Origin of the sequence: Pseudomonas sp. PDM18, from assembly GCF_014852585.1 — a bacterium.
In the GTDB taxonomy this organism is placed as follows: domain Bacteria; phylum Pseudomonadota; class Gammaproteobacteria; order Pseudomonadales; family Pseudomonadaceae; genus Pseudomonas.
Genome location: NZ_JACVBX010000007.1, coordinates 277,756 through 324,248 on the forward strand (window position 1 = coordinate 277,756; position 46,493 = coordinate 324,248).

Here is a 46,493-nt window from a genome sequence, read left to right on the forward strand (position 1 = left end):
CCCGACGTTGATATGCATCAACGGGATTTCGCCGAGGCCCAGCACACTGGTTCGAATCGGACGAGGGTGGCAGGTCGCGATGAATATTCGACCTTCGCCCCCGGCCATCTGTACCGATGGTGCATTTCAAGCGAGGAGAGAGAACGATGGCAATGATGAAGGCAGCGATTTTCGTGGAGCCGGGCCGCATCGAACTAGCGGACAAGCCCATCCCGGAGATCGGCCCCAACGATGCGCTGATCCGTATCACCACGACCACCATCTGCGGCACCGACGTGCACATCCTCAAGGGTGAATACCCGGTGGCCAAAGGGCTGACCGTCGGCCACGAGCCGGTGGGGATCATCGAGAAGCTCGGCAGTGCGGTAAAAGGCTACCGCGAAGGCCAGCGGGTCATCGCCGGCGCGATCTGCCCCAACTTCAATTCCTATGCCGCGCAGGACGGCGTGCCCTCGCAGGACGGCAGCTACCTGATCGAGAGCGGCCGTTGCGCCTGCCATGGCTACAAGGCCACCGCTGGCTGGCGCTTTGGTAATCTGATCGATGGCACCCAGGCCGAATACGTCCTCGTGCCGGACGCCGAAGGCAACCTCGCGCCGATCCCCGACAGCCTCACCGACGAGCAGGTATTAATGTGCCCGGACATCATGTCCACCGGCTTCAAGGGCGCCGAGAACGCCAACATCCGCATTGGTGACACCGTGGTCATCTTCGCCCAGGGGCCGATTGGCCTGTGCGCGACGGCCGGCGCACGCCTGCTGGGCGCCTCGACCATCATCGCGGTGGATGGCAACGCGCACCGGCTGGATATCTCCCGCAACATGGGCGCCGACGTCACCCTGGACTTCACGCAGTGCGACGTGGTGGAGGAGGTGATGAAGCTCACCGGCGGGCGCGGCGCCGATTCGTCCATCGAATGCCTGGGGTTGCCGAGCACCTTCGAGCAGGCGATGAAAGTGCTCAAGCCGGGTGGGACCCTCTCCAGCCTGGGCGTGTACTCCAAGGACGTGCAGATACCGCTCTCCGCCTTCGCCGCCGGCCTGGGCGACCACCGCATCAACACTGCGCTGTGCCCCGGCGGCAAGGAGCGCATGCGCCGGCTGATGAGCATCATCGAGTCGAACCGCGCCGACTTCGGCTCACTGGTCACGCACCACTACGCCCTGGACAACATCGTCGAGGCCTACGACCTGTTCGCTCACCAGCGCGACGGCGTGCTGAAGATCGCCATCAAGCCCTGAGGTGGGGCAGGGAATGATCTTTCGCCTGCGGCCGCGGTCATTCCCTGCAGCGTTCAGCCCAATTGCGCAGGACAGGGCAAATCCAGTATTGTTGAGAACGATTATCATGTTTAACAAAACTGGACGTTCATGGATAGCGAGCGGGCATTCGAAAGGGATGTTGAGCGGCTTTACATTGCCCACCACGGCTGGCTGAAGGGTTGGCTGCGCCGCCGCCTGGGCGAGCACACCGATGCCGAGGACCTGGCGCAGGACACCTTCGTGCGCGTGATGCGCTCGCGCAGCGCCATCGCCGATCTGCGCCAGCCGCTGGCTTATCTCGCCACCATTGCCAACAGCCTGCTGATCAACCGCTGGCGCCGCCAGGCGGTCGAGCGGGCCTATCTGGAAGCGCTGGCCGCACGGCCTGAGGCAGTGGCGCCTTCGGAGGAAGAGCGCCTGCTGCTGATCGAAGCGCTGGTGGAAATCGACGAACTCCTGCATGGCCTCACGCCGCAAGTGCGGGAAATCTTCCTGATGTCGCAGCTAGACGGCCTGACCTACCCGCAGATCGCGCTGCGCCTGGAACTGAGCGTCAACCAGGTGCAGAAGGCCATGAGCAAGGCGTTCACCGCCTGCTACGCGTGCCGGTTCGAGTGAGCGCCATGTCCCGCGATAGCGATTCCCGGCCGATTTCCGCCGTCATCCGCGACCAGGCGATTGCCTGGTTCACCCTGGCCCAGTCAGGCTGCATGAGCGAGGCCGAGCAGCGCCAGTTGCTGGTCTGGCGTGAGGCCAGCAGCGAGCACGAGCGCGCCTGGCAGCGCCTGAGTAGCATCCCGCTCGGCCTGCAGCGCCACGCCGGCCAGTTGGCCGACCCGCTGGTTCGGCAACTGGCCGGGCGCCGGCACTACAACGAAATGGACCGGCGCAAGGCGCTCAAGGTGCTGGCTGGCTTCGGCCTGCTCGGTGGCCTGGCCTGGCAGGGCCGCGATGTCTCGTGGGTGGAGGGCGCCCTGGCCGACTACCGAACCGGCACCGGCGAGCGCACGCAGCGCACGCTGCCAGATGGCACACGCCTGTGGCTGAACACGGCCACGGCGGTCGACCTGCACTACACCGACAGCGTTCGCGAACTGCGCCTGCGTTACGGCGAGATGGAGATTCTCACCGCCCTCGACGGGGCAGGGCGGCCACTTCGGGTTGTCAGCGGCGACGCCGTGCTGCAACCGCTGGGCACGCGCTTCCGTGTCCGCCGCGAGCACGACGGGCGCGGGACCTTGCTGGCGGTGACCCAGGGCCGCGTCGCCGCCAGTTCGCTGGCTGGCGGCGAGGCGAGGATGATCGAAGCCGGCTCGCAGGCCCGCATCGGCTCGGCCGGCGTCAGCGCTCCGCAGGCGCTGAACGTGAACGACGGCGCCTGGGTCGATGGCTATCTGGTGGCCGAGCGCATGCGGCTGGCGGACTTCCTCACCGAATTGGATCGCTACCGCCCCGGCCTGCTGCGCTGCGACCCCGCTGTTGCAAGTCTTCGCCTCAGCGGTTCCTACCCGCTGGGCGACACCGACCAGGTGTTGGCCCTGCTGCAGGACAGCCTGCCGGTGACCATCCAGCGACGCACCCGCTACTGGGTCACGGTGGGCCCGCGCTGAGGTGTGTAAGGCCGCCAGATCGCGCTAATGAAAATAATTCTCGAAAAGTCGGCAGGTTTTCGTTTCTCGCTTGGCCTAGGGAGAAATCCCTGCTCGCACCCGCGGGCCAACAACGAGAAACGGACCCTCTGCCCATGACGCTTCACCCCATCACCCGCGCCCTGCGCCAGTCGCTTGGACTCGCCCTGCTGTCCTGCTCCATGCTCACCCTGCTGCCGGCCATGCCGGTGCAGGCTGAATTCACCGCCACCCGAACCCTGCAGTACGCCATCCCCGCCGGCCCGCTGGACCAGGTGCTCGGCGAGTTCGGCCGCCGCGCCGGCATCCCGATCTCGGTGAATGCGGGCCTGACCGAAGGCAAGCACAGCGATGGCCTGAGCGGTGAATACGGTATTGACGACGGCTTCGCCCGCATCCTGTCCGGGACGCAACTGACGGTGCGGCGCCTGGACAACGGCGGCTACGGCTTGGTGCCCACGCCGTCGGAGGCGGTGCTGGAGATGGACGCCACTACCGTCTCCAGCCAGCTGCTGGACCCGACTACCGAGGGCACCAACTCCTATACCGCCCGCGCGGTGACCATCGGCAAGGGCGTGCACACTCTGCGCGAAACGCCGCAGTCGGTGACCGTCATTACCCGCAAGCTGATGGACGACCAGAATCTCAATACCCTCGAACAGGTGCTGGACAAAACGCCGGGGATCACCGTTTACGACTCGCCCATGGGCGGCAAGTACTTCTATTCGCGCGGCTTCAACCTGGACGGCCAGTACCAGTACGACGGTGTCCCGCTGGACGTAGGCGGCAACTACGTACAGGCCAACAGCTTCTCCAGCGACATGGCCTTCTACGACCGCGTCGAGGTGCTCAAGGGCGCGGCGGGTATGCTCAAGGGCTCCGGCAGTTCCGCTGGCGGCGTCAACTTCGTGCGCAAGCGCGGCCAGGACAAGCCCAGCACCCAGCTGACGCTCTCCGCCGGCAGATGGGACAACTACCGTGGCCAGGTCGATGTCGGCGGGCCGCTGAATGACTCCGGCACGCTGCGCGGCCGCGCCGTGGCCACTCTGCAGGACCGCCAGTACTTCTACGACAACGCCGACCGCCAGGACCAGGTCGTCTACGGCGCGCTGGACTGGGACGTCACCCCCGACACCACGCTGGGCTTCGGCCTGGCCTACGAGGATGTCGATGCCTCGCCCTGTTACCACGGCCTGCCGCGCTACGCCGATGGCAGCGACCTCAAGCTGTCACGCTCCACCTGCCTGGGCGCGAGCTGGAACGACCTGCAGAGCCAGCGCATCACCGGCTTCGCCGACCTAAAGCACCGCTTCAACGAGGACTGGTCGCTGAACTTCGCCTCGATCTACACCCACAACAACCAGAACATCGAGTACGGCTATTCCGAGGGTTCCGTGCCGGTCGGGGCGAGCAGTGGCAGCATGCGCCGCTATGCCGGGCGCTTCGACTACGACCAGGACGACTATGGCTTCGACAGCTACGTCGACGGCCATTTCGAAGCCTTCGGCCTGGAGCACGAGATCATCGTCGGCGCCAACGCCAGTCGGCAGAAGACCCATGACTACTTCGCGCTGATGTCACTCTCCGGCACCCAGGACCCCTTCGATCCTTCCTCGAACTTCCCGCATCCCTCCAAGGCCGATTACCTGGCTAACCCAATCCGCGGCGGCGGCGAACCGACGGACTCCAAGACCACCCAGTACGGCACCTACGCCAACCTGCGCCTGAAGCTGGCCGAGCCCCTGACCCTGGTGCTGGGCACCCGCGTGAGCTGGTATCGCAACAGCAGCGACTCCTACACCCAGGCCTACGACTATTGGGTGCACAACCGCAGCCAGGAAAACGGCCAGGTTACCCCGTTCGCCGCCGTGCTCTACGACTTGAACGACCAGTGGACCGCCTACGCCAGCTACGCCGATATCTTCCAGCCGCAAAGCAACCTGGTGGACTCCCAGGGCAAGGCGCTGCAGCCCAAGACCGGCACCAGCTACGAACTCGGCATCAAGGGTGAATTGTTCGAGGGAGCACTGAACACCTCGTTCAACCTGTTCCGCACCACCGAGGAGCACCGCGCGGAAACCGACTACGCCGATACCTGCCTGGGTTCGGGGGACGGCTACTGCTACACCGATACCGGCAAGGTCCGTGCCCAGGGCTTCGAGGCCGAGGTCAGCGGCTCGCCCATCGAGCGCCTGCAACTGCTGGCGGGCTACACCTACACCCAGACCAAGTACCTGGAAACCATCAACGAGACCGACCCGACCGATCTGACCTTCACCTCCAGCTTCATCCCCCGGCACATGCTCAAGGTCTGGGGCGACTACCAGCTGGCTGGCGAGCTGGAGCGCTGGACGGTGGGCGCCGGCGTGAACAGCCAGAGCGAGAACTACCGCAACACCGGGAGCGTCCGCGTCGAGCAGCGCGGCTACACCCTGTGGAGCGGACGCGTGCAGTACCAGATCGATCCGCACTGGAGCGTCGCGCTCAACGGCAACAACCTGTTCGACAAGAAGTACTACTCGACCATCGGGGCACCCGGCTGGGGCAACTTCTACGGCGACCCGCGCAACTTCATGGTCACCCTGCAGGGCTCCTTCTGACACCGGCTCGCTCCGAGTGCCGGCTCCGCGTGTTGACCTCAACCTAGGTTGAGGTCCTAGAGTCCGTCCGAGCCTGCCTGCCCCGTTGTTCTTGGGCGGCGGGCGGGCACTTTCGGAACATGACCGCACAAGGACCCGGTATGGACACCCACACTTCACTGATGATTTTCCAGGCCACCTGTTTCCTGGGTTTCAGCCTCTGGCTGAGCATCGCGCTGATCAACAACCTGCACGCCTTTTCCAGCTCGGTCGCGGCGGTTGGCGCGACCATGGCGATGGCGCCGCTGCGCCAGCCGCCCGTCATCGACTTCCCCTTGCTCGGGCGCGCACGGTCCTCGCCGACCCTGCATCGTCTGGCACTGATCGTTGTCGTTCTGCTGCAGATTGTCGCGGTGCTGGCTGCCTGGACCGGCTGCTACGAGCTGTTGCTGGGCGACGGTCTCGACGCCGCTAGGCCCTGGTTGAACCTCGGCCTCAGCGCGGCACTGGCCTTCCTCTTCTCCATGCTGCTGGGCGGGCTCTGGTTCGGCTACTGGATCCGCCAGGAAGGGCTGCAGCTGACGCACCTGGTGCTGGTCGTCTGGGTGCTGCTGAACTTCCTCGTCCTCAACCTTCGCTGGAGTTGACGCACCATGCATGCAGGAAGAAAACCGGTGAAAATGCTGATCGTGGGTGCGGGCCGGGGCTTGGGGCGCGCCCTGCTCGAAGGGCTTGGCCAGCCGGGGGATTCGCTGATCGGCGTGTCGCGTCGGCGGCCGGATACCTTGGCGTTGGCGCCGGGCATCGATCTGCAGTGGATCGAAGCGGACCTCGCGCTGCCGGCGCAAGCGGTCGCGCAGATCGACGTGCAAACGCCGGCCGAACTCGATGTGCTGATCTGCAACGTCGGCATCTGGGAGGACTACGCCTTCAGCGATCAGTACTCGTTCCTCGGCGACAGCGACGAATCCATCGGCACGCTGGTCGACGTCAACATCACCGCCACCCTGCTGCTGCTCAAGCGCCTGGTGCCGCGGCTGCTCGGCTCCGCGCGGCCACAGCTGATCCTCACCGGCTCGACCTCCGCGCTGCGTCAGAGTGGCCGCCCTGAGGTGGCCTTCGGCGCCTCCAAGTTCGCCCTCAACGGCATGGCCGATGCGCTGCGCGAAAGCTTCCGTGAGCAGCGCCTGGCGGTGACCGTGCTGCAACTGGGCAACCTCAACACCGACGATCCGCTCGCCATGTCGCTGGCCGAGGCCGCCAGCCGTGGGGAGGGGCAACTGATTCCGGTGCACGACGTGGTCACGCTGGTCGACGCGCTGTTGCGCCTGTCCGCTTCCTCGTTCGTGCGCGAGCTGAGCTTGCCCGCGATCCGCGACGAGCGGTTCTGACCGTCAGCATGGAGTCCGGGCGCAAGCGGCGGCACCCCGGTTGGCCAAGCCTGCGTGCTGCCGGCTGGCGGATCGCCGCTAAGCGAAAGCACCCTCGACGCGATTGCGCCCGGACGTCTTGCCACGGTAGAGCGCGCCATCGGCCTGCTGCATATAGGCGTCGAGCGCCTGCGTGCTGGTGAAGGCTTCCGAGACGCCGATGGTGGCGATGCAGCGGATCGGCTGGTCCGGCGTCGCGCCCGGTACTTCGCTCTGTTCGGTCGCCGCGCGGGCGCGTTCGGCCAGTTGCAGGACCGCCGTGTAGAGCACCGCCAGCGTGAGCAATGGCCGCCACACGGCGGTCGGTCGATCGAAGAAGCGCAGCGCGCCAAGGACGTAGGCGATGGGGGCGCAGAGGGTCATGGTGTGGTTGACGACGCTCATCGCCTTCCAGTGCGCCGGGCCGCCGAGCAGCTGCAGGATGTAGGCGAGCCCCAGCAGGAAATTGCCCAGGGCGAAGACTTCCATGCCCATTTTCTTGCCGTTCAGCCGGGTGCTGATCAGCAGGAACATGACGCTGAAGCAACGCAGGTGCACGCAGAGCATGCTGAGGATGACAGTGGTGACCATGGGGTCGCGTCAGTGACGGCGTGGCAAGGGGCCGGACCTCTGGTGTGCCCGACGTATCCGGTGGAGTGCTGCGGGCGCCCAGAGGGGCCTGTCATGCCCGGCTGCCAGGTTTCGTCCCCCAGTATTGGTTGGAATCTTCCGGCCCGTCTATAAGTTGGAATCCGCTTGCGGGTTTGGCCAGGAAGGAGGGCGCATGAAGTTCGTCGGCTTGTCGGCTCTGTTGAGCGTTTCGCTGGGTGTTCAGGCGGGCTATTTCAGTGATGACGGCGGGATCAAGCACGCGGCCGACCACGTCGATGACTGCTTCAACCTGAATGACAACGGGGAAGTGGCCCGCTGCGTGGACTACTTCCGGCAACAGGCAGGCAGCGCGCTCGAGTCAGAGGTAAAACGGGTCCGCGACAAGTTGAAGAAAGACACTGAGCAGTTCGACGACGCCCAGCAGAAATGGCTGGCGTTCAAGGACAGCGAATGTGCCCTCCGGGCCTTGAGATCCCGAGCCTTTGCCGACCCTTCCACCGCGAGGGAGCTGTTTACGTGGGCCTGCTCCGCGAGACTGGACGAGCAGCGGGTCGATGAGCTCAGGAGTCTTCCGCTGCTGTGCGACGCGTGTCTGCACTAGTGATGTGCAGCTGGATATGCATCCGGGCCGTTGCAGCCAGTCGCTTGCCAGGGCTGTCCGGCGTTCCGCGCACTAGTCTTCCCCCAGCCTGACGAGCACATTGGACGCCAGCACGACCACGCCTTCAGCCTGCGGTAGCGTCCTGACCAGTGACTGCGCGACGGCCCGAGCATGCACCGGTCGATAGACGCCGGGCATCAGTGGCGCCAGCAGTTTCGCAATCGGGATCGCCAGCTTCTCTCCCAGGCGAGGAGGCTGTTGCAGCCCGTCCCTGTGGTCCAGCAACAGCGAGGGTTGCGCGATTACCAGCGCCTTCAGCTCCATGGCCTTGAGGGCGTCTTCCAGTTCTCCCTTGACCCGGTTGTAGAACACGGAGGATTCAGCCTTGGCTCCCACAGCGCTGACCAGTCCCACCCGCCGGGCTCCTGCGGCAAAAGCGGCCCCGGCCACGGCGAGATTGGCGTCCAGGTCGACTGCACGGAAGGCTGCCTGGCTCCCGGCGACCTTGATCGTGGTGCCGAGCGCCAGATAGACCTCGTCGACCTGTGGCAGCTCGGGCAGGTGGGTGAAGTCGACGATGTGAACCTGCAGCTTGGGGTGGCTGATACCCAACGGCCTGCGAGTCAGGGCATGCACCTGGGAGACGGTCGTGTCCGCCAGCAGCATCTGGAGCATCTGGCCCCCCACCAGTCCCGTTGCGCCGGCCAGCAGCGCTTTGCGTTGAACCTCAGGTGTGGGCATGTTCGTGGTTCCTCAACGGGTGTGCATGGCATGTCGGGCGCTGTCGGGAGTCTGCCCAGTCCAGTCCTGGAATGCGCGGTAGAAGGAATTGGGATCTTCGAAGCCGAGCAGGAAGGCGATCTCCCCACCCGACATGCCGGTTTTCCCCGGATAGTGGCGCGCCAGGCTTTCGCGGGTGGTATTGACCAGAGCGCGAAAGCTTTCCCCTTCGTCCTTGAGGCGGCGCTGCAGCGTACGCTTGCTCATGCCCAGGCGCACGGCGGCCTTTTCGATGGTCGTTCCTGCTACACACACCGGACATTTGACTTTTGTTTTTGAGTCGCCCGCCAGAGTTATTCCTGCCTCAACCCAGCGTTTGGATGTCTGTTCACTCATTTGGAAATCCGATAACGAGCAGTGGAGCGATTCAAAACAATTGATCGCGAGGTGCCGTGCACCAATAACGGTTAGTGCCTAGTGCTGCCCTGCATTCAGGATGGCATGAGTCAACGCGGCATCTTCTAGTAGCCTGGCAGCAGACGCGTGAGCTATGCCAGCGAGAGAAGCACGTCCATGAACATCGGGCCCGACAGATCATGGACCTGCCCATCATCAGCGACCAGGCAACCTGCAGCGCCGGCAAACAACTCCTGCTCATGTGCAGGGATGTCCAAGCTACAAACGATCCGGTAGCGGAACAGCCAGCCATTGGGGAGGCGGCCGCAAAACTCCACAGTCTGCTGATAGCCCAGGCTGTGTAAAAACACAGCGAGCGCTGGGTAGCCGGATATGGATTGGTTTTAACGATATCCAGCGGCCTCCTGGACGCGTGGTGTGTCCATCCTGGGCATTCAGTTGATTCGGCAAGTGCTGCTTCCACGATTCTGTGCGACGCGTTCGGAGGGCTGCCAATGGGGTTTCAGGCCTTCATTGCCGCTATCAGCGCACTATTGCCCAGCAGGTTCAGCACCCGTTTGAAGTTGTAGGCGAGCACATGCAGGCTCATTTCCGTGCTCACGCGGTTGAGCGTCTTGGTGAGGAAATGGGTGGCGCCCATCCAGGCTTTCAATGTGCCGAAAGGATGCTCCACTGTCTGGCGGCGGATGCGCATCATCTCCGGTGTCTGATCCAGGCGGGACTGCATCGCGTCGAGCACCGACTCGTGTTCCCAGCGACTCACTCGCCGCTGCGCGCTCGGTGTGCACTGATCTTTCAACGCACAGCCCTGGCAATTCGAACTCCAGTAACGATGCAGCTTCAGGCCTTTCTCAACTGTCGCAAAACGCCAGATCAGGCGCTCTCCGGCTGGGCAGCGGTACTCGTTCTGGGCTGCGTCGTAAATGAAATCATCACGATCAAAGCGACCCGCTGCGGCAGCGCCTGAGGTCTTGGCCTTGGGGACGAAGGTGGTGATGCCAGCCTCATGGCAGGCGAGGATTTCCTCGCTCTTGAAGTAGCCACGATCGGCAACCACCGACAGCGATTGCGCTCCCATTGCCACCCGCGCTTGCTTGGCCATCGCACTCAGTTGATCGCGGTCGATGCCATTGTTGGTGACCTCGTGCGTCACGATCAGGTGATGCTTCGCCTCAACCGCAGCCTGGACGTTGTAACCGACCATGCCTGTGCCGCGCGTCATCATCGAGCGAGCGTCGGGGTCAGTAAGAGAAATCTGTTTGTCCGGGGTGGCCTCCAGCTGAGCTTCGATATCCCTGAGTTCCTGCATCTTGGTTTTCAGCGCGGCAATCTTGCTGTGCAAACGCTCGGATTTGGCCCGTGCCACAGCAGGCTCTTGCCGGTCGGCGGTGTCCAGCGCAGTGAGGTAGCGGCTAATGCTGGATTCGATCTCCTCCATTCGCCGTTGCAGCTTGGCACTGGTGAAGTTGCGGTCGCGATTGTTGACCGCCTTGAACTTGCTGCCGTCGATAGCCACCAGCGCTTCGGAGAACAAACCGAGCTGCTGGCACAGCACCACGAACTGCCGGCAGACACCACGAATGGCTTTGCCGTTGTCCTTGCGGAAGTTGGCGATGGTCTTGAAGTCCGGCATCAGGCGTCCGGTCAGCCACATCAACTCGACGTTGCGTTGTGCTTCACGTTCGAGGCGGCGACTCGACTGGATGCGGTTGAGGTAACCGTAGATATAGATCTTCAGCAGGACGGCCGGGTGATACGCAGGGCGGCCAGTTTCGGCGGGAACCACGCCGCCGAAGCCCAACCGCCCGAGATCGAGTTCATCGACGAACACATCGACTACTCGCACCGGATTGGTGTCCGCGACGTAATCATCCAGGCTCTCGGGCAGCAGTGTGCATTGACCTCGATGCTCGCCTTGGATGAAACGTTTCATGGACTGCCCCCGCTATGACTGCCGACGGCAGGATAGCAAGAGCACTAGCCACGTTTTTACACAGCCTGGGCCGGTAACGGACATTCTCCGATGGCCGGGCTACAGGTCTTCCCGACTTTCCGCCGCGATGCACGCCTGCACAAGGGCAACTAGAGTTGCCTGGGCAGGGCGATACCGGCGATGGGCATCCGGGCCTTTGTTCAGAATGAATCTCTCTGGCTGTGCATTCTTGCGAAAGCCCCTCCACTCGTGATTCCGGTCTCGATCCTCGCCTGCGCAAGCAGGGACGGAACGGGAGTTTTCGAGTAGTCAGAACCACTGACCCTGGAGAAAGGGCATGCCCAAGAAAATCATCATTTCCTTTGACGGGACCTGGAATACGCCGGACGCGAAGTCCGAGGTCAAGGGTAGTAAAAGCACCAATGTCTGGAAGCTGCATGCTTCCATCCTTCCCTCGGACAACAACGGCACCCAGCAGGCCAAGTGGTACGATAAGGGCGTCGGCACCGCGTGGTACGACCGCCTGGCCGGCGGGGCATTCGGCGTGGGGCTTTCTGAGAATATCCTCGACGGCTACCGGCAACTGGTCAGTACTTACGAGGCGGGCGATCAGGTCTACGTGTTCGGCTTCAGCCGGGGCGCCTACACGGCCCGCAGCCTGGTGGGGCTGATCCGCAATGCCGGGCTGCTCAAGCCTGAGCACATCGACCTGACGAACGAGGCCTACGGCCTCTACCGCACTCGCGACGAGGGCGCCGACTCCGAACGCGCCAAGCTGTTCCGGGGGAGCTTCTCGCGGGAGATCACCATCCACATGCTCGGTATCTGGGACACCGTGGGTGCGCTGGGCGTGCCGCTGGAGTCGTTCGACTGGTTCAACAAGGCCTATTACGAATTCCACGACACCGAACTCAGCTCGATCGTGCACAACGCCTTCCATGCACTGGCCATCGACGAGTGGCGCAAGAATTACCAGTGCACGCTCTGGGACCCGAAGAGCAAGCCCAACCAGCGGGTCGAGCAGGTGTGGTTCTCCGGCGCGCACGCCAATGTCGGCGGCGGCTACGCGGACAACAGCCTGTCGGATATCGCGCTGGTGTGGATGATCAACAAGGCCATCGAGTGCGGGCTGGCGGTGGACACCCGCAAGACCCCGAGCCTCCCTACCACGACCCTTCCCATCACCAACTCCTACAAGGAGTTCCTCGGCGGCGCCTACAGCCAGTTCACCCAGCCGCATTACCGGGATATCGGCAACACCTCGTTCGGCCAGGAGGCGATCGATCCGAGCGTGGAGGAGCGCCTCAAGCACGACGCCCAGTACAAGCCGAAGAACACCGTGGGTGGGCATCTCACCGGCAATTTCACGCCGGTGGGCAAGATTCGCTGAGGGGAAGGGCGGCGCAGCAGGGCGGGCGCTTCAGCGCTTCACGCAGATGAACAATGCGTTGCCCGAGGTTCCTGCCCAGGGGGTGATTCGCTCGTAGTCGTGCTCAAAGACCTGCACCTCGAAGAGCGGCTCCAGCAGGCGCTGCAGCTCGGCGAAGGTCAGCGCGACCATGGCGTGCTCGTCCTGCCAGGCCTGGGTCTCGCCGGCGCTGGTCTTCTCGATGCTCAGGCGCAGCGCCTGGCGCTCGCCCGCGCCGCCGTAATACCAGCCCGAGCCGAAGGTGAACTGGCTACCCTCGTGTTCGACCGAGTGGCGCACGAAGGAGCTGTTGTCGATCAGCGCCTTGTCCACGCTGTTGAAGCAGAACACGCCGCCGTCCGCCAGTGCCTGGTGCACGCTCGCCAGGCACGCCTGAAGCTCTGCCACGCCGGGGTTGTAGTGGATCGAGTAGAGGAAGCAGGTGATCAGATCCAGCGGCTCGTCAACGCAGAAGCTTGCCATGTCCTGCCGGCTGAAATGCGCCTCGCGGCAGCGTTGCTGGGCGATGTCCAGCATCGGCTGGTTGATGTCCAGGCCGGCGCTCGCGTAGCCGAAGTCGAGGAAGTGGCGCACGTGGGGACCGGTCCCGCAGGCGAGGTCCAGGTGCCGGCGCCCCTGGTTGCCGAACAACTGGTGCAGGCGGCGCACGCAGTGGCTCTGCGCCTGATAGTCGATGTCGGCGCACATCAGGTCGTAGTAGGAGGACAGGTCGGTGTACAGCGCGTTGGAGGACATAGGCAGCCAGACAGGAGGTTCGCCGGAGGTTTCGGCGCGGCATGGTACATCAGCCGGGGGCGTTCTCCGCTGGAATCGGACTGGCGCAGCGTCTGCCTGTCGTCAGCCAAAGAGGGCGCCGCCGGAGTGCGGCTCAGTCTTCGACGGCCATTTTTTTTCTTGGCCGCGAAGATATTTTTACTAATTTTCCTCGGCGGCGAGCTGAAGCACCATGCGGCCCGATTCGACCAACAACGTCCTTCGAGGCGGCCCGTGGGAGTGCTTCACGTCGTTCCAGTCCATGGGGCGCCCGCCGCCTGCCGTCCTAGAGTCCGCCATGAAAAAAACAACAAACGTCTCTGATACCTCCTTGCCTGCCCATCAACCTCACGAGTCGTCCACGCGGTCCTTCCGCAAATCGCTGGGCATTCCGGCGCTGGTGCTGTTCGGCCTGGCCTACATGGTGCCGCTGGCGGTGTTCACCACCTATGGCCTGGTCACCCGCATGAGCCAGGGCCACCTGCCGACGGCCTATCTCTTCACGCTCGCCGCGATGCTGCTGACCGCCTACAGCTACGGGCGGATGGTGCAGGCGCATCCGTATTCGGGCTCGGTGTACAGCTATACGCGCAAGACGTTCGGCGCGGCATTCGGCTTCCTGGCGGGCTGGACGCTGCTGCTGGATTACATTTTCCTGCCGCTCTTGAGTTACCTGCTGATCGGCATCTACATGACCGACTATTTCCCCTCGGTGCCGCTGTCGGTATGGATCCTCGGCTCCATCGTGCTGGTGACCCTGCTCAATCTCGTTGGCATCGAGTCCATCACCCGCGTCAACTGGGTGCTGATCGTCGCGCAGATGGTCTTCGTGGTGGTATTCATCGCGCTGTCGCTGAGCCACCTGGGTGCTCAGGCTGAACCCGTGTCCCTGGTCCAGCCCTTCTATGACGAGCACTTCAGCCTGCCGTTGGTGATGTCCGGCGCAGCGGTGCTGTGCCTGTCGTTCCTAGGCTTCGATGCCGTCTCGACCATGGCCGAGGAGACCCCCGAACCGCGCCGGCAGATTCCGGCGGCGATCATGCTGGTGACCCTGATCGGCGGCGTGCTGTTCATCGTCATGGCCTACTTGGGCCAGTTGGTATTCCCCGAGTGGCAGGCGCTCACCGATGCCGACTCGGCGTCGCTGGACGTGCTGCGCCGCATTGGTGGCGAGTGGTTGGTGACCTTCTTCACTGCCACCTACGTGGCCGGTTGCTTCGCCTCGGCGATGGTGTCCCAGGCCAGCGTTTCCCGCGTGCTGTTCGCCATGGGCCGAGACGGCGCACTGCCCCGCGTATTCGGCAAGCTGGTGACGAAGAAGCGCGTGCCGGCCACCGCGATCATGCTCATCAGCCTGCTGTCGTTGATCGCGCTGTTCGTCTCCCTGGACACCGTCGCCAACATGATCAGCTTCGGCGCGCTGTTCGCCTTCTCCGCGGTGAACCTGGCGGTGATCAAGCACTACCTGGTCGACCAGCGCCTCACCGGCAAGGGCAACTACCTGCGCTACGGCGCACTGCCGGCAGTGGGCTTCCTCAGCACCATCTGGCTCTGGTCGAGCCTGTCGGGGATGTCCTTCATGATCGGATTCGCCTGGATGTGCCTGGGCCTGGTTTGTCTGGCCAGCGCCACGCGGATGTTCCAGCAGCCGCTGCCGGACCTGAACATGGCGGAGTGATCATCAGCCTTCGCGGAGCCGGGCATCGCCCGGCTTCTTTCATGCGGGCCCGATACTGGTTAAGGTGGCGCGACTTCGAGGAACCGGTCGGATCTCGCCATGAAACTGCATCAATTGCGCGCCCTGCGTACCATCGCCGAGAGCGGCAGTATCCAGGAAGCCTCGCGGCTGCTCGATGTCACCCAGCCATCGCTGTCCAAGGCGGTGAAGGAGTTGGAGGGCGAGTTGGGCGTGCCGCTGCTGGTGCGCTCCAATCGTGGGGTGACGGTCACCGCCTATGGCGAACGGCTGGTCAGCATGGCCCGCCTGGTCACCGAGGAAGTGCGCCGCGCGCGCGACGAGATCGACACTCTCAAGGGTGAGATGGCCGGCCGCGTGGCCATCGGCGTGTCGCCGGTGACGCCCAATCGAGCCTTCGCCAACTGCTTCAGGCGCTACCGCGAGCTGTACCCCAACGTGCAGCTGCAGATATTCGAGCTGCGTTCGGTGCAGCTGTTCGAAGGGTTGAAGGAGGGCCGGCTGGACCTGGTGCTGACCACCCAGCCCGAGGCGGATGCGGGCGATGGGCAGGTCTGGTGCGAGCTGGCGCCGCAACCCTCGGCGCTGGCCGTGCGCAAGGGCCATCCCCTCGCAGGCGCGCAATCGCTGCATGAGCTGCTGGGCCTCGAATGGCTGCTCTCCGACCCGCTGGAAGTGGCGCTGGCCGGGCAGTTCTTCCGCGAACGTGGGGTTGCGCCACCGAAGCGCATCACCGAATGCTCCTCGTCGCTGCTCTACCTGGAGCTGGCGGCCAACACCGATGCAGTGAGCTTCTGGTCGCAGCGCATGCTCGGCCTGCCGATGGTGGCCCATGTACTGGAGCCTTTGCAGATCGCCGAGGCCACGCCGGTGGCGAGCATCTCGCTGGTCACCCGGCCGCGGGAGCTGATGACCCGCGAAGCTCTGTTGTTGGCCGAGGAAATGGTCGCCGCTTTCCGTGCCGAGCAGGCATAACCAGCCTTAATACTCATGTGTAGAGATCATTACTCCGTGCTTTCGCCCTGATGCATCCTGCCGGCCGCCATCTGCCCCAGAAAACGGCCGGAGTCCCCATGAATGCATCGTCGTATTTCTCCCAGAGCTACGCCCAGGCGCGCAGCAAGTTCCTCGACGCCTGTGCGGCCGCCGGTCTGCTGGTGGAGTCCCACATCCACCCGCTCACCGGCCGTGATGGCGAGACATTGGCGGTGGACGTCGCCCGTGAAGGACCGCTGGAGGCGAAGCGCCTGCTGATCATCAGCAGCGGTTGCCACGGCGTCGAAGGCTTCTGCGGCTCCGGCGTGCAGAGTGCGCTGCTAGCGGACACGGCCTGGCGCGAGCACGCGCGCCGCAACGACTGCGCGGTGCTCTACCTGCATGCCGCCAACCCCTACGGATTTTCCTGGTGGCGCCGCTGGACCCAGGAGAACGTTGACCTCAACCGCAACTTCCGTGACTTCACCCAGGCAGCGCCGCAGAACCCAGGCTACGCGCAGCTCGACCCGGTGCTCGCACCCCGTCGCTGGCCCAGCCCACTGGGGCGCCTGCGGCTGCTCGGCTATGCGTTGCGGCACGGCCGATGGGAGCTGCAGAAGGCTATCTCGTCAGGCCAGGCCAGCCATCCCGATGGGTTGTTCTTCTGCGGCACGCAGCCGACCTGGAGCAACCGCACCGTGCGCGAAATGTTGCGCCAGCATGGCCGGCAGTGCCGTGAAATGGCCTGGATCGATGTGCACACCGGCCTCGGCCCGAAGGGCTATGGCGAGTACATCTACTCGGGCGACCCGCGCCCCGAAGCGCTGGTCCGCGCCCGCGCCTGGTGGGGCGAAGACGTGCGCTCGACGGAGGAAGGCAACAGCGTCTCGGTGAAGCTCAGCGGCAAGCTGGTCCACGCGGCGTTCGATGAATGCCCGCAGGCGCTGCTGGTCTCCATGAGCCTGGAGTTCGGTACTGTGCCCGGCCCGCAGGTACTCGAAGCACTGCGCGCGGACCAGTGGCTGCACCGCACGCCCGATGCGCCGGCGACCAAGGTGCGGCGGATCAAGCAGCAGCTGCGCGATGCCTTCTACATCGACACGGACGAATGGAAGAACGCGGTACTGACTCGTGCGCGGGACGCGGCCTGGCACGCGGTAGAGGGGTTGTGCAGCGAGATTCCGGCGCCGCTGCGCTGACGGAGTCAGCCTTCCAGCTGATTGCGCTGCTCCTCGAACCAGTCGAGTACTGGCTGACAGGCCGGGTGGGCGGCGCCGCTGTCGCGCAGCCAGAGGGCGTAGCGGCCCCCGGTTTTCAGCGCCTCGCCAAAGGGCACGATGAGGTCGCCGCGCAGCAGGGCGTCGTGGGCCAGCAGGCGGTCGGTCATGGCCACTCCCAGGCCACGGGCAGCGGCGTCCAGCGCCAGGTCGTCGAGGTTGAACAGCATGTGCTTGAACGGCGCGGGTGGCGGGGCGGCTTGGGAACGCAGCCACTGCGGCCATTCCAGGCCGCCGCTGGAGGCGTGGATCAGCGGGTGGCGCGCCAGCTCTTCCAGCGAGCGCGGAGGCGCCTGGCCGTCATCCAGGCGCGGGGCGCACACCGGGATCAGGTATTCGTCGTACAGCGGCATCAGCGTGCGGCCCTGCGGATCGCTGCCGCTGGGCAGGTAGAGCACGTAGGCGTCGCAGTCGCCGCCGTCGTCCACCACTTCGCCGCCAACCGTCTCGATGGACAGGCAAAGCTCCGGATGCCGCGAGTAGAAGGAGCTCAGGCGCGGCAGCAGCCAACGCACCGCCAGCGAAACGAAGATGCGGATGCGGAAGGGCCGTTCTGCCGAGGGCGGCGCGAGGCGTTCCTCCAGGCGCAGCAGTTGCTGGAGCATGCCCTCGGCCACCGCGTGCACTTCGCGGCCGGCGTCGGTCAGCGCCACCTTGCGACTGGTGCGGTCGAACAGCGGCACGCGGTAATACTCCTCCAGCTGTTGCACCTGCCGGCTGATGGCGCTCTGGGTCAGGTGCAGCTGTTTCGCGGCGGCCGTAAAGCTACCGGAGTCGGCGACCTGTACCAGGGCCTGCAGGGCCTGCAGGGAGGGAACGCGAAGCAGTTTGTTCATGACCCTTCCGTGCGCAATCTATGCGAGATGGGAATACCAGAATGAAAAATGAGCGTTGGTGCGCTCAGCGCAACTGCCCGTAGATTCTGGACATGACGCGCCATCGGGGAAATCGCTTGGATACGCCCGGCGCATGGATTGTGAAGGAGTGCCGGGCAATGAACAATCACTGTGGCTGGATCGCCCTGGCGGGCGAGCTGCCCGCGCGGCCGACGTTGAGCGGTACCCAGCGGGCGGACTGGCTGATCATCGGTGGCGGCATCACCGGGCTCTCCGCTGCCCATGCGCTGGCGGCGCGTTTCCCGCAGCAACGCGTGGTGGTGCTGGAACGCCAGCGCATCGCCCAGGGAGCCTCGGCGCGCAATTCCGGGTTTGTCGTCGCCCATGAACTGCCTGCCGCCAGCGAACGCCTCGGGCAACCCGGTCACCCCGCGTACCAGATCGCCTCGCGCATTGGCATAGCGGCGGCGCAGGAAGTCCGCCAGCGCATCGCCGGGCTGAGCATCGACTGCGAGCTTTTCGAAGACGGCTATCACTTCGCTGCACACCGGCCCGAGCATCTGGGTGATGTCGACGGCATCCTCGCCACGCTGGCCTCGGTCGGCGCCAACGCACGCTACTACGAAGGCGCAGCGCTGGAGCAGCGGCTCGGCAGTGCCTTCTACGCGCGGGCCATTCATTGCTCCGGTGGTAACGCGCTGCTGCAACCCGGGCGCTATGTGAAGGGCCTGGCGGAGAACCTGCCGGCGTCGGTGGAGGTTTTCGAGCAGAGCGGCGTGACCGACCTGCGCCGTAGCGGCCAGGGCTGGGTGGCGCGTACCGAGCAGGGCGAAGTCCATGCACCGCAGGTGCTGGTCTGCCTTGGCGCCTTCATTGCCCGCGCCGGTCTGCACGACAGCGGCGCCTTCCCGCTGGAACTGAGCGCCAGCATTACCCGCCCGCTGGACGAGCCGCGCTGGCAGTCGCTGTTCGGCGAGCGCCAGTGGGGCGTGCTCGCGCCGTTGCCGGGCGGTGGCACCGTGCGTTTGCTACCGGGGCGCCGGCTGCTGATCCGCAACACCGTCGAATACCGTCATCGCGACCTCGACAACAATGCGCTGGCCGAGCGCCGCCGCCGTCATCTGGCCGGTTTGCAGAAGCGCTTCCCCGGCATCGTCGAAACCGATATCGCCTACACCTGGACCGGCCACCTGAGCGGCACCCGCTCCGGCGAGCCGTACTTCGCCCGCGTCGACCAGCGCCTGCACGCCGTGGCCGGCTGCAACGGCTCGGGCGTGGCGCGCGGCACTCTATGGGGGCGCCTGCTGGTGGAGATGGCCGCGGGCGACAGTTCGCCGGTGCTGGCCGACGTGCTGGCGCAGGCCAGCCCCGGCTACCTGCCGCCCAGCCCATTCTTCGATATCGGCGCCTCTTTGCGCATGGCCTGGGAAGTGCGCCGCGCGCGCGCCGAGGCCTGATTAACGGTTTACCCACGCAAACGATCCATCACGGCGATCCATCAAGACCATCCGCCAACACCATCCTCAAGAACAAAAAATCCGAGGGCAGCATGATCAATCGTTCCAAGACTCTGGCCGGCTCCACCCTGGCGGGCCTCGCACTTGCGGCAATCGCTGGTACCGCCCAGGCGGCACAGACCGTCACCATCGCCAACTGGAGCGGCTACATCGCCGAAGACACCCTGGCGAACTTCACCAAACAGACCGGCATCCAGACCACCTACGACCTCGTCGACAGCAACGAGACCACCGAAGCCAAGCTGATGACCGGCGCCAGCGGCTACGACCTGGCCAGCCCGTCCAACCACTTCCTGCCGCGCCTGATCAAGGCCGGTGCCATCCAGGAACTGGACAAGAGCAAGTTGCTCAACTGGAAGAACCTTGACCCCAAGCTGATGAAGATCCTCGAGGCCAACGATCCGGGTAACCGCTACGCCATTCCCTACCTCTGGGTGACCGTCGGTATCGGCTACAACGAGGACAAGATCAAGGCGATCTTCGGCAACACCGACGTCACCCACAGCTGGCAGCTGCTGTTCGATCCGAAGAACGCGGAGAAGCTCGCCCAGTGCGGCATCGCGGTGATCGACAACGCCACCCAGATGGTGCCCATCACCCTCAAGGTGCTCGGCCGCGACCCGGCGAGCCAGAACCCGGACGACTTCAAGGCCGCGGAGGCTGTGCTGCAGGCGGTGCGTCCGTCGATCCGCTACTTCCACCAATCCAAGTACGTCAGCGACCTGGCCAACGGCAACATCTGCGTCGCCATCGGCTTCAGCGGCGATGTGCTGCAGGCCATGACCACCGCCAAGCAGGCCGGCAACAACGTGAAGATCGGCTACAGCCTGCCGCGCGAAGGCAGCACCATCGCCGTGGACACCGTGACCATTCCCAAGGGCGCGCCACACCTGGACAACGCCTACGCCTACATGAACTACCTGCTGCAGCCGGAAGTGATCGCCAACATCAGTAATGCCGTGCAGTACCCCAACGGCAACGCCGCCGCGACCCAGTACGTCGACGCGGAGCTGCGCAACAACCCGGCCGTCTACCCGCCGCAGGAGGTGCTCGACACCCTGTTCCCGATCAAGACCCTGTCGCCGTCCGGGATGCGCATGAGCACCCGCCTGTGGACCCGCGTGATGAGCGGCAAATGACCCAGCCCAACGACCTGCGCCGCCACGCCCTGGTGGTCGGCGCCGGCGTGGTCGGCCTGGCCACCGCGCTGCAACTGCAACGCCGCGATATGCGCGTGACCCTGCTTGACCGCAATCCGCCAGGGCTGGCCACCTCGTTCGGCAATGCCTGCACCTTCGCCACTTACTCGGTGGAGCCGGTAGCCACGCCCGGCATCTGGCGCAAGGCGCCGGGCATGCTGCTGCGCCCGGACAGCCCGCTGGCGATCCGCCCGGCCTACCTGCCGCGCATCGTGCCTTGGCTGCTGCAGTTACTGGCGGCCTCGCGGCGTGATCGGGTGGAAGCCATCGGTCACGACCTCAACACCCTGCTGCGCCCCTGCATGGGGGCGTGGCAGGGGCTGTTCGACGAGGCCGGCGCCAATGAACTGATCCGCCACGACGGCTCGTTGTACATCTTCGAAGCCCACGAGCGCAGCGATGCGCAGGCCATGGTGGATTACCACCGGCGCTTCGAGGTGCCGATCCGATTCGTCGAGGGCTCCGAACTGCGCGAGCTGGAACCGGCGCTCAACGCCCGTGCAAGTTGCGCGGTTGAGCTGCCCGGCGTGAGCCGCACGCTCGATCCCTATGCGCTGAGCCTGCGTCTGTTCGAGCGCTTCCTTGCCATGGGCGGCGAGTTCCGCCGTGGCGAGCTGCTGGGCCTGGAACCGGCCGGGCAGGGCAGGGACGCGGTGCAGGCGCAACTGACGAGCGGCGAGCGGCTGGTGGCCGACCGCGTGGCGCTCTGCACCGGCGCCTGGTCGCGGACTTTGGTGGACCAGTTGGGCGACAGCGTGCCGCAGGACACCGAGCGCGGTTACCACGTGCTCTTCGGTCACGCCGGGCAGGTGCTCAACCGCCCGGTGTGCTGGGGTGCCGGCGGCTTCTACATGACGCCCATGGCGCAGGGCCTGCGCGTGGCCGGTACGGTGGAATTCGCCGGGCTGGAAGCGTTGCCGAGCCCGGCGCGCTACCGCTACCTGACCCGTGGCGCGCGGCGCTTCCTGCGCCTGCAGCACGAGCCGGTGTCGCAGTGGATGGGCTTCCGTTCCTCGGTGCCGGACAGCATGCCGGTACTCGGCCCGTCCCGGCGCCTGCCGCAGGTCTTCTACAACTTCGGGCACGGCCACATCGGCCTGACCCTCGGCGCTATCACCGGCCAGTTGCTCGCCGAGCAGGCCAGTGACGTCGTCACCAGCGTACCGGTGACGCCCTTCCTCGCCAGCCGCTTCGGCTCTCGCTGAAGCACTGGCATTCACTCCGGCTTTCACGCCGAACAACAGGAGATCACGACATGCCCCAGCTGACCCTCGTCGCCCCCGCAGCCATGCCATGCGCAGCGTGGGCCTGATGCTGTTGTCGATGTTCTGTTTCGCGGTGGTGGACGCGCTGGCCAAGGTGGTGGCGCTGAAGTACCCGGCCAACGAGGTGACCTTCTTCCGCATGGCCTTCGGCGTGCTGCCGGCGTTTCTCCTCTGCCTGCGCGGCCGGCCGCTGGCGGAGCGCTGGCGGCAACTGGATGTGCGCGGGCAGAGTATTCGTGCGCTGACGCTGCTGGGCTCTTCGGCGCTGTTCTTCGCCGGGCTGCCCTACGTGCCGCTGAGCGAGGCCATTTCCATCGCCTATTCCGAAGCGTTGCTGGTGATCGTGCTGGCACCGCTGCTGCTGGGCGAACGCCTGCTGCCGCGCAACGCGCTGGCGGCGGTGCTGGGCTTCATCGGCGTGCTGATGGTGGTCAAGCCGGATAACGCCGAGGCCAGCCTGGTCGGGCCGGGCCTGCTGGTGGCCAGCGCCTTCTTCGGCGCGCTGTCGATGATCCAGATCCGCCGCATCCGCGAGACCGACGATTCCACCACCACGGTGCTGTATTTCACCGTGGTCGGCACCCTGGTCACTGGCGCCACGCTGCCGTTTTCCTGGAGCACGCCGAGCCTGCCGGACCTCGGCTTCATGCTCGCCCTCGGCCTGCTCGCGACCCTCGGCCAGCTGCTGTTCACCATCGCCGTGCGCCGCGCCCATGCCGCCACGCTGGCGCCGTACACCTACACCAGCATCATCTGGGCGAGCCTGTTCGGCTACGTGATCTGGGGCGAGGTGCTCAGCCTGCTGTCGCTGGCCGGTATCGTGCTGATCGTCGGCAGCGCCGTGGTCGTGGCGGTGCTGGAGCAGCCGCCGGAGGGCTCGGTGGTCTGATTTTCCCTGCTTCCCACCCGGCGCGATGCGCCGTTTCACGAGAGAGATTGCATGCAACACAAAGCTGTACTCGACCAGACCGACGTCGCCCGCATTGTCGCCTCCGCCACCGACGAGGCCCGGCGCCAAGGGTGGGCGGTGTGCATCGCCGTGGCCGACGACGGCGGCCACCCGCTGGCGCTGGTGCGCCTGGACGGCTGCGCCCAGGCCAGCGCCTACATCGCCACCGAGAAGGCGCACAGCGCAGCGATCGGCCGGCGCGAAACTCGCGAGTACGAGAACATGGTCAATGGCGGCCGCACGGCCTTCCTCAGCGCGCCGCTGCTGACCTCTCTCGAAGGTGGCGTGCCGATCTTGGTGGGCGGGCAGGTGGTGGGCGCGGTCGGCGTTTCCGGCGTCCGCGCGGAACAGGACGCACAGGTCGCCAAGGCGGGGATCGCCGGGCTCTGAGGGAGTGCAGGGGAGCGCCTCGACTACCGGTCAGAATCCGGCCTGCCAGTCTGGTACCATGCCGCGCCGGTATGCCAGCTGGCGCGTGATGCCCCCGCGTCTGGCGATGCCCGCTTCCTTTCGTTCCCACTCTGCTGCAAACAGGCCGCATCGATCGGAAAGCTCCCCTGCACGGCAGGAGCGAAGCGCTTTCCACCGGGTCGATGGGGACCTTCTGGAATCCCGATGCACGATCCGATCAAACTCAAGGACCACCAGCAGGAGGCGACGCTGGTCAACCGCCGCCTGATAGCCTGCGGCGCGCTCGTGGCCCTGATGAGCGTGACCCTGGTGGCAAGGATGTACTTCCTCCAGATCACCGACTATGCGACCAACGCCACCGTCTCCGAGAACAACCGCATCCACGTCCTGCCGATCCCCCCGGAACGCGGACTGATCTTCGACCGCAACGGCAAGGTACTCGCCGAGAACCTGCCCAGCTTCAACCTCACCCTGACCCGCGAGCGCGCCGGCAATTCACAGGCGGTGCTGGACCAGGTGACCGATATCCTCCACCTGAGCCCCGAGCAGCGCCTGCAGTGCGACAAGGCGCTGAAGAAGAGCCGCCATCCCTTCGAGCCGGTCGCCATCCTGCATGACCTGAGCGAGGAGCAGATCGCCCTCATCGAGGTCAACCGCTACAAGCTGCCGGGCATCGACGTGGATGCCGAGTTCGTCCGCCACTATCCCTACGGCGAACACTTCGCCCACTCTGTCGGCTTCGTCGGGCGCATCAACGAGCGTGAGGCGGCGCGACTGGACAGCACCGAGTACCGGGGCACCGAGTACGTCGGCAAGACCGGTATCGAGCACTTCTACGAGCCGCAGCTGCATGGCCACGTCGGCTACGAAGAAGTCGAAACCAACGCCCAGGGCCGCGTCATGCGCGTGCTGAAGAAGGTGCCGCCGGTAGCCGGCGAGAACATCGTGCTGGGCCTGGACGTGGACCTGCAGGTCGCCGCCGAGAAGGCCCTGGGTGACCGCCGTGGCTCGGTGGTGGCGCTGGACCCGAACACCGGTCAGGTGCTGGCGATGGTCAGCAACCCGAGCTTCGACCCGAACCTGTTCGTCAACGGCATCAGCTCGGCGCAGTACGCAGAACTGCGCGACTCCATCGACCGGCCGCTGTTCAACCGGGCGCTGCGCGGGCTGTATTCACCGGGGTCGACCATCAAGCCGGTGGTGGCCATTGCCGGGCTGGATACCGGCACCATCACACCGGCCACGCGGGTGTTCGATCCCGGCTACTTCCAGCTGCCCAACTACGACCACAAGTACCGCAACTGGAACCACAGTGGCGACGGCTGGGTGGACCTGAGCGCGGCGATCAAGCGTTCCAACGACACCTACTTCTATGATGTCGCGCACAAGCTCGGCATCGACCGCATGCACGACTACCTGACCCGCTTCGGGCTGGGCAGCAAGGTGTCCATCGACATGGCCGAGGAGTCCCCCGGACTGATGCCGTCCCGCGAATGGAAGCGCGCCACCCGGCGCCAGGCCTGGTTCCCCGGCGAGACGGTAATCCTTGGTATCGGCCAGGGCTACATGCAGGTGACGCCGCTGCAGCTCGCCGAAGCGACCTCGCTGATTGCCAGCAAGGGTGCCTGGCACCGACCGCGACTGGCCGAGTCGGTGGGCGGCGAAGACGTCGTCGATGCCAACCCCATGCCCGACATCCACCTGAGCAATCCCCGTGACTGGGATGCGGTGAACTATGGCATGCAGCTGGTGATGCACGATCCGGGTGGCGGCGCGCGGGCCGCGGGGCAGGGCGCCCAGTACCGCATCGCCGGCAAGAGCGGCACCGCGCAGATCGTCGCGATCCGCCAGGGCGAGCGCTACAACCGCCTGAAGACCAAGGAGCGCCACCGCGACAACGCGCTGTTCGTCGGCTTCGCCCCGGCGGCCGAGCCTTCCATCGTGGTCTCGGTGACCATCGAGAACGGCGAGGCCGGCGGCCGCGTGGCCGGGCCGGTGGTGCGCGAGATCATGGATGCCTGGCTGCTCGATGCCGACGGCAAGCTCAAGCCTCAGTACGCGGTGCCGGCCGATACCACGTCGGGCAAGCACGCCTGAGGCCTGCCGCACCCAGCCCGGAGCACGGGCTGGGTGCGGTGTGGTCGGTCAGGTCCGCACCGTTTCCGTCAGCGCCGCCTGCACCAGGGCATGCAGCTCGGTGCCCGGATGATCGGCATGCCAGGCCTTCAGCTCGCGGCGCATGGCCGGCGTCCAGAAGTTCTGCAGGTGCTGCTGCACGCCGTGGACCGCCAGCGCATGGTCCGATTCGGTGGAGAAGTACTGGCCGATCTGGTTGGCCATCTTGATCAGGTTCTCGACGCTCATCGACGGACCTCGGCTTTCTCGCCTTGGGCGTGGCGGCGCTCCTTGAGCAGGCGCCGCTGTTCGTCACTGAACGCCTGGTAGCGTTTCTGCCATTCCGAAGGCTGGAACACGCGCACCACTTCCACCGCCGTGACCTTGTATTCCGGGCAGTTGGTGGCCCAGTCGGAGTTGTCGGTGGTAATCACGTTGGCGCCCGATTCGGGGAAGTGGAAGGTCGTGTAGACCACCCCCGGCGCCACCCGCTCGCTGACCTTGGCACGCAGCACCGTCTGCCCGGCGCGGCTGCCCACGCCGACCCAGTCTCCATCGCTGATGCCACGGCTTTCGGCGTCGCTGGCGTGGATTTCCAGGCGGTCTTCCTCGTGCCAGGCGACGTTGTCGGTGCGCCGGGTCTGCGCGCCGACGTTGTACTGGCTGAGGATGCGTCCGGTGGTGAGCAGCAGCGGATAGCGGGCGTTGACCTTCTCCTCGGTGGGCACGTAACCGGTGAGCATGAAGCGCCCCTTGCCGCGCACGAACTGCTCGATGTGCATGGTCGGGGTACCGTCCGGGGCGGCGTCGTTGCAGGGCCACTGCAGGCTGCCGTGGCGGTCCAGTTCGGCGTAGCTGACGCGGGTGAAGGTCGGCGTCAGGCGGGCGATCTCGTCCATGATCTGCGCCGGGTGCTGGTAGTCCATCGGGTAGCCCAGGGCGGTGGCCAGGGCCACGGTGGCTTCCCAGTCGGCCTTGCCGCCCAGCGGCTCCATCACCTTGCGCACCCGCGAGATGCGCCGTTCGGCGTTGGTGAAGGTACCGTCCTTCTCGAGGAAGGAGCTGCCCGGCAGGAACACGTGGGCGAACTTGGCGGTTTCGTTGAGGAAGATGTCCTGCACCACCACGCATTCCATGGCGGAGAGGGCGGCGGTGACGTGCTGGGTGTTGGGGTCGCTCTGGGCGATGTCCTCGCCCTGGCAGTAGAGCGCCTTGAAGGTGCCGCCCAGCGCCGCTTCGAACATGTTGGGGATGCGCAGGCCGGGATCGGGCTGCAGGGTCACGCCCCAGGCTTGTTCGAACTGGCCGCGCACCGTTTCGTTGGAGATGTGCCGGTAGCCGGGCAGCTCATGGGGGAAGGAACCCATGTCGCACGAGCCCTGCACGTTGTTCTGGCCGCGCAGCGGGTTCACCCCGACGCCCTCGCGGCCGACGTTGCCGGTGGCCATGGCGAGGTTGGCGATGCCCATCACAGCGGTACTGCCCTGGCTGTGCTCAGTGACGCCCAGGCCGTAGTAGATCGCCGCATTGCCGCCGGTGGCGTAGAGGCGGGCGGCGGCGCGGATCTCTTCGGCGGGCACGCCGCACACCGGGCCGAGCACTTCCGGGGAGTTCTCCGGCAGGCTGACGAAATCGCGCCAGCGGATGAAGTCACTGGTTTCGCAGCGTGCGTCGACGAAGTCCTGCTTGACCAGGCCCTCGGTAACGATGACGTGGGCCAGCGCGTTGAGCATCGCGACGTTGGTGCCGGGGCGAAGTTGCAGGTGCAGCTCGGCGCGGGCGTGGGGCGAGTCGACCAGGTCGATGCGCCGCGGGTCGATGACGATCAGCTGCGCGCCCTGGCGCAGGCGGCGCTTGAGCTGCGAGCCGAACACCGGGTGGGCGTCGGTGGGGTTGGCACCCATCACCAGCACCACGTCGGACTGCATAACCGAGTCGAAGCTCTGGGTGCCGGCGGATTCGCCCAGGGTCTGCTTGAGGCCGTAGCCGGTGGGCGAGTGGCAGACCCGCGCACAAGTATCGACGTTGTTGTTGCCGAATGCCGCGCGCACCAGCTTCTGCACCAGGTAGGTTTCTTCGTTGGTGCAGCGGCTGGAAGTGATGCCGCCGATGGAGTCGCGCCCGTATTTCGTCTGGATGCGCCGGAACTCGCTGGCGGCGTAGGTGACTGCCTCGTCCCAGCTGACTTCCTGCCACGGGTCGCCGATGTGCTTGCGGATCATCGGCTTGGTGATGCGGTCCGGGTGCGTGGCGTAGCCCCAGGCAAAGCGGCCCTTGACGCAGGAGTGGCCGTGGTTGGCCTGGCCGTTCTTGTCCGGGACCATGCGCACCAGCTGGTTGCCCTTCATCTCCGCGCGGAAGGAACAGCCCACGCCGCAGTAGGCACAGGTGGTGATCACGGCGCGCTCGGGCTGGCCGATTTCGACGACGCTCTTTTCCATCAGCGTGGCGGTGGGGCAGGCCTGCACGCAGGCGCCGCAGGAGACGCATTCGGAGTCGAGGAAGTTCTCGCCGCCGGCCGCCGCCACGCGGGACTCGAAGCCGCGCCCCTCGATGGTCAGGGCGAAGGTGCCCTGGGTTTCCTCGCAGGCGCGCACGCAGCGGTTGCAGACGATGCACTTGCTTGGGTCATAGTCGAAGTAGGGGTTGGAGACGTCTTTCTGGTCCTTCAGGTGGTTGGCGCCGTCGTAGCCGTAGCGCACCTCGCGCAGTCTGACCTGGCCGGCCACCGTCTGCAGCTCGCAGTTGCCGTTGGCCGAGCAGGTCAGGCAGTCCAGCGGGTGGTCGGAGATATACAGCTCCATCACATTGCGCCGCAGGTCCGCCAGTTTCGACGTCTGCGTGCGCACCACCATGCCTTCGCTTACCGGCGTGGTGCAGGAGGCCGGGTAGCCGCGCATGCCGTCGATTTCCACCAGGCACATGCGGCATGAGCCGAAGGCCTCCAGGCTGTCGGTGGCGCAGAGTTTCGGGATGGTGGTGCCCAGAAGAGCGGCGGCGCGCATCACCGAGGTACCGGCGGGAACGCTGATCGCGCGGCCGTCGATGCTCAGGCTGACCTGCACCTCGCTATGGCGGGCGGGTGTGCCGAAGTCGATGTCGCTGGCACTGCCAGCCGACGAGGAGGGATCGAAGTAGTTGATCACTGGTCGGCCTCCGAAGTCGCCAGACCGAAGTCGGCGGGGAAGTGCTTGAGGGCGCTGGCCACGGGGAAGGCGGTCATCCCGCCGAGGGCGCAGAGCGAGCCGTATTGCAGGGTGTCGCAAAGGTCGGTGAGCAGCTGTGCCTGTTCTTCCCGGACGCTGATGTCGGTGGCGGCGATCAGCCGGTCCACCACCTCCACGCCACGGGTCGAGCCGATGCGGCAGGGCGTGCACTTGCCGCAGGACTCCTCGGCGCAGAACTGCAGGGCGAAGCGAGCCATGTGCGCCATGTCCAGGCTGTCGTCGGCGACCACCACGCCACCGTGGCCGAGCATGGCGCCGACGGCGGCGAAGGCCTCGTAATCCAGCGGGGTGTCGAACTGCGTCGGCGGCACCCAGGCGCCGAGCGGGCCGCCGACCTGCGCGGCCTTAAGCGGGCGGCCGCTGGCGGTGCCGCCGCCGTAGCCTTCCACCAGCTCGCGCAGGGTCAGGCCGAAGGCGCGTTCCACCAGCCCGCCGTGGCGGACATTGCCGGCGAGCTGGAAGGGCATGGTGCCCAGTGAGCGGCCCATGCCGAAGTCGCGGAAGAACTGCGCGCCCCTGGCCAGGATGATCGGCACCGAGGCCAGGGTGAGCACGTTATGCACCAAGGTCGGCAGTCCGAACAGGCCCTGCAGGGCGGGCAGCGGTGGCTTGGCGCGGACCACGCCGCGCTTGCCTTCCAGCGAGTCCAGCAGGGCGGTTTCCTCGCCGCAGATATAGGCGCCGGCACCGACCCGCACTTCCAGCTCAAAGGCGCGGCCGCTGCCGCAGACGTCTTCACCGAGGTAGCCGGCGTCGCGGGCGAGCTTCAGCGCCTGGTTCAGGGTGGCGATGGAGTCCGGGTACTCCGAGCGCACGTAGAGGTAGCCCATGCTCGCGCCGACGGCGAGCCCGGCGATGGCCATGCCCTCGATCAACAGGAAGGGGTCGCCCTCCATCAGCATGCGGTCGGCGAAGGTGCCGGAGTCGCCTTCGTCGGCGTTGCACACCACGTACTTCTGGCTGCCGGCCGCGTCGCGCACGGTGCGCCACTTGATGCCGGCGGGGAAGGCCGCGCCTCCGCGACCGCGCAGGCCAGAGTCGAGCACCGCGGCGACGACGTCGGCGCCGTCCATGCCAATGGCGCGGGTGAGGCCCTCGAAGCCGCCGTGGGCGCGGTAGTCGTCCAGCGACAGCGGCCGGGTGATGCCGGCGCGGGCGAAAAGCAGGCGCTGCTGGCTCTTCAGGTAGGGCAGTTCTTCCACGTGCCCGAGGGCCAGCGGATGGCTGGCCGGGTCGCCGGAAAGCGCATCGAGCAGGGTTGGTACGTCGTCGGCCGTGAGTGGGCCGAAGCCCAGCCGGCCGGTGGGGCTGTCCAGCTCCAGCAGCGGCTCCAGCCAGTAGAGGCCACGCGAGCTGGTGCGTTGGATGTCCAGCGGCAGTTGGCGGCGCTCGGCCTCGGCGACCAGGGCGTCGGTCACCTCGTCGGCGCCCACTGCGCGGGCTACCGAATCGCAGGAAACGAACAGCTTCAGCATGTGGCGTCCTCCCGGCAACCGTTCACCAGCTCGCGCAGGCGTTCGGGAGTGAGGCGGGCGTGTACCCGGCCGTCCAGCTCCAGCGCCGGCGAGCAGGCGCAGGCACCCAGGCAGTAGACCGGGCGCAAAGCGATGCGGCCGTCGGCGCTGGTGCCATGGTCGTCCAGTTCTAGCTGCTCGCGCAGCTGCGCGGCCAGGGCTTCCGCGCCGCGGCTCTGGCACGACTCGGCCCGGCACAGGCGCAGCGTATGGCGGGCCGGCGGCGTGGTGCGGAAGTCGTGGTAGAAGCTGATCACCCCGCGCACCTCGGCGATGCTGAGGTTCAGGGCATGGGCGATTTCCGGGAGGGCGTCGTCGGGGATGTAACCGACGCAGTCCTGGATGGCGTGCAGCACCGGCAGCAGGGCGCCGGGCGTAGCCTTGAGACGTTCCAGCACATCGTGGATCAGGGGCAGGTGAAGCGAAGCATCAGGCATACAGCGCACCTCGACATCGCGGGCGCCTGCCATGGGCGGCGGCCCGGAATCCTTCGGCGGCGGCGTACCGGCCACATCACGGTCTGCGTGGCTTAGCGGGGCGCCATCGTTCTTATGGGGTGTTGCGGTCCGGCCAGGCATCTGCGCGCGCCTGGTCCTCGACAGTAGGAAAGATTGCCATCCCTCTGGATTAGGGATAGCACTCGAACGACCCTGCGTATCCTGAAACCGACAAGGGACCGAAACTGCCAACTTGTCCGCTCAGAGCCCCCTAATTGGCCGGTAAAGCCCTCAGGCCTGGCCGCTCCCCCACTTAACCTGCCAGTTACCCATGACAACAAGAATCCGCGCCTTCGCCGCGCGCGGGAAGAAAAAGGGGAGCACCATGCACACGCCCGCAACACCCTGGCTGCCGCTAGCCCTGCTGGCCCTGACCGGCCTGCTCGGCGGCTGTGGCGACGATGCCGCGCCGCCAGCGGCCCGCACCGCTGCCGTCCTGTCACCCGCTGATCCCGCGCTGGCGAAGATCTATGACAGCAGCTGCAAGCTCTGCCACGCCAACCCGGCCTCCGGAGCGCCGCAGACCGGTGACGCGAAGGCCTGGCAGCCGCGCGTCGCCCAGGGCGCCGACAGTCTGCTGGACCACAGCATCAACGGCTTCAAGGGCATGCCGCCGATGGGCATGTGCATGCAGTGCTCGGAAGAGGAGTTCCTCGCGCTGATTTCCTTCATGTCCGGCCAGTCGGTCCAATAAGCGCGGGGTTCCTTCGATGCCAATTCATCTCACCCGCCGTCAACTGCTGCAGAACGCGGGCATTGCCGGCGCATTCATGGCGCTGTCGAGCAACCCGCTGGCGGCCGAACTGGCCCGTGCTCCGCGACTGATTCCCTGGCGTAACTGGTCCGGCGGGCAGAGCTGCCTGCCGGCGGCGCGCCTGGCGCCACAGAGCCTGGACGAACTGGTCCAGGTCATCCGCCAGGCCCAGGGCAAGGTGCGTCCGGTGGGCTCGGCGCATTCCTTCAGCGCCCTGGTGCCCACCGACGGCACGCTGGTCTCGCTGGCCTATTTCAATGGCCTGCTCGGCCACGACGCCGACACGTTGCAGGCGGAATTCGCCGCCGGCACGCCGATGTCGCTCATGGGGCCGGCGCTGAAGGAGATCGGCCAGGCGCTGCCGAACATGTCGGACATCGACTACCAGACCCTGGCCGGGGCGGTCTCCACCTCGACCCATGGCACCGGCGTTGGCTTCGGCTCCTATTCCTCCCACGTCACCGGCCTGCAACTGGTGACCGCCAGCGGCGAGGTGCTGGACTGCGACGCCCAGCGCCATCCCGAGGTGTTCAACGCCGCACGGGTGTCCCTCGGCGCCTTCGGCATCGCCACCCGCGTGCGTCTGCAGAATCGCGCGGCCTTCCGCCTGCACGAGCGGCAGTGGATCGCCCGTACCGAAGAGCTGCTGGAGGACGTGGAAAAGAACACCCGCGAGAACCAGCACTGGGAAATGCAGGTGCTGACCCATTCCGACTACGCGCTGTCCATCGCCCTCAACGAGACCACCGACCCGGCCACGCCGCCGCTGGACCCGGCCAAGGAGGGCGGCAACGAGTACGTGAGCATCATCGAGGGCCTCGACAAGTACGGCAGTGATTTCCCTACCGCGCGGCGCTTCCTGCTCAACAGCCTGCGCCACGTCGCCAGCTTCGACGACCGCATCGGCGACTCCTACGACGTCTTTGCCAACGTGCGCAACGTGCGTTTCAACGAGATGGAGTATTCGGTCCCGGCCGAACACGGCCCGGCCTGCCTGCGCGAGATTCTCAAGCTGATCAACGACAAGGACCTGCGCACCTGGTTCCCCATCGAGTACCGCTACGTGAAGGCCGACGACATCCCGCTGAGCATGTTCGAGGGGCGCGACAGCTGCTCGATCTCCGTGCACCAGCACTACAGCATGGACCACCACAATTTCTTCGCCGCCGTCGAGCCGATCTTCTGGAAGTACGCCGGCCGGCCGCACTGGGGCAAGCTGCACACGCTGAATGCGCGCACGCTGCAACCGCTGTATCCGCGCTGGAAGGAATTCACCGAGGTGCGCCGCGAGCTGGACCCGCAGGGCAAGTTCCTCAATGCCCACCTGTCATCGATCCTGGGCGTGGCCTGACAAGGAAGAATCACCATGAAACGACGCAATTTCATCGTCGGCGCGGCGGGTGCAGGCGTCCTGCTCGCCGGTGCCGGCGCCTGGCTTCGCCCGACCGACCACGGCGCCCCGTACGACGACTACTTTGCCCGGCTCAACCGCGAGCTGCGCGAGCACGGACCGATGCGCCCGGTGATGCTGATCGACCTCGACCGCCTGGATCACAACGTCGACGTGGTGATGCAGTCGGTGGCCCGCACCGGCAAGCACCTGCGCGTGGTGGAAAAGTCCCTGCCGTCGCCGCAACTGCTCGACTACATCGCCACACGCGCCGGCACCCGGCGGATGATGTCGTTCCACCAGCCCTTCCTCAACCACGACGCCGAGCGTTTCCCCGATTCCGACCTGCTGCTGGGCAAGCCGCTGCCGGTAGGCTCGGCGCAGCAGTTCTACGAGAACCTGCGCGGCCCCTTCGACCCGGCCAAGCAGCTGCAATGGCTGCTCGACACACCCGAACGCCTGCAGCAGTACCTGGCGCTGGCGCAGGGGCGCAACACCCGGCTGCGGATCAACATCGAGCTGGATGTCGGCCTGCACCGGGGCGGCGTGGCCGATCACGAGACCCTGGGGCGGATGCTCACGATCATCGGCGCCAACCCGCAGCACCTGGAATTCGCCGGCTTCATGGGCTACGACCCCTTCGTCGGCATGGGTGTCCCCGAGGTGCTCGGCTCTTCGGAAGAACTCTTCGCCAAGGTCATGACCCTCTATGACGGCTTCGTCGACTACGCGCGAACCCGGCATGCGACGCTGTGGAAGCCGGGCCTGACGCTCAATACTGCCGGCAGCCCCAGCTACAAGATGCACGAGAACGAGCGCACCAGTACTGAAGTATCGGTGGGCTCGGCACTGGTCAAGCCGACCCACTACGACCTGCCTTCGCTGGTGGAGCACCAGCCTGCCGCCTTCATCGCCACGCCGGTCATCAAGAGCACCGGTGCGGTGCGGATTCCGGCACTGGACGACAAGTCGAAAGTGTTCTCCTGGTGGGACCCGAACCTGCGCGAGACCTTCTTCGTCTACGGCGGCAACTGGATGGCCGAGCCCGAATCGCCCAGGGGCCTGCAGTTCAACGGCCTGTACGGGCGCAGCTCGAACCAGGAGATGGTCAACGGCTCCAGCGCCGTGGGCCTGAAGGTGGACGACCAGATGTTCCTTCGCCCGACCCAGTCCGAGTCAATCCTCCTGCAGTTCGGTGACCTGCTGGCGGTGCGCGGGGGGCGAATCGTCGAGCAGTGGCCGGTGTACAACTGAGCGGCGTCGCCTGACTGAAAACCCCAGGACTTTGGCCTGGGGTTTTTCTTTTTGCGCATTGTGCCGAGTAGGGGCTGCCGGCGGTTATTCCTGTCGCGGCAACCTGCTCAAGTGCGGCCGGTTCCGCATCTCGTTGCTGTTGATGAACAATCAGACGGTCTTTCCAGACGAGTCTGAATGACAGGGCTATGGCCTAACTGGTGGGATCGACGTTCCTCTGGAACGGACGCCTGCCATGCTCATCAACGCTGCTCACCTGTTCTTCGATCATAGTCGCCATAGCCTCAAGGTCAGGGGCGTTGAAACGCCACTCCATGTGCTGGCCTTCACCGGCGATGAAGCGCTCAGCCAGCCGTTCACCTACCGCATCGAATTCACCAGCACCAGCCGCGACCTTCCTGCCGATGCCTTCCTCCGAAAGGACGCCAGCTTCAGCCTGCGCGCGCCGCCGGAGCAGTCGGGCATACCCGGCTACACGCCGCCAGTCGCTCCGCCACTGCGCACGCTGTACGGCACGATTACCCACTTCGCCCTGCTGTCCGTATCGCGGGACGAAGCCCGCTACGAAGTAACCCTTGCCCCGCGCCTGAAGCTGCTGGACCGAGCTCGGCAGTACCGCATTTACCAGAACCAGAGCGTTCCGGAGATCGTCGAGCAGGTGCTGCGGCGCAATGAGTTTGAAGGGCAGGACTTCCTCTTCGAACTGACCCGCGACTACCCGCAGCGCGAACAGGTGATGCAATACGGCGAGGACGATCTTGTGTTCATCCAGCGCCTGCTGGCCGAGGTCGGCATCTGGTACCGCTTTAGCATGGATGAGCGGCTGCGCATCGATGTGCTGGAGTTCCATGACGACCAGCGCCACTACCTGCCGGCGCCGCCCTTGCCACTACGCCCGCTGTCCTCACTGGAATCCAGCGGCCAGGACGCCGTGTGGGGGCTGCAAAGCAGCCACGAGGCCGTCGTGCAGCAGGTCAGCAACCGCGCTTACCAATACCGCGATGCAGGCGCGCAACTGGACGCCAATGTCGACGTCCTCAACTCGCTGAAAACCTCCTACGGCGAGGCTTACCACTACGGCGAACCGCATCAGAAACTTGGTGACGCCTACGCCCGTGACGAAGACCTGGAAAGCGAAAGCGGTTACTTCTATGCGCGACTCGCCCACGAGCGCTACCTCAACGCACGCACCCGCCTGATCGGCAGCGCCAGTAGCGCCGTCCTGCTTCCCGGCCAGGTGTTGAAGCTCGACGGAGTCGACAAGAGCTTCGCAGCGGGCGCGACGATTGTCCGCCTTCGTAGCCGCGCCGCCCGCGACCGCAGCTTCGAAGTGCAATTCGAGGCGATTCCCTACGACGAGCAGGTCTGCTTCCGCCCCGAAGTGCCCGCCAAGCCGGTGATCGCCGGCAGCATCCCGGCCCGCGTCACCAGTCCTGAGCCCAACGATCTGTACGGCCATATCGACATGGAAGGCCGCTACAAATGCCACTTCCTGTTCGACCGCGACACATGGCCGGCTGGGCGCGAGAGTATGTGGCTGCGCCTGGCGCGTCCCTACGCCGGCGACACCTACGGCCTGCACCTGCCACTGATCCAGGGCACCGAAGTACGCATCGCCTTCGAGAACGGCGACCCCGACCGGCCTTACATCGCCCACGCCATCCATGACTCGCAGCACCCCGACCACGTCACGCTGAAGAACTACAAACGCAACGTCCTGCGTACACCGGCCAACAACAAGCTGCGCCTGGACGACTCACGCGGCCAGGAACACATCAAGCTGTCCACCGAGTACAGCGGCAAGAGCCAGCTCAACCTCGGCCACCTGGTGGACTCGCAGCGACAGAAGCGCGGCGAAGGCTTCGAGCTGCGTACCGATGGCTGGGGCTCGGTGCGAGCAGGGAAGGGCGTGTTCATCAGCGCGGACGTGCAGCCGGGCGCGCAAGGCCAGGTGCTGGCCATGCAGGAAGCCGTCGCTCGTCTCCAACAGGCCGGCGACGAAATACAGAAGCTTTCCACCGACGCCGAAACCGCGAACGCCGATCCGGCCGACTTCCTGGCGCAGATAGCGCTGATGAATGAAGAGGTCAACCAGTTGCGAGGCGCCGTCGCCCTGCTCAGCGCGCCGCAGGGCATTGCCTTCACCAGCGGCCAGCACCTGCAGCTCGCAGCCGAGCGCAACCTGATGCTCAACGCTGGCGGCAACATGGACGCCAGCGTGGTCAAGCGCCTGTTCATCGGCGTCGGTGAGGGAATGAGCTTGTTCGTGCGCAAGCTGGGCCTGAAGCTCTTCGCCAACCAGGGCGCCGTGCAAATCCAGGCGCAGAACGACCGCATGGAGCTGATCGCTCGCAAAGGCGTGGACGTCACCAGCACCGAGAACGAAATCCACATCACCGCCAAGAAACGCATCGTCATTAACGCCGGCGGCAGCTACCTGCGTATGGACCAGCACAGCATCGAATACGGCACCCAGGGCGATTACCTGATCAAGTCGGTGCATTACGCCTATCAAGGGCCGGCCAGCATGCCGGCGACCCATCCGCAGTACCCCAAACTCGATTCCGTGCAGCGGCTGCGCCTGCAAGTGCCGCAGGCGCCCAACGCGCCCCACCTCGCTTGGGCAGGCATGCCCTACACCCTCTATGCAGACGACCAAGTGCTGCAGAAGGGCGTACTGGGCACGACCGGTTACCTCGCGTTCGACCATCAGGTGGTCACCCGCAGCTACCGCCTGGTGATGAGCAATGGCGTCAGCTACCAGATTCCGATCCCGAGCGATTACAGCAACCCCGAGCAAGGACGTTTGGCTAATCAGGGGCTGCACCACAACACCTTCAAGGCCGATTCCGAGGTCAACCAACCCGCCGCCCACAACGAACTCCGCCGGCTCTATGCATCCTTGCTACAGGGAGCGAAACCGGATGAAGGAAATGCATCATGAGCCAGTGTGAAATCGTCGTCCCGATTGCCTTGCAGCACACCAACGAAGGTACCTGCACATCGCCCTGGTTCGTGCAGGACGCGGAGTACTCGCCGACCCTCGCCAGCTATGAACCGTTGATCAATGGCGAGGTTGCTTTCAAGGCTGTGTACGAAGCCATCGCAGCCGCCGAAAAATCCATCGATATCGTCTGCTGGGGCTTCCAGCCATCGATGTACTTCATTCGTGATGGCGCTCATCCTTCCATCGGTGCGCTGCTCAAGCAGAAGGCCAGCCTTGGAGTGCAGGTACGAGTACTGGGTTGGGAAATGCCGCTGAACCTTGCCGGGATGGCCGGCGAGGCGAACGTGCCGGGCAAGGCGCCCAACTTGAAACACCGGGCCGGACAAACCGCCACGGATGTGCAGCACAACTACGACGAATGGTGGTTCAAGAGCTTCAGCGCCGCCGATGACAAAGCCGCCCAGCTCGTCCACGAGAAGATTCCGGTGTTCGTCAGCCGGGGATTCAGCATCGAGGAGCGCGAGCGGATAGGCGAAGACGTCAAACGTAACGCGCCCGACAGGGATCTCAGCAAGAAGTCCCGGGCAGCCATGATGGCAGCGCCCAGCCATCATCAGAAAAGCGTTCTGGTCGATTATGAACTGCCCGGCAAGGCGGTTGGTTTCGTCATGGGGCACAACATGCTCGACGAATATTGGGACACCGATGCGCATTCCGCACATAAACGCCCTGACCCCAAGCACCCCAACCCCACTCCGGGTATCCATGACCCCGACCGTGGCCCTCGTGGTGCCTTACCCCGCCAGGACATTTCCAGCCGGGTCACCGGGCCGATTCTGGAATACCTGCATCGAAACTTTGCCGATGCCTGGAAAAAGGAAACCGGAGAGGACCTGCTGACCACACGCCAAGCCAAGGAGGTCGGCAAACAACTGCAGTGCGGCGAAGGAGGAACCCAGCTCATCGCGCAATTGCTGCGCACCCAACCACAAGTGGGCGTTCACGATATCGAAACCGCCTACCTGCAGGCGGCGAATAACGCCACGCAATTCATCTACATCGAAAACCAGTACTTTCGCTGGCCGCCACTGGCAGAGCTGATCAACAAGTCGATTGCTGCGCAGATAGTCGCGGGGCGCGACCTCGAAAAGCACGGTCCCTTGCATTTGTTCGTCACCACCAACGTCACCGATGGCGGTATCGGCATGGGCGTTCTCAATACCCAGCGCATGCTGGAATGCCTCGGCCGCGCCAACACCATTCCCGAGGTGACCAAGAAGCGTCGGGTGGATCAGGCAGAAAAAACCATGCCGGCCAAACCGCAGCCGGATGGCCCGAACGACAGGCAGGGGCGGCGTGAACTGGAAGAATGGCAGCGCGAACATGATCGACAGATCGCCGAGATCGAGAATGAAACCCTGGTCCCGCAAGACATACCGGGCCTGAAAGTTCATATCTGCTCCCTGGTCGCCCCGGATTCTCCGCCGGGTAAAGACTGGGTGCCGGTCTATATCCACTCCAAGTTGATGATCATCAATGATGTCTTCACCATCCATGGCTCGGCCAATATCAATACCCGCAGTATGCGGGTGGACAGCGAATTGAATATCGCCCATGAGTGGCATGAAGTGACGCGGCCGATGCGGCGGAAATTGTGGGAAATTCATACGGCGGGGCTAGGGGCGCAGGATGATGCGCGCGATGCATTTAAGGCTTGGGAAGACATTCTAAATGAGAACAAAGCTCGCCAAAAAGATAAGGAAAATCCGCACGCTCCCTACGCCTCAATTGTGGAGTTCCATTACGACAAATCCAGCATGAGCGATCTCGACTGATGCGCCAAATTCTTCTGTTGACCAGCCTACTATTGGCCGCCTGTAGCGCCGGTACCATTGCCCATTCGAAGAAGGATATTTCCTTGGATTCCCTTTCCCAGATCACGGCTAACCTGGCCTTTACCTGCAAGCACGAGCAATACCCCGAGCCCTCGGCGGAAAGCGATGTGCTGTTTCATTACGCCCGATGGCTGCAAAAAAACAACCAGCTAAAACAGGATAAAACGGTGGATGCGCAGAGCGAACGGCTATACCGAATCGCTGCCGAAAATGGTCATGCTAAAGCCGGTATTAATTTGCAAAATGGTGCTATGCGCAGGCAGTACAACCTCAGTGGCGACGAACAACTGCGTTTCAGCCGGCAACTGATGGATGCCGGTGTGGCAACCGGCTATTACTTTATTGGTATTTTTCTCAACCAGGGCTCGGCTGGCTTGGTGCAGGATAAAGAGAAAGCCTTGCGCTACTACCGCAAGGCAGCAGATATGGGAAGTGCTAATGCTCAATACTATGTGGGTGATAAGTTGGAACCAAGCGAGCTGGCGCCGACGATTGCAATGCAGATGTACCTCTGCGCCGCTGTTCAAGGACAAGGCGAAGCGGCTGTTATGCTAGGGATATACCGTAAAAGATATAAGCGCTACCAGGAAGCAATTGAAGCACTTCAATTGGGAGTCGCTGCTGGCAGTGAAAGCTCTGCATCATTCTTAATGAACGGTTTTAGTGACCCACAGCCAAGTAACGAGCTCTATTATCTTGGCCAACAAGAAGACCTTGAACGTGCCGATCGCTACAAAAAAATCGGTAAGATTTTAGGCAACTACTCCTACGCTAGCCCCAAAGTACCCGAAATCAACGACATCGTTCCACTGCCCCCCGCCAAGCTGCCCCCATGGGATGGCAAGCTCAAATGGCTGGAAGAGCGCAAAGCTAATATCCCGCCGCAAAAGCCCAGCGAAGCCCTGATCGAGCAACTTGCCAAAGCCAAAGGCCTCGACCCTACTACCGGTAAACCGCTGCCCGCCTCGCAAGCCTTTATCCGCGCTGAAGAATTCCATTTTTGCTACAGCGGCCGACCGTGTCCCCGCGCCGGCTACTGGCGCGTGCTCTGGCTCTCTGATCGCCGTATCGTCAAAACCGAAGTCATCCGCCAGTTCAAGGAAGGCGACATCATGCCCACCTGGGAAGTGGAGCGTTTCATCGCCCGACCCTGGCCGCTCGGAGACAAAACCACCTACACCCAGGAAGCAGTGAAATGGAGCTTCTACGGCGATGCTTAAACGCGGCCTGGCAGGGGCTATCTGTTTGACGCTGGCCAGTTGCGGTGGAGCTTCCGCCGCCCGCCCAGCGCCGCTGAATTCCCTTTTCCAGATCAAGGCCAACCTGGCGTTTACCTGTAAGCACGAACAACTCCCCGAGCCCTCGGCCGATAGCGATGTGCTGTTCAAGTACGCGCGCTGGCTGCAAAAGAATAACCAACTCAAGCAAGACAAAGCTGTGGATGCGCAGAGCGAGCGGCTATACCGCATCGCTGCCGAAAATGGTCACTCCAAGGCTAGCGTCAACCTGCAGAACGGTGCTATGCGTGGACAATACAGACTCAGTGGTGATGAGCAATTGCGTTTTAGTCAGCGGCTAATGGATACCGGTGTAGCCACTGGGTACTACTTTATTGGAATTTTCCTTAACCAGGGATCGGCTGGGTTGGTGCAGGATAAGGAAAAAGCTCTTCGTTACTATCGTAAGGCAGCTGATGAAGGGAGTGCCAATGCTCAAGCCTTTGTGGCCGATAAGCTGGTACAAAGTGATAAAGCTCCAAATATTGCGCGGCAAATGCGTCGTTGCGCTGCGGAGCAGGGACAAGGCGACGCAGCCGTTATTCTTTGTATGTACCTGCGGGACGATCACAACTTTGATGAGGCAGTAAAGTATCTTCAAATGGGGGTGGCTGCTGGCAGCGAAAATGCAGCAGGGCAGCTCTCGGATAGTTTTCGTGGTCCCAAACCGAGTAATGAAGTGGATTACCTAGGGTTAGAGGAGGATTTGGAACGTGTAAGCCGCTACGAAAAGATTTGGCGCATTCTCGCCAACTACTCTTACGCAAACCCTAAAGTCCCCGAAATCGATGAGATCGTCCCACTGCCACCTGCCAAACTGCCCGCCTGGGACGGCAAGTTGAAGTGGCTGGAAGAACGCAAAGCCAATATCCCGCCGAAAAAGCCCCGTGAAGCGCTGATCGCCGAACTGGCCAAGGCCAAGGGACTCGACCCAGTAACGGGCAAACCATTGCCCGGCTCCCAAGCCTTTATCCGCACCGACGAATTCCATTTTTTTACAGCGGCCAACTGTGCCCCCGCGCCGGCTACTGGCGCGTGCTCTGGCTCTCTGATCGCCGTATCGTCAAAACCGAAGTCATCCGCCAGTTCAAGGAAGGCGACATCATGCCCACCTGGGAAGTGGAGCGTTTCATCTCCCGACCCTGGCCGCTCGGAGACAAAACCACCTACACCCAGGAAGCAGTGAAATGGAGCTTCCACGGCGATGCTTAAGCGCGGTCTGGCGTTGACGCTGGCCAGTTGCGGCGGAACTTCCGCCGCTCGCACGGAGCCGCTGGAGTCTCTTTCCCAGATCACGGATAACGTGGCTTTTATCCGCAAGACGAGGAATATCGCTGATCCGCCTGCGGTCAGCGATTTCCCTTTCCATTACGCCCGTTGGTCAATGAATGTATAGCTTATGAAAAAAAGACGGTGCTAAGAATCTGATCTTGGAAGAAGAGTTAATTAGTGCCAATGATCCCCCTTGCTATGCCTTGTTTTTCATGTCTCAGTGACAAAGGGTTGGCAAAAGGTGCGGGTGTTTAATTCTAGTATGCGAGGTGGTATGTCAATTTTATTCATGGTTATGAATTCTTCTGTTTGCTCAAGGAAGATTAATTTGCAGGCTCTGGTTGCATTGTTTTTTGCGTTTTATCATGGGTTCTCCCTGGGGAGCCCAGGGAATTGGGATGAGAAAAGCTTAGCCACACTCTCCACTCTAGGGACTTTTTATTCACCCATAGCGTCTGTTGAATGGTCTTCACGTAAAACGTCCGATATTTCAAGTGATGACCGAAAAGTCATTCTTCTTTCTCATGATGATGCGCTTGTTTTTGTGGCTAGTGACGGTGGTTTGCGCGGCGCGCTATTGGAGCAGGCGATAAGGTTGTTGAGGAATGTTGGTATTAAGGGGTCAGATATGGAGCTGGCAGAGGCGATAATCGTCAGTGGTGATGTTGTGAGAAAATATTATTATTGAATAATCTATCTATATCTGCTCGTGTTTTTATTCTTGAAAGTTAGTGGCATGTGTCTGATTGCCTTTCTTCGGGCTTGGTGAGGTTTATAAAGTAAAGTTATTCGAAAAAATTAAAATCGCCCGATGTGTGCTCTCGTCGGGACTTTCTACTTTAGGGATTTCGCGATTAGTAGATTAATAAATTAATTGACACGCCGTTGCGCTGAATCATGAGCGGTATGTCACACTCGTTAAATTAATTCGAGCGGTATTGCATGATTTATACCCGTAAATTTTCTGCCATGGAGCGGATTCGTTACCTAACTCGCAAACCTTTATCCTCGACGACGAATTCCAGATTTACTTCAGCGATCAACCGTGTCGCACGCCAGCTACCGGCATGTGTACCAGCTCTCTGATCACCATATCGACAAGACCGAGATCATCCGCTGGTTCGAGAAAGGCGACCTCTTGAACCTCCTGGGAAACCGAGCAATTTATCGCTCCTCAGCGCAAAAGTGGGGCTGTGCGGTTGGCGCAACCGATAGGGCCGTTATTGCTGACGTTTCTTCAAGTTGAGCAGAGCACGAATAGCAGGTCGATCTGAGCAGGGCCTTGCCGTCTCATCCGCGGAGACTTCGGCGAACGCCGTGTAATATTCTGTTACTCCCGCCTTTGGCTAGCCCGCGAACACGTTATGATGCGGCCACCGCGCGCCGCCCCCATAACAAGAATCGCCGGCGCCCTCGCTCGAGAGCAGTCCCTATGCCCAGCCCCAGTATCGATGCGCAATTGGACCTGGCCCTGGTTTCGCCCTTCATGCTGCAGACGCTTGCCGAGGTCGTCAGCGACCAGGGCGTAAGCGGCGAACGCCTGTGCCGTGGCCTTGGTTTTACCGCCGAGGAGCTGCAGGACCCGGCGCAGCGCATCAGTTACCGGCAGACGGTGGCGATAATCCAGCGCGCCCTCGCGGTGCTGCCCGAACGCGGCCTGGGGCTTTGGGTCGGGCATCGCAACGTGCTTGGCACTCTTGGTCTGCTCGGCCACGTGCTGTCGCTGTGCAAGACCCTGCGCGACGCTTTCGAGGTGGGCCGGCGCTTCCAGCACACCACCGGTGGCATCGCGCTGTGCAACCTGGTGGAGGGGCCGGAGGAGAGTTTCATCGAGGTCGAATGCCGGTTGCCCTATGCCGACATCCAGGTGTTCGCCGTGGAGGAGTTCTTCGCCAGCCTGCTGGTCTACAACCGCGCATTGATCGGTCCGCAGTTCCAGCCGCTGCGGTTCGAGTTCACCCATGCCGCGCCGAGCTATGCAGCCGAGTACCGCCGCCTGCTCGGGCCGAACCTGCAGTTCGGTTGCCTGCATAACCGCGTGGCCATCGCCAGCCACTGGCTGGATGTGCAACTGCCCAGCCACCATCCCGTCGCCCTGCGCCAGGCGCTCAGCCTGCTGGAAACCGAATCCGCCCAGGTGCAGCAGAAGACCGGCCTGCTGGAAACGGTAAAGCGCGCCATCGCCCGTGACCTGGCCCAGGGCAGTCCGATCGACAAGGTTGCCAGCGAACTCAACATGAGCAGCCGCACCCTGCGCCGACGTCTGAGCGAGCACGGCAGCACTTTCGACGCGTTGCAGGACCAGGTGCGCCATGCCCGGGCCATGAGCTTGCTGAACAACCCGGACATGCCCTTCGAGCGGATTGCCGAGGCGCTCGGCTACAGTGATGTGCGCGGCTTTCGACGGGCGTTCAAGCGCTGGACCGGGCAGAGTCCGTCCGCCTGTCGCGAAGAGGCAATGGCTCCGGCACCCTGAAGGCCGCTCGGCGATTACATTGACACGGCACAAGGGCGTTCCCGGCCCGCGCAGTTAAGGTCATGTCGACACATCAACGAGGAGCACAGCATGTACGAGCACGTACTGGCCGCCGTCGACGGCAGCCCCGTTTCGTTCCGAGCCCTGGCCGAAGGCGCACGGCTGGTCCGCATGAGTGGCGGTGAGCTGCACGTCATCACCATCGTCGACCGTCCGCTGGGACATCTGCCTTATTACGCCAAGTACTATGACGCCGAGGCGCTGCAGGCCGCCGCGCTCAAGGCTGCCGACGACATCCTGAACAAGGCGCGGGAGGTGGTCGGGGAGTACGCGGTGCCGGCTACTTACCAGCGCGTCACGATGGAAACTACCGGAGAGGAAGTCGCCGACCGTATCGAGGCCGAGGCCGATGCAGTCAAGGCCGACGCCATCGTCATGGGCACCCGTAGCCGCCGTGGCGTGCACCGCCTGATGCTCGGCAGCGTGGCCGAAGGCGTGCTGCAGTCGAGCAAGCGTCCGGTGCTGCTGGTACGCGATCACTGAGTTTGCGCAGCCGGCCGCAGGGCGCTGTTTGCGCCCGTCGTTGCGGCCGGGGCTGCCTTTCGTCGAAGAGTGCGGCGAACCCTGCACCGCCCTCGGCAAGCCCGCGGGAAATCGGCTGTACTGGAGAGTCTCTATCCCTGTGCTGCAGGAGGTGACGCCATGACCCGTTCCCTGTTCGTTGCTTTGGTGGCGGCGACCTTCCTCGTCGCCTCGCTTGGTACCGCCTGGGCCACGGAGCAGGGCAACCAGCGCCGCCAGGCGCGGGATGTGCGCCAGGAAACCCGCCAGGACGCACGCCAGACCAAGCAGAATTGCCGTGCCGCCGACCAGCAGTACAACGCCCAGTGCCGGCAGGACAAGCGCCAGACCAAGCAGCAGGGGCGCGAGACAGCGCGGGACATCAAGTACTGAAAGCGCCAGAGCGCGACGTGCCGCACGGTGGATGGCCGGGCGGCTGCTACGCTCGCTGTAATCACGCAGCCATGAAAGAGCGGCATGCGGGCCCCGGTACTTGTCCGCAAACCCCGAACGCAAACACCCTGATGCAAGGAGTCGCCTGATGAGTGTGTCCCGTTGGATCTGCCTGTCCCTCGCCGCTGGCGTGCTGGTCGGCTGCCAGAGCCAGAAGAACGATGAACTGAGTTACCAGTACGACAGCACCGAGTCGGTCGCCAAAGGTGTGCCGGGCGGAGCGATGACCGAAACGGAGGAAATGCAGGCCAGCGTCACTGCCATCGACCGGAGCAAGCGGACCTTCACCCTCAAGGACGATCACGGCAACAGCCGCACCCTCCAGGCGCCGCCGGAGATGCGCAACTTCGACCAGCTCAAGGTGGGGGACAAGGTCCGTGCCATCGTCGCGCTGGAGCGCCTCGTCTTCCTGCGCGAGCCGGGCCAGGAAACCGGCAGCGGCGGCGCCGGGCTACTGGCGACAGCGCAGCCGGGCAACAAGCCGGGCATGCTCGCGGCCGACACGGTGGAGATCACCGCCATCGTCAAATCCCTCGACACCGCCAAGCGTACCGCCACCTTGCAGTTCGCCGACGGCAGCCAGCACACGGTCAAGGTCCGCCCGGACGTGGTGATGAAGCCCGAGTACGTCGGTCGCCAGCTGGTGATGCGGGTGACCTCCGCCGTCGCCGTCAGCGTTCAGCCGCAGTAGGGCGGCCGCCTGCGCCTCTCAGGGCCAGCGCTCCCGCAGGGGAACAGGGGAGCAATTGTCTTCATCTGAACGTTCGTGCCGGGCACCCTCTCCCTGAAGGGATAGGGGACTGGTTCCGTGCCGGCTGAAACCACAGTGTCAGCCGGCACGGATAGCTCCCTCGCCCTTCAGAGCGTCAGCGTTATCCGCCGTGAGGTCATCGGCGGATAAGCCGTTCCGGGTTATGCACCCTACGGTCTGGTCTTCTTTCCGGCAAGTTTGTGCCGACATTTCCCCCTCATCCCAGCTCTCGTTCAGAGGGAGCAGATAGTGCCGGCTGACGCTGTAGTTTCATCCTGCACCGAACGGTTCCCTCTCCCTCAGGGAGAGGGTTAGGGGGAGGGCAGGCCCGAGCGCAGAACTATCCGGTAGGAGCAACTGTCTTCACACGGCACCTGTCCTCCAACTGGTGCCGTCTCTCACCATCGCGTTGATCCGCACGATCAGTACGCGCATGCATGCCACTAATGCGACCTTCGGGCACCGCCCCTTGTCCCGTAGTTTTTGGTAGCGATCAGCAAACTCCTGCTGATAACGAATGACCGACCAAGTCGCCATGTAGAGGATACGTCGTATTGCACTGCGACCACCGCGGATGCGCCGCTGCCCCGACTTTTGGCCGCTGTCGCAGTTGTACGGAGCCAACCCCACCAGTGCGGCAAC

At 64.1% G+C, this 46,493-nt stretch carries 40 protein-coding genes; 29 read left to right on the top strand and 11 right to left on the bottom strand.

Going from position 1 to position 46,493, the window contains the following annotated elements; genetic code table 11:
• Positions 1 to 146: 146 nt before the first annotated feature.
• From IB274_RS16690 to IB274_RS16715, 6 genes are all read left to right on the top strand, one after another.
• Positions 147 to 1,241: an NAD(P)-dependent alcohol dehydrogenase gene (locus IB274_RS16690; protein WP_081518434.1), complete on the top strand. Its 1,095-nt coding sequence runs from the start codon at positions 147 to 149 to the stop codon at positions 1,239 to 1,241.
• A gap of 129 nt (positions 1,242 to 1,370) precedes the next feature.
• Positions 1,371 to 1,880, top strand: coding sequence for a sigma-70 family RNA polymerase sigma factor (locus tag IB274_RS16695; RefSeq protein ID WP_192433017.1), 510 nt, complete (start codon positions 1,371 to 1,373; stop codon positions 1,878 to 1,880).
• Between the two features lie 5 nt (positions 1,881 to 1,885).
• Positions 1,886 to 2,872, top strand: a complete 987-nt coding sequence (locus tag IB274_RS16700) for a FecR domain-containing protein (protein WP_225614888.1) — start codon at positions 1,886 to 1,888, stop codon at positions 2,870 to 2,872.
• Between the two features lie 134 nt (positions 2,873 to 3,006).
• Complete coding sequence (locus IB274_RS16705) at positions 3,007 to 5,490, top strand: TonB-dependent siderophore receptor (RefSeq protein ID WP_192433019.1); 2,484 nt, start codon at positions 3,007 to 3,009, stop codon at positions 5,488 to 5,490.
• 140 nt (positions 5,491 to 5,630) lie between these two features.
• Complete coding sequence (locus IB274_RS16710) at positions 5,631 to 6,116, top strand: DUF2165 family protein (RefSeq protein ID WP_192433020.1); 486 nt, start codon at positions 5,631 to 5,633, stop codon at positions 6,114 to 6,116.
• A gap of 27 nt (positions 6,117 to 6,143) precedes the next feature.
• Positions 6,144 to 6,860, top strand: coding sequence for an SDR family NAD(P)-dependent oxidoreductase (locus IB274_RS16715; RefSeq protein ID WP_192433021.1), 717 nt, complete (start codon positions 6,144 to 6,146; stop codon positions 6,858 to 6,860).
• 78 nt (positions 6,861 to 6,938) lie between these two features.
• Here the strand turns inward: IB274_RS16715 and IB274_RS16720 are convergent, their stop codons facing one another.
• Positions 6,939 to 7,469 (bottom strand): diguanylate cyclase domain-containing protein, encoded by a 531-nt coding sequence (locus tag IB274_RS16720; protein ID WP_192433022.1) that lies wholly within the window; start codon positions 7,467 to 7,469, stop codon positions 6,939 to 6,941.
• A 193-nt stretch (positions 7,470 to 7,662) separates the two neighbouring features.
• On the opposite strand from IB274_RS16720, the gene IB274_RS16725 reads away from it, so the two are divergent.
• Complete coding sequence (locus IB274_RS16725) at positions 7,663 to 8,091, top strand: lysozyme inhibitor LprI family protein (RefSeq protein WP_192433023.1); 429 nt, start codon at positions 7,663 to 7,665, stop codon at positions 8,089 to 8,091.
• Positions 8,092 to 8,163: 72 nt separating this feature from the next.
• Here the strand turns inward: IB274_RS16725 and IB274_RS16730 are convergent, their stop codons facing one another.
• The 3 genes from IB274_RS16730 to IB274_RS16740 form a co-directional block, all read right to left on the bottom strand.
• The gene (locus IB274_RS16730; protein WP_192433024.1) at positions 8,164 to 8,832 is read right to left on the bottom strand and encodes an NAD(P)H-binding protein; all 669 of its coding nucleotides are present in this window, start codon (positions 8,830 to 8,832) and stop codon (positions 8,164 to 8,166) included.
• 12 nt (positions 8,833 to 8,844) lie between these two features.
• Positions 8,845 to 9,207 carry a helix-turn-helix domain-containing protein gene (locus IB274_RS16735; RefSeq protein WP_192433025.1) on the bottom strand — a complete coding sequence of 121 codons (363 nt, stop codon included), beginning with the start codon at positions 9,205 to 9,207 and terminating at the stop codon, positions 8,845 to 8,847.
• Positions 9,208 to 9,730: 523 nt separating this feature from the next.
• Positions 9,731 to 11,161 carry an IS1182 family transposase gene (locus IB274_RS16740; RefSeq protein WP_192433026.1) on the bottom strand — a complete coding sequence of 477 codons (1,431 nt, stop codon included), beginning with the start codon at positions 11,159 to 11,161 and terminating at the stop codon, positions 9,731 to 9,733.
• Positions 11,162 to 11,498: 337 nt separating this feature from the next.
• Here IB274_RS16740 and IB274_RS16745 point away from each other — a divergent pair, with 337 nt between their 5' ends.
• On the top strand, positions 11,499 to 12,551 hold the full coding sequence (locus tag IB274_RS16745) for a DUF2235 domain-containing protein (protein WP_192433027.1): 1,053 nt from the start codon (positions 11,499 to 11,501) through the stop codon (positions 12,549 to 12,551).
• A gap of 30 nt (positions 12,552 to 12,581) precedes the next feature.
• On the opposite strand, the gene IB274_RS16750 is transcribed toward IB274_RS16745, so the two are convergent.
• Complete coding sequence (locus IB274_RS16750; protein ID WP_192433028.1) at positions 12,582 to 13,325, bottom strand: class I SAM-dependent DNA methyltransferase; 744 nt, start codon at positions 13,323 to 13,325, stop codon at positions 12,582 to 12,584.
• A gap of 316 nt (positions 13,326 to 13,641) precedes the next feature.
• Between IB274_RS16750 and IB274_RS16755 the strand changes: the two genes are divergently transcribed.
• From IB274_RS16755 to IB274_RS16765, 3 genes are all read left to right on the top strand, one after another.
• On the top strand, positions 13,642 to 15,021 hold the full coding sequence (locus IB274_RS16755; protein WP_192433029.1) for an APC family permease: 1,380 nt from the start codon (positions 13,642 to 13,644) through the stop codon (positions 15,019 to 15,021).
• A 99-nt stretch (positions 15,022 to 15,120) separates the two neighbouring features.
• A complete protein-coding gene (locus IB274_RS16760; protein WP_192433030.1) occupies positions 15,121 to 16,014 on the top strand; it encodes a LysR family transcriptional regulator in 894 nt (297 codons plus the stop codon).
• Positions 16,015 to 16,112: 98 nt separating this feature from the next.
• Positions 16,113 to 17,213: a M14 family metallopeptidase gene (locus IB274_RS16765; protein ID WP_192433031.1), complete on the top strand. Its 1,101-nt coding sequence runs from the start codon at positions 16,113 to 16,115 to the stop codon at positions 17,211 to 17,213.
• A gap of 5 nt (positions 17,214 to 17,218) precedes the next feature.
• Here IB274_RS16765 and IB274_RS16770 read toward each other — a convergent pair whose 3' ends face one another.
• Positions 17,219 to 18,127 carry a LysR substrate-binding domain-containing protein gene (locus tag IB274_RS16770; RefSeq protein WP_192433032.1) on the bottom strand — a complete coding sequence of 303 codons (909 nt, stop codon included), beginning with the start codon at positions 18,125 to 18,127 and terminating at the stop codon, positions 17,219 to 17,221.
• Between the two features lie 158 nt (positions 18,128 to 18,285).
• Between IB274_RS16770 and IB274_RS16775 the strand changes: the two genes are divergently transcribed.
• The 6 genes from IB274_RS16775 to mrdA all read left to right on the top strand — a co-directional run bounded on the left by IB274_RS16775 (position 18,286) and on the right by mrdA (position 25,565).
• A complete protein-coding gene (locus IB274_RS16775) occupies positions 18,286 to 19,584 on the top strand; it encodes an NAD(P)/FAD-dependent oxidoreductase (protein WP_192433033.1) in 1,299 nt (432 codons plus the stop codon).
• Between the two features lie 92 nt (positions 19,585 to 19,676).
• Positions 19,677 to 20,783 carry a polyamine ABC transporter substrate-binding protein gene (locus tag IB274_RS16780; RefSeq protein ID WP_192433034.1) on the top strand — a complete coding sequence of 369 codons (1,107 nt, stop codon included), beginning with the start codon at positions 19,677 to 19,679 and terminating at the stop codon, positions 20,781 to 20,783.
• On the top strand, positions 20,780 to 22,048 hold the full coding sequence (locus IB274_RS16785; protein WP_192433035.1) for an NAD(P)/FAD-dependent oxidoreductase: 1,269 nt from the start codon (positions 20,780 to 20,782) through the stop codon (positions 22,046 to 22,048). Before IB274_RS16780 ends, IB274_RS16785 begins: the two co-directional genes overlap by 4 nt.
• A gap of 88 nt (positions 22,049 to 22,136) precedes the next feature.
• Entirely contained in the window at positions 22,137 to 22,997 is an 861-nt protein-coding gene (locus IB274_RS16790) for a DMT family transporter (RefSeq protein ID WP_192433036.1), read from the top strand.
• Positions 22,998 to 23,048: 51 nt separating this feature from the next.
• The gene (locus IB274_RS16795; RefSeq protein ID WP_192433037.1) at positions 23,049 to 23,447 is read left to right on the top strand and encodes a heme-binding protein; all 399 of its coding nucleotides are present in this window, start codon (positions 23,049 to 23,051) and stop codon (positions 23,445 to 23,447) included.
• Between the two features lie 225 nt (positions 23,448 to 23,672).
• A complete protein-coding gene (mrdA, locus tag IB274_RS16800; RefSeq protein WP_192433038.1) occupies positions 23,673 to 25,565 on the top strand; it encodes a penicillin-binding protein 2 in 1,893 nt (630 codons plus the stop codon).
• Positions 25,566 to 25,613: 48 nt separating this feature from the next.
• On the opposite strand, the gene IB274_RS16805 is transcribed toward mrdA, so the two are convergent.
• Genes IB274_RS16805 through IB274_RS16820 form a run of 4 tightly spaced genes read right to left on the bottom strand, consistent with a single transcriptional unit; the run spans position 25,614 to position 30,761 of the window.
• Positions 25,614 to 25,832 (bottom strand): formate dehydrogenase subunit delta, encoded by a 219-nt coding sequence (locus IB274_RS16805; protein WP_192433039.1) that lies wholly within the window; start codon positions 25,830 to 25,832, stop codon positions 25,614 to 25,616.
• Positions 25,829 to 28,729 carry a formate dehydrogenase subunit alpha gene (gene fdhF, locus IB274_RS16810; RefSeq protein ID WP_192433040.1) on the bottom strand — a complete coding sequence of 967 codons (2,901 nt, stop codon included), beginning with the start codon at positions 28,727 to 28,729 and terminating at the stop codon, positions 25,829 to 25,831. Before fdhF ends, IB274_RS16805 begins: the two co-directional genes overlap by 4 nt.
• The gene (locus tag IB274_RS16815; protein ID WP_192433041.1) at positions 28,726 to 30,285 is read right to left on the bottom strand and encodes a formate dehydrogenase beta subunit; all 1,560 of its coding nucleotides are present in this window, start codon (positions 30,283 to 30,285) and stop codon (positions 28,726 to 28,728) included. The genes fdhF and IB274_RS16815 overlap by 4 nt, the downstream gene beginning before the upstream one ends.
• Positions 30,279 to 30,761, bottom strand: a complete 483-nt coding sequence (locus IB274_RS16820; RefSeq protein ID WP_192433042.1) for a formate dehydrogenase subunit gamma — start codon at positions 30,759 to 30,761, stop codon at positions 30,279 to 30,281. Before IB274_RS16820 ends, IB274_RS16815 begins: the two co-directional genes overlap by 7 nt.
• Before the next feature lie 385 nt (positions 30,762 to 31,146).
• Between IB274_RS16820 and IB274_RS16825 the strand changes: the two genes are divergently transcribed.
• From IB274_RS16825 to IB274_RS16880, 12 genes are all read left to right on the top strand, one after another.
• On the top strand, positions 31,147 to 31,515 hold the full coding sequence (locus tag IB274_RS16825; RefSeq protein ID WP_192433043.1) for a c-type cytochrome: 369 nt from the start codon (positions 31,147 to 31,149) through the stop codon (positions 31,513 to 31,515).
• Between the two features lie 76 nt (positions 31,516 to 31,591).
• The gene (locus IB274_RS16830; protein ID WP_412548432.1) at positions 31,592 to 32,926 is read left to right on the top strand and encodes a D-arabinono-1,4-lactone oxidase; all 1,335 of its coding nucleotides are present in this window, start codon (positions 31,592 to 31,594) and stop codon (positions 32,924 to 32,926) included.
• Positions 32,927 to 32,941: 15 nt separating this feature from the next.
• On the top strand, positions 32,942 to 34,219 hold the full coding sequence (locus IB274_RS16835) for a DSD1 family PLP-dependent enzyme (RefSeq protein ID WP_225614889.1): 1,278 nt from the start codon (positions 32,942 to 32,944) through the stop codon (positions 34,217 to 34,219).
• Positions 34,220 to 34,454: 235 nt separating this feature from the next.
• On the top strand, positions 34,455 to 37,163 hold the full coding sequence (locus IB274_RS16840) for a type VI secretion system Vgr family protein (RefSeq protein WP_192433044.1): 2,709 nt from the start codon (positions 34,455 to 34,457) through the stop codon (positions 37,161 to 37,163).
• Positions 37,160 to 39,001, top strand: a complete 1,842-nt coding sequence (locus IB274_RS16845) for a phospholipase D-like domain-containing protein (RefSeq protein WP_192433045.1) — start codon at positions 37,160 to 37,162, stop codon at positions 38,999 to 39,001. Before IB274_RS16840 ends, IB274_RS16845 begins: the two co-directional genes overlap by 4 nt.
• Positions 39,001 to 40,281 carry a sel1 repeat family protein gene (locus IB274_RS16850; RefSeq protein ID WP_192433046.1) on the top strand — a complete coding sequence of 427 codons (1,281 nt, stop codon included), beginning with the start codon at positions 39,001 to 39,003 and terminating at the stop codon, positions 40,279 to 40,281. The genes IB274_RS16845 and IB274_RS16850 overlap by 1 nt, the downstream gene beginning before the upstream one ends.
• On the top strand, positions 40,274 to 41,524 hold the full coding sequence (locus IB274_RS16855) for a sel1 repeat family protein (RefSeq protein WP_318652885.1): 1,251 nt from the start codon (positions 40,274 to 40,276) through the stop codon (positions 41,522 to 41,524). The genes IB274_RS16850 and IB274_RS16855 overlap by 8 nt, the downstream gene beginning before the upstream one ends.
• Before the next feature lie 360 nt (positions 41,525 to 41,884).
• The gene (locus tag IB274_RS16860; protein WP_225614890.1) at positions 41,885 to 42,298 is read left to right on the top strand and encodes a DUF2388 domain-containing protein; all 414 of its coding nucleotides are present in this window, start codon (positions 41,885 to 41,887) and stop codon (positions 42,296 to 42,298) included.
• A 744-nt stretch (positions 42,299 to 43,042) separates the two neighbouring features.
• Complete coding sequence (locus tag IB274_RS16865; protein WP_192433047.1) at positions 43,043 to 44,086, top strand: AraC family transcriptional regulator; 1,044 nt, start codon at positions 43,043 to 43,045, stop codon at positions 44,084 to 44,086.
• Positions 44,087 to 44,176: 90 nt separating this feature from the next.
• The gene (locus tag IB274_RS16870) at positions 44,177 to 44,629 is read left to right on the top strand and encodes a universal stress protein (protein WP_192433048.1); all 453 of its coding nucleotides are present in this window, start codon (positions 44,177 to 44,179) and stop codon (positions 44,627 to 44,629) included.
• A 159-nt stretch (positions 44,630 to 44,788) separates the two neighbouring features.
• Positions 44,789 to 45,040, top strand: a complete 252-nt coding sequence (locus IB274_RS16875; protein WP_192433049.1) for a hypothetical protein — start codon at positions 44,789 to 44,791, stop codon at positions 45,038 to 45,040.
• A gap of 148 nt (positions 45,041 to 45,188) precedes the next feature.
• Positions 45,189 to 45,791: a hypothetical protein gene (locus tag IB274_RS16880; protein ID WP_192433050.1), complete on the top strand. Its 603-nt coding sequence runs from the start codon at positions 45,189 to 45,191 to the stop codon at positions 45,789 to 45,791.
• 423 nt (positions 45,792 to 46,214) lie between these two features.
• Here the strand turns inward: IB274_RS16880 and IB274_RS16885 are convergent.
• A partial coding sequence (locus tag IB274_RS16885) for a transposase (protein WP_192433051.1) occupies positions 46,215 to 46,493 on the bottom strand: 279 nt, incomplete at its 5' end.

Excerpts from the sequence above, each read along its gene's own strand:
- IB274_RS16690 (WP_081518434.1), top strand. The coding sequence starts at position 147 with ATGGCAATGATGAAGGCAGCGATTTTCGTGGAGCCGGGCCGCATCGAA.
- IB274_RS16695 (WP_192433017.1), top strand. The coding sequence starts at position 1,371 with ATGGATAGCGAGCGGGCATTCGAAAGGGATGTTGAGCGGCTTTACATT.
- IB274_RS16700 (WP_225614888.1), top strand. The coding sequence starts at position 1,886 with ATGTCCCGCGATAGCGATTCCCGGCCGATTTCCGCCGTCATCCGCGAC.
- IB274_RS16705 (WP_192433019.1), top strand. The coding sequence starts at position 3,007 with ATGACGCTTCACCCCATCACCCGCGCCCTGCGCCAGTCGCTTGGACTC.
- IB274_RS16710 (WP_192433020.1), top strand. The coding sequence starts at position 5,631 with ATGGACACCCACACTTCACTGATGATTTTCCAGGCCACCTGTTTCCTG.
- IB274_RS16720 (WP_192433022.1), bottom strand. The coding sequence starts at position 7,469 with ATGGTCACCACTGTCATCCTCAGCATGCTCTGCGTGCACCTGCGTTGC.
- IB274_RS16725 (WP_192433023.1), top strand. The coding sequence starts at position 7,663 with ATGAAGTTCGTCGGCTTGTCGGCTCTGTTGAGCGTTTCGCTGGGTGTT.
- IB274_RS16730 (WP_192433024.1), bottom strand. The coding sequence starts at position 8,832 with ATGCCCACACCTGAGGTTCAACGCAAAGCGCTGCTGGCCGGCGCAACG.
- IB274_RS16735 (WP_192433025.1), bottom strand. The coding sequence starts at position 9,207 with ATGAGTGAACAGACATCCAAACGCTGGGTTGAGGCAGGAATAACTCTG.
- IB274_RS16740 (WP_192433026.1), bottom strand. The coding sequence starts at position 11,161 with ATGAAACGTTTCATCCAAGGCGAGCATCGAGGTCAATGCACACTGCTG.
- IB274_RS16745 (WP_192433027.1), top strand. The coding sequence starts at position 11,499 with ATGCCCAAGAAAATCATCATTTCCTTTGACGGGACCTGGAATACGCCG.
- IB274_RS16750 (WP_192433028.1), bottom strand. The coding sequence starts at position 13,325 with ATGTCCTCCAACGCGCTGTACACCGACCTGTCCTCCTACTACGACCTG.
- IB274_RS16755 (WP_192433029.1), top strand. The coding sequence starts at position 13,642 with ATGAAAAAAACAACAAACGTCTCTGATACCTCCTTGCCTGCCCATCAA.
- IB274_RS16760 (WP_192433030.1), top strand. The coding sequence starts at position 15,121 with ATGAAACTGCATCAATTGCGCGCCCTGCGTACCATCGCCGAGAGCGGC.
- IB274_RS16765 (WP_192433031.1), top strand. The coding sequence starts at position 16,113 with ATGAATGCATCGTCGTATTTCTCCCAGAGCTACGCCCAGGCGCGCAGC.
- IB274_RS16770 (WP_192433032.1), bottom strand. The coding sequence starts at position 18,127 with ATGAACAAACTGCTTCGCGTTCCCTCCCTGCAGGCCCTGCAGGCCCTG.
- IB274_RS16775 (WP_192433033.1), top strand. The coding sequence starts at position 18,286 with ATGAACAATCACTGTGGCTGGATCGCCCTGGCGGGCGAGCTGCCCGCG.
- IB274_RS16780 (WP_192433034.1), top strand. The coding sequence starts at position 19,677 with ATGATCAATCGTTCCAAGACTCTGGCCGGCTCCACCCTGGCGGGCCTC.
- IB274_RS16785 (WP_192433035.1), top strand. The coding sequence starts at position 20,780 with ATGACCCAGCCCAACGACCTGCGCCGCCACGCCCTGGTGGTCGGCGCC.
- IB274_RS16790 (WP_192433036.1), top strand. The coding sequence starts at position 22,137 with ATGCGCAGCGTGGGCCTGATGCTGTTGTCGATGTTCTGTTTCGCGGTG.
- IB274_RS16795 (WP_192433037.1), top strand. The coding sequence starts at position 23,049 with ATGCAACACAAAGCTGTACTCGACCAGACCGACGTCGCCCGCATTGTC.
- mrdA (WP_192433038.1), top strand. The coding sequence starts at position 23,673 with ATGCACGATCCGATCAAACTCAAGGACCACCAGCAGGAGGCGACGCTG.
- IB274_RS16805 (WP_192433039.1), bottom strand. The coding sequence starts at position 25,832 with ATGAGCGTCGAGAACCTGATCAAGATGGCCAACCAGATCGGCCAGTAC.
- IB274_RS16815 (WP_192433041.1), bottom strand. The coding sequence starts at position 30,285 with ATGCTGAAGCTGTTCGTTTCCTGCGATTCGGTAGCCCGCGCAGTGGGC.
- IB274_RS16820 (WP_192433042.1), bottom strand. The coding sequence starts at position 30,761 with ATGCCTGATGCTTCGCTTCACCTGCCCCTGATCCACGATGTGCTGGAA.
- IB274_RS16825 (WP_192433043.1), top strand. The coding sequence starts at position 31,147 with ATGCACACGCCCGCAACACCCTGGCTGCCGCTAGCCCTGCTGGCCCTG.
- IB274_RS16830 (WP_412548432.1), top strand. The coding sequence starts at position 31,592 with ATGGCGCTGTCGAGCAACCCGCTGGCGGCCGAACTGGCCCGTGCTCCG.
- IB274_RS16835 (WP_225614889.1), top strand. The coding sequence starts at position 32,942 with ATGAAACGACGCAATTTCATCGTCGGCGCGGCGGGTGCAGGCGTCCTG.
- IB274_RS16840 (WP_192433044.1), top strand. The coding sequence starts at position 34,455 with ATGCTCATCAACGCTGCTCACCTGTTCTTCGATCATAGTCGCCATAGC.
- IB274_RS16845 (WP_192433045.1), top strand. The coding sequence starts at position 37,160 with ATGAGCCAGTGTGAAATCGTCGTCCCGATTGCCTTGCAGCACACCAAC.
- IB274_RS16850 (WP_192433046.1), top strand. The coding sequence starts at position 39,001 with ATGCGCCAAATTCTTCTGTTGACCAGCCTACTATTGGCCGCCTGTAGC.
- IB274_RS16855 (WP_318652885.1), top strand. The coding sequence starts at position 40,274 with ATGCTTAAACGCGGCCTGGCAGGGGCTATCTGTTTGACGCTGGCCAGT.
- IB274_RS16860 (WP_225614890.1), top strand. The coding sequence starts at position 41,885 with ATGTCAATTTTATTCATGGTTATGAATTCTTCTGTTTGCTCAAGGAAG.
- IB274_RS16865 (WP_192433047.1), top strand. The coding sequence starts at position 43,043 with ATGCCCAGCCCCAGTATCGATGCGCAATTGGACCTGGCCCTGGTTTCG.
- IB274_RS16870 (WP_192433048.1), top strand. The coding sequence starts at position 44,177 with ATGTACGAGCACGTACTGGCCGCCGTCGACGGCAGCCCCGTTTCGTTC.
- IB274_RS16875 (WP_192433049.1), top strand. The coding sequence starts at position 44,789 with ATGACCCGTTCCCTGTTCGTTGCTTTGGTGGCGGCGACCTTCCTCGTC.
- IB274_RS16880 (WP_192433050.1), top strand. The coding sequence starts at position 45,189 with ATGAGTGTGTCCCGTTGGATCTGCCTGTCCCTCGCCGCTGGCGTGCTG.